The 57,671-nt window shown below is 73.8% G+C and carries 47 protein-coding genes (2 of these 47 running past the window's edge); 31 read left to right on the top strand and 16 right to left on the bottom strand.

Annotation, left to right across the window (positions count from 1 at the left end; all coding sequences use genetic code 11):
- From ABZ857_RS01470 to ABZ857_RS01455, 4 genes are all read right to left on the bottom strand, one after another.
- Positions 1-385, bottom strand: partial view of a hypothetical protein gene (locus ABZ857_RS01470; RefSeq protein ID WP_357035669.1) — the 5' end (the start) only. The gene continues 1,136 nt to the left of window position 1, outside the view; the window shows 385 of its 1,521 coding nt (coding positions 1-385); its start codon is at positions 383-385; the stop codon falls past the left edge of the window.
- Positions 386-402: 17 nt separating this feature from the next.
- Positions 403-765 (bottom strand): hypothetical protein, encoded by a 363-nt coding sequence (locus ABZ857_RS01465; protein ID WP_357035666.1) that lies wholly within the window; start codon positions 763-765, stop codon positions 403-405.
- A 79-nt stretch (positions 766-844) separates the two neighbouring features.
- The gene (locus ABZ857_RS01460; protein WP_030508519.1) at positions 845-1,144 is read right to left on the bottom strand and encodes a WXG100 family type VII secretion target; all 300 of its coding nucleotides are present in this window, start codon (positions 1,142-1,144) and stop codon (positions 845-847) included.
- Positions 1,145-1,183: 39 nt separating this feature from the next.
- Positions 1,184-1,534 (bottom strand): WXG100 family type VII secretion target, encoded by a 351-nt coding sequence (locus ABZ857_RS01455; RefSeq protein ID WP_357035663.1) that lies wholly within the window; start codon positions 1,532-1,534, stop codon positions 1,184-1,186.
- A 237-nt stretch (positions 1,535-1,771) separates the two neighbouring features.
- Here ABZ857_RS01455 and ABZ857_RS01450 point away from each other — a divergent pair, with 237 nt between their 5' ends.
- From ABZ857_RS01450 to ABZ857_RS01410, 9 genes are all read left to right on the top strand, one after another.
- Positions 1,772-2,902, top strand: a complete 1,131-nt coding sequence (locus tag ABZ857_RS01450) for a hypothetical protein (RefSeq protein ID WP_357035661.1) — start codon at positions 1,772-1,774, stop codon at positions 2,900-2,902.
- Positions 2,903-2,905: 3 nt separating this feature from the next.
- Positions 2,906-3,673, top strand: coding sequence for a hypothetical protein (locus ABZ857_RS01445; protein WP_357035658.1), 768 nt, complete (start codon positions 2,906-2,908; stop codon positions 3,671-3,673).
- Between the two features lie 14 nt (positions 3,674-3,687).
- Complete coding sequence (locus ABZ857_RS01440; RefSeq protein ID WP_357035655.1) at positions 3,688-4,962, top strand: SseB family protein; 1,275 nt, start codon at positions 3,688-3,690, stop codon at positions 4,960-4,962.
- 34 nt (positions 4,963-4,996) lie between these two features.
- The gene (locus tag ABZ857_RS01435) at positions 4,997-5,335 is read left to right on the top strand and encodes a hypothetical protein (protein WP_357035652.1); all 339 of its coding nucleotides are present in this window, start codon (positions 4,997-4,999) and stop codon (positions 5,333-5,335) included.
- A gap of 239 nt (positions 5,336-5,574) precedes the next feature.
- Entirely contained in the window at positions 5,575-5,997 is a 423-nt protein-coding gene (locus ABZ857_RS01430; protein WP_357035649.1) for a YbaB/EbfC family nucleoid-associated protein, read from the top strand.
- Complete coding sequence (locus ABZ857_RS01425) at positions 5,994-6,344, top strand: hypothetical protein (protein WP_357035646.1); 351 nt, start codon at positions 5,994-5,996, stop codon at positions 6,342-6,344. Before ABZ857_RS01430 ends, ABZ857_RS01425 begins: the two co-directional genes overlap by 4 nt.
- Before the next feature lie 2 nt (positions 6,345-6,346).
- Positions 6,347-16,351: a hypothetical protein gene (locus ABZ857_RS01420; RefSeq protein WP_357035643.1), complete on the top strand. Its 10,005-nt coding sequence runs from the start codon at positions 6,347-6,349 to the stop codon at positions 16,349-16,351.
- A complete protein-coding gene (locus tag ABZ857_RS01415; RefSeq protein WP_357035640.1) occupies positions 16,351-16,860 on the top strand; it encodes a hypothetical protein in 510 nt (169 codons plus the stop codon). Before ABZ857_RS01420 ends, ABZ857_RS01415 begins: the two co-directional genes overlap by 1 nt.
- A 10-nt stretch (positions 16,861-16,870) precedes the next feature.
- Entirely contained in the window at positions 16,871-17,413 is a 543-nt protein-coding gene (locus ABZ857_RS01410; RefSeq protein ID WP_357035637.1) for a hypothetical protein, read from the top strand.
- Between the two features lies 1 nt (position 17,414).
- Here ABZ857_RS01410 and eccB read toward each other — a convergent pair whose 3' ends face one another.
- The 3 genes from eccB to ABZ857_RS01395 are packed head-to-tail and all read right to left on the bottom strand — an operon-like array spanning position 17,415 to position 19,724.
- Positions 17,415-18,827, bottom strand: a complete 1,413-nt coding sequence (gene eccB, locus ABZ857_RS01405) for a type VII secretion protein EccB (protein ID WP_357035634.1) — start codon at positions 18,825-18,827, stop codon at positions 17,415-17,417.
- Positions 18,828-18,841: 14 nt separating this feature from the next.
- Entirely contained in the window at positions 18,842-19,021 is a 180-nt protein-coding gene (locus ABZ857_RS01400) for a hypothetical protein (RefSeq protein ID WP_357035631.1), read from the bottom strand.
- A 49-nt stretch (positions 19,022-19,070) separates the two neighbouring features.
- On the bottom strand, positions 19,071-19,724 hold the full coding sequence (locus ABZ857_RS01395; protein ID WP_357035629.1) for a TetR/AcrR family transcriptional regulator: 654 nt from the start codon (positions 19,722-19,724) through the stop codon (positions 19,071-19,073).
- 157 nt (positions 19,725-19,881) lie between these two features.
- Between ABZ857_RS01395 and ABZ857_RS01390 the strand changes: the two genes are divergently transcribed.
- Positions 19,882-21,441 carry an FAD-dependent monooxygenase gene (locus ABZ857_RS01390; protein WP_357035626.1) on the top strand — a complete coding sequence of 520 codons (1,560 nt, stop codon included), beginning with the start codon at positions 19,882-19,884 and terminating at the stop codon, positions 21,439-21,441.
- 134 nt (positions 21,442-21,575) lie between these two features.
- Entirely contained in the window at positions 21,576-21,848 is a 273-nt protein-coding gene (locus ABZ857_RS01385) for a WXG100 family type VII secretion target (RefSeq protein WP_189181307.1), read from the top strand.
- Positions 21,849-22,026: 178 nt separating this feature from the next.
- Here the strand turns inward: ABZ857_RS01385 and ABZ857_RS01380 are convergent, their stop codons facing one another.
- The gene (locus ABZ857_RS01380) at positions 22,027-26,922 is read right to left on the bottom strand and encodes an FtsK/SpoIIIE domain-containing protein (protein ID WP_357035623.1); all 4,896 of its coding nucleotides are present in this window, start codon (positions 26,920-26,922) and stop codon (positions 22,027-22,029) included.
- A gap of 518 nt (positions 26,923-27,440) precedes the next feature.
- On the opposite strand from ABZ857_RS01380, the gene ABZ857_RS01375 reads away from it, so the two are divergent.
- The 13 genes from ABZ857_RS01375 to ABZ857_RS01315 all read left to right on the top strand — a co-directional run bounded on the left by ABZ857_RS01375 (position 27,441) and on the right by ABZ857_RS01315 (position 39,769).
- On the top strand, positions 27,441-28,124 hold the full coding sequence (locus ABZ857_RS01375; protein WP_357035620.1) for a hypothetical protein: 684 nt from the start codon (positions 27,441-27,443) through the stop codon (positions 28,122-28,124).
- A 1-nt stretch (position 28,125) separates the two neighbouring features.
- Positions 28,126-28,914, top strand: a complete 789-nt coding sequence (locus tag ABZ857_RS01370; protein WP_357035617.1) for a hypothetical protein — start codon at positions 28,126-28,128, stop codon at positions 28,912-28,914.
- Entirely contained in the window at positions 28,911-30,230 is a 1,320-nt protein-coding gene (locus ABZ857_RS01365; RefSeq protein ID WP_357035614.1) for an ATPase, T2SS/T4P/T4SS family, read from the top strand. The genes ABZ857_RS01370 and ABZ857_RS01365 overlap by 4 nt, the downstream gene beginning before the upstream one ends.
- On the top strand, positions 30,227-31,162 hold the full coding sequence (locus ABZ857_RS01360; RefSeq protein ID WP_357035611.1) for a type II secretion system F family protein: 936 nt from the start codon (positions 30,227-30,229) through the stop codon (positions 31,160-31,162). Before ABZ857_RS01365 ends, ABZ857_RS01360 begins: the two co-directional genes overlap by 4 nt.
- Entirely contained in the window at positions 31,159-32,193 is a 1,035-nt protein-coding gene (locus ABZ857_RS01355; RefSeq protein ID WP_357035608.1) for a type II secretion system protein, read from the top strand. Before ABZ857_RS01360 ends, ABZ857_RS01355 begins: the two co-directional genes overlap by 4 nt.
- The gene (locus tag ABZ857_RS01350; protein ID WP_357035605.1) at positions 32,193-32,441 is read left to right on the top strand and encodes a hypothetical protein; all 249 of its coding nucleotides are present in this window, start codon (positions 32,193-32,195) and stop codon (positions 32,439-32,441) included. Before ABZ857_RS01355 ends, ABZ857_RS01350 begins: the two co-directional genes overlap by 1 nt.
- Positions 32,428-33,249 carry a TadE/TadG family type IV pilus assembly protein gene (locus ABZ857_RS01345; protein ID WP_357035603.1) on the top strand — a complete coding sequence of 274 codons (822 nt, stop codon included), beginning with the start codon at positions 32,428-32,430 and terminating at the stop codon, positions 33,247-33,249. The genes ABZ857_RS01350 and ABZ857_RS01345 overlap by 14 nt, the downstream gene beginning before the upstream one ends.
- Before the next feature lie 86 nt (positions 33,250-33,335).
- A complete protein-coding gene (locus tag ABZ857_RS01340; RefSeq protein ID WP_357035600.1) occupies positions 33,336-33,746 on the top strand; it encodes a TadE/TadG family type IV pilus assembly protein in 411 nt (136 codons plus the stop codon).
- Between the two features lie 84 nt (positions 33,747-33,830).
- A complete protein-coding gene (locus ABZ857_RS01335; protein ID WP_357035597.1) occupies positions 33,831-34,013 on the top strand; it encodes a hypothetical protein in 183 nt (60 codons plus the stop codon).
- Positions 34,014-34,087: 74 nt separating this feature from the next.
- Complete coding sequence (locus ABZ857_RS01330; protein WP_357035594.1) at positions 34,088-34,489, top strand: pilus assembly protein TadG-related protein; 402 nt, start codon at positions 34,088-34,090, stop codon at positions 34,487-34,489.
- A 230-nt stretch (positions 34,490-34,719) separates the two neighbouring features.
- The gene (locus tag ABZ857_RS01325) at positions 34,720-38,001 is read left to right on the top strand and encodes a hypothetical protein (protein WP_357035592.1); all 3,282 of its coding nucleotides are present in this window, start codon (positions 34,720-34,722) and stop codon (positions 37,999-38,001) included.
- Between the two features lie 143 nt (positions 38,002-38,144).
- Positions 38,145-38,810: a hypothetical protein gene (locus tag ABZ857_RS01320; RefSeq protein ID WP_357035589.1), complete on the top strand. Its 666-nt coding sequence runs from the start codon at positions 38,145-38,147 to the stop codon at positions 38,808-38,810.
- The gene (locus ABZ857_RS01315) at positions 38,807-39,769 is read left to right on the top strand and encodes a hypothetical protein (RefSeq protein WP_357035586.1); all 963 of its coding nucleotides are present in this window, start codon (positions 38,807-38,809) and stop codon (positions 39,767-39,769) included. Before ABZ857_RS01320 ends, ABZ857_RS01315 begins: the two co-directional genes overlap by 4 nt.
- 63 nt (positions 39,770-39,832) lie before the next feature.
- Here the strand turns inward: ABZ857_RS01315 and ABZ857_RS01310 are convergent, their stop codons facing one another.
- The 5 genes from ABZ857_RS01310 to ABZ857_RS01290 all read right to left on the bottom strand — a co-directional run bounded on the left by ABZ857_RS01310 (position 39,833) and on the right by ABZ857_RS01290 (position 45,041).
- Complete coding sequence (locus ABZ857_RS01310; RefSeq protein WP_357035583.1) at positions 39,833-40,327, bottom strand: methylated-DNA--[protein]-cysteine S-methyltransferase; 495 nt, start codon at positions 40,325-40,327, stop codon at positions 39,833-39,835.
- A gap of 94 nt (positions 40,328-40,421) precedes the next feature.
- Positions 40,422-41,981, bottom strand: coding sequence for an Ada metal-binding domain-containing protein (locus ABZ857_RS01305; RefSeq protein WP_357035580.1), 1,560 nt, complete (start codon positions 41,979-41,981; stop codon positions 40,422-40,424).
- A gap of 167 nt (positions 41,982-42,148) precedes the next feature.
- On the bottom strand, positions 42,149-43,033 hold the full coding sequence (locus tag ABZ857_RS01300) for an NYN domain-containing protein (protein WP_357035577.1): 885 nt from the start codon (positions 43,031-43,033) through the stop codon (positions 42,149-42,151).
- Positions 43,034-43,230: 197 nt separating this feature from the next.
- On the bottom strand, positions 43,231-43,455 hold the full coding sequence (locus tag ABZ857_RS01295; protein WP_357035574.1) for an acyl-CoA carboxylase epsilon subunit: 225 nt from the start codon (positions 43,453-43,455) through the stop codon (positions 43,231-43,233).
- Positions 43,452-45,041, bottom strand: coding sequence for an acyl-CoA carboxylase subunit beta (locus tag ABZ857_RS01290; protein WP_357035571.1), 1,590 nt, complete (start codon positions 45,039-45,041; stop codon positions 43,452-43,454). Before ABZ857_RS01290 ends, ABZ857_RS01295 begins: the two co-directional genes overlap by 4 nt.
- A 223-nt stretch (positions 45,042-45,264) precedes the next feature.
- On the opposite strand from ABZ857_RS01290, the gene ABZ857_RS01285 reads away from it, so the two are divergent.
- The 4 genes from ABZ857_RS01285 (at position 45,265) to ABZ857_RS01270 (ending at position 51,171) form a co-directional block, all read left to right on the top strand.
- Complete coding sequence (locus ABZ857_RS01285; protein ID WP_357035568.1) at positions 45,265-46,035, top strand: ABC transporter ATP-binding protein; 771 nt, start codon at positions 45,265-45,267, stop codon at positions 46,033-46,035.
- A gap of 85 nt (positions 46,036-46,120) precedes the next feature.
- Positions 46,121-47,689 (top strand): hypothetical protein, encoded by a 1,569-nt coding sequence (locus ABZ857_RS01280; RefSeq protein WP_357035565.1) that lies wholly within the window; start codon positions 46,121-46,123, stop codon positions 47,687-47,689.
- Between the two features lie 293 nt (positions 47,690-47,982).
- Positions 47,983-48,456, top strand: a complete 474-nt coding sequence (locus tag ABZ857_RS01275; RefSeq protein WP_357035562.1) for a hypothetical protein — start codon at positions 47,983-47,985, stop codon at positions 48,454-48,456.
- Between the two features lie 78 nt (positions 48,457-48,534).
- A complete protein-coding gene (locus ABZ857_RS01270; protein ID WP_357035559.1) occupies positions 48,535-51,171 on the top strand; it encodes a phosphoenolpyruvate carboxylase in 2,637 nt (878 codons plus the stop codon).
- A gap of 44 nt (positions 51,172-51,215) precedes the next feature.
- Here the strand turns inward: ABZ857_RS01270 and fdhD are convergent, their stop codons facing one another.
- The 3 genes from fdhD to ABZ857_RS01255 form a co-directional block, all read right to left on the bottom strand.
- Entirely contained in the window at positions 51,216-52,103 is an 888-nt protein-coding gene (fdhD, locus tag ABZ857_RS01265; protein WP_357035557.1) for a formate dehydrogenase accessory sulfurtransferase FdhD, read from the bottom strand.
- 79 nt (positions 52,104-52,182) lie between these two features.
- A complete protein-coding gene (locus ABZ857_RS01260) occupies positions 52,183-53,274 on the bottom strand; it encodes a glycosyltransferase family 9 protein (RefSeq protein WP_357035554.1) in 1,092 nt (363 codons plus the stop codon).
- Positions 53,267-54,472: a glycosyltransferase family 4 protein gene (locus tag ABZ857_RS01255; RefSeq protein WP_357035551.1), complete on the bottom strand. Its 1,206-nt coding sequence runs from the start codon at positions 54,470-54,472 to the stop codon at positions 53,267-53,269. The genes ABZ857_RS01260 and ABZ857_RS01255 overlap by 8 nt, the downstream gene beginning before the upstream one ends.
- 268 nt (positions 54,473-54,740) lie before the next feature.
- Here ABZ857_RS01255 and ABZ857_RS01250 point away from each other — a divergent pair, with 268 nt between their 5' ends.
- The 3 genes from ABZ857_RS01250 to ABZ857_RS01240 form a co-directional block, all read left to right on the top strand.
- Positions 54,741-55,889: a glycosyltransferase family 9 protein gene (locus ABZ857_RS01250; protein WP_357035548.1), complete on the top strand. Its 1,149-nt coding sequence runs from the start codon at positions 54,741-54,743 to the stop codon at positions 55,887-55,889.
- Entirely contained in the window at positions 55,886-57,046 is a 1,161-nt protein-coding gene (locus ABZ857_RS01245; RefSeq protein WP_357035545.1) for a sulfotransferase, read from the top strand. The genes ABZ857_RS01250 and ABZ857_RS01245 overlap by 4 nt, the downstream gene beginning before the upstream one ends.
- Positions 57,047-57,119: 73 nt before the next feature.
- Positions 57,120-57,671: the 5' portion of a biotin--[acetyl-CoA-carboxylase] ligase gene (locus ABZ857_RS01240; RefSeq protein WP_357035542.1), read on the top strand. Its footprint extends 300 nt past the window's final position; only the first 552 of its 852 coding nucleotides appear in the window; its start codon is at positions 57,120-57,122; its stop codon lies off the right edge, out of view.

Genomic DNA, 57,671 nt, shown 5'->3' with positions numbered 1-57,671 from the left:
TGAACTGGTTGAGGGAGCCGGCGTAGACGTCCAGCGCGGGCACCACACCGCGTGGCGAGGGCGGCCCCATCTGTCCGGCCGGAAGGGAGGTGTCCACGATCGCGGTCATCGCCGCGGCCGTGGAGGCCCTGAGCCGCCGGAGCTGCTCCTTCACCTGCTTGGCGTCCTCACCGGTCGTCCAGTGCCTGTCGAGCGCGTCCAGGTGCCTGTCGAGCGTCTCGAGCACCGACTTGAGCTTGTCGTGGACGCTCTTGAACTCGCCCGAGGCCGCCCTGATCAGCTCGGGATCGGTCTTCTCGAGCGCGGTGCGCAACGCGTCCAGCGTGACGACGCCCGGCTCCGACGCGTCGATCGCCGCCCTGATCGGCATCTTCCTGTCGGCCACGACGCCTCCCCAACCGCTTAGACGTCCGCCACGCCGACGTGCCGCGCGCCCGCCTGCTCCCCGGCGTCGAGGTTCCTGATCGCCAGCTCCAGGCGCTCGGCGGCGATGCCGAGGGTCGCGGCGATCTCCGCGTAGACGGCGGTGACGGCGCCCTCGGCGCCGGTCAGGCTCGTGTGGAAACCCATGGCGGCCTCCCAGAAGCCGCCGAGGGCCTCACGGCGCTCGATCAGGCGCTTCACCGCGCCGCCCTCGGCGAAGGCGACGGGAGTCACCTCGCGTTTGGACGCACCGGGCGCCAGCAGCTCCAGCGCCTCCTCGAAGTCCTTGCGCGCGTTCCTGAGGGCCGTGCGGCTGACCTCCACGCCGCCGTCGCGAGCCATGCGTCACCCTCCCGTCAACGCCGTGACGGGCACCGGCCGAGGAGCGCCGGTGCCGCCGGCCGTACCGTCGGACGTCCGCTCATTTGCCGTCGAACATGGCGGCGTTGATCCGCTCCACGTCCTGCATGTTCATGTTGGTGATGTTGATGTTCTTGGCCAGCAGGGACACGATGTCCGCCAGGCCCTTGGCCTCCTGCTGCCAGATCCGCCTGGTCTGGTCATAGGCGTCCTTGGCGCCGCCCTGCCAGATCGCGGTCTTGGTGTTGAGCTTGTTCTCCAGGTTCTCCAGCTCGGTGACCAGCCGGTTGAAGGCGTTCTGGAACTCGGTCTCGCCCGTGTCGAGACCGCTGAAGTTGACCTTGGTGATGTCGAAGTCCACCGTCGCGCTCTCCGTCCGTTCCTGGTGGTCGTCTCGGGCTCAGCGGCTGTACGAGGCGGGCGGGGCCTGGTTGATCAGCGCCTCGATCTTGTTGATCTCGGCGGTCGCGTGCGCGTTGAACTCGGCGTAGTTCTTGTTGTTCGCCCTGATGCTCTCCGCGAGGGTCTGCAGGCTGCCCAGGATGACGTCCATGCGCTCGTGCCACAGCAGGTGCACCTTGTTGAACGCGTGGTGCGACTCGCCCTGCCAGTGGACCTTGAGGTTCTCGCCGGCGCTGTCCAGGTAACGCTGGATGCCGCGGATGTTCTCGGCCGCGTCGCCGATCCAGGTGATCGCCTCGTCGAGGTCGTGCCGGCTCACTTGGGCCTGGCTTGCGCCAGAGTGCGACATGGTCACCTCCACTGATCCTGTCGAATTCCCCGACCAGGAGGGTCGGGTGATGACCCGAAAGTCACAGTAATGGATCAGTGTGCGGCTTGCCGCGGCTGTCCGAGATTAAGATTTTGTCACGTCTCTTGCGGATTTGTCAGGCAGCCGGTTAGGAGATTTGCACGATTTGCGAGCTTTATGGCGATTTGGCCGTAACTAGGTGAACGCAACCTGTCGGGAAATCGGCTGGAGGATGTTGTGACCGATACGAGCGGGGGCGCGACGAATCCTTTCGCCGGCCTCGCGACCTCCAGGGGGGCGAACGGCGGCGCGGCGGACCCCCGCCTGGCCGACCCCGAGTTCTTCATGCGCTACCCCGAGGTCGGGAAGTTCGCCAACAGGGTGGCGAGTCACGGGCAGACCCTGGCCGACACGAGCGCGGCGATCAAGAACATCCACCTGCCCATGGGGACGTTCGGCGCCATCGGCGGCGGGCTGAACGGCGTCCACAGCACGCTGCGGGACCAGGCGGCCGACGCCGTGGCGAAGGGCAAGGAGGTCCTCGACTCCTGGAAGACCGTTCTCGACCAGGCGGTCGAGAACGCCAAGGAAGCCGAGAAGCAGAGCTCCGGCGGACCCGGGAAGGGCGGCCTGAACGGGCTGGACGGTGGCCCGAAGGGAGCCGGGCTCGACCCCAAGGGGCTGGGGCTCGGCGGAGGTGGGTTGCCGAAGGGCGGCCCCGGATCCGGCCTCGGGGACGACTGGAAGCTGCCGAAGGACAAACCGGGCACCGGCCTCGACGACAGCCTGAAGCGCCCCGACCTGCCCGACCCGAGCACGTTGCCCGGCCCCGGCGGGAGCGGCGGTGACCTTCCCAGCACCGGTGACCCGAACGGCAACGGGCTCGACCCGAACGGCAACGGGATCGACCCGAACGGCAACGGCCTCGGCGGCAGCGGACTCGACCCGAACGGACTCGACCCGAACGCGCTGAACCTCCAGGCGCCGGCCACCCCCGGCGGCACCGCTCTCTCGGCGCACAACCCGGCCCCGCCGACGGTGCCGACGCTCCCCGACCTCGGCACGACCGGTTACGGGCCGGGCGACTACTCCACGGGGATCCGGCCGGGCGCCGGCGGCACGGGCACGGGCGCGTACGGCACCGGCGCGTACGGCACGGGCGCTTCCCCCGGCTACGGCGGCGCCGGCCGTGCCGGCATCGGGGCCGGCGGGATGCCCGCGGTGCCGTACGCCCCCATGGCGGGCGCGGGGAGCGGCGGCGACGACAAGGACCGCGAGCGGGGGCCCGCGGTGCCGGAGGACGAGAGCACCTGGTTCGGCGACGAGGACGTGGCGCCCGCCGTCCTCGGGATGCAGGAGGAGGACTAGGGCATGGCAGACCTGGCGAAGGGCAGGTTCATCGCGGGCGCCGGCATGGCCGCCACGGCCGCGCGCCTCGAAGCGACGGGATGGCCGCTGGCGGGGCTGCTGACGACCATGATCTCCGATCCTGAGGCGATGCGGCAGGGAGCGCGCCAGTGGCGCGACGAGCCCTCGGCCGACGGGAAGCAGACCGGCATCGCGGCGCTGCGCACGGACCTGGACCGGCAGTTCGCCGCGCTCGAGTCCGACGGGCACCTGAAGGGGAGGATGCTCGCCACGCTCAAGGAGAAGCACGCCGAGCTGAACACCCAGCTCGACAACTTCGAGAAGTGCAAGGAGTGCGTCGGCGGCAGCCTCGACTCGGGCGCCGACCTCTACGACGCGGCGAGCTGGGTGTCCCTGTCGCTGGGCGGCTCGGCCATGGCGGTCGCCGTGTTCAGCCAGGCGTGCAAGGGGCAGGTGCTCACCTTCGCCGCCACCCGGCCCATGGTGGCGCGGGCGATGGTCGGCCTGGGCCGGGTGGCGCAGAAGGTGGTCGGCACGATGATGAAGACGAGCTGGAAGGTCGCCGGAATCCTCACCGTGTCCGGCTATCTCTACAGCGCCGCCGGCGCGAAGTTCCCCGGCATGACGGCGATCGCCGCCGACGTGCCCGACCTCACCAGGGCAAAGGTCGCCTTCGACCCGGCCACCGGCGGTCTCACCGAGCCCCAGCCCGACCTCGGCGACCTCGGCGGGACGAAGCCGCCGTCCTTCCTGCCGCCGTTCAGCCTTTGACGGGCCGGCAACCTGTGACGGACTGGGCCGCGACCGCGTTCGAACGGCGGCTCGGGGCGGCGTACGAGGCGGGCGACCTCGCGGCCTGCCTGAGCATGCTCAGGGACACCGAGCTGGCGTTGCCCGCGCCCGCGGAGGGGGACGCCGCCTGGCCGACGATCACCGCGCCCGACCGGGTGTGGCTGCCCGCCTACACGTCGGTCGAGGCCATGCGGGCGGCCACGGGACTGTCGCGGGTCAGGATCACCTCGCTGGCCGAGCTGGCCGCCGGGTGGCCCGATCCCCGATGGGGCCTCGCCGTCAATCCCGGCCTGCCGGTGCGCTTCCTGCTCGAACCGGGGACCGTCGCCAGGCTCGCGGTCCCCACCCTCGCGCAGGACCGCATGGCGGAGCCCGAGCCCGCGCTGCCGGTCGTGCAGAAGCCGCTGACGCCGCACGACCTGCGGACCTATCTCGGCGAGGGGGAGTCGCGCGTGTCCGGCTACTGCCACCACGCCCTCGACGTCGCCCATGTGGCGACGCCGGCCGTGCTCGCCGACGCGCTGGGCCGGGGCGCGGACGACGACCTGCTGACCGGCGGCGGCTCGCTTCTCCTGCTGCGGTGGCGCACGGTCGGGCTGAACCTCTACCGCACCCCGTACGGCGGGGTCGACGAGGCGGGCATGGCGGCGGTGGCGGGCTGGGTCGTCGAGGAGCCGCCGTTCGTCGGCATGGGCCTCGCGCCGAACGTCGACTCCCTGGTCCGGGAGTACAAGGTGGACGCCCTACGGCTGCCGCACGGCTCGGAGATCGTCGAGCTGACCGCGGCCGGGACCGAGATCGTACGGGCCGTGTACGACGGCGACCTCGGCCGCTGGGAGCCGGGCGAGCACCCGGCGCGGGCCCCGGCGAGCTCCTACCGGGCGCGCTGGCGGGGAGCCGAGTTTCCGGCGAATCCCGATCCGGGACACGACGGGCTGCTGATGCGGCTGCTCGGCGACGTCCCGGCGGACGGGTTCGAGGAGCGCGCCCCGGGCCGCTTCGTGCGGCCGGTGCCCGCCGAGGAGTGCGAGACCGTCTTCCACGTCACCCGGGTGTGCGAGTGGCGCGGCGCCCCCTGCCTCGTACGCGACGAGCGCGCGGGAGAGCTGCTGCTCGAATACACCGGCGGGCGCCTGCCGGTGGCCCGGGCGCTGGGCATGGAGCGGATCGAGCGGGGCGTCCACCGGCGCTGGGTGGCCCGCGCCGAGGTGAGCGGGCTACGCGAGCACGCCGATCCCCTCGACCTGGGGCTCAACGCATTAGCCTGATTCCGGACGACTCGGATCGGAGGGCCGGACGCGGATGAGCGAGACCGATCCACACATCCACGTCGAGCAGAAGGTGATGCGGGCCGGTGCCGTCTACCGCAACCTGATCGCGTCGTCGCTGGGCCGCGCGCCCGACGCGCCGGATGTCGTCACCGCCGGTTGCGGACTCCGGGTGCCCTATGCGATGACCTCGACCCGTCCGGAAAGCGTCACCTGCCTCGCCTGCCGGGAACACGCTCACCGGGAGCACCTGCGCTACGCCGAGCAGGTCGAACGCCTGAGCCGGATGCCCGGCGCGCCCGTCACCGGCGACCAGGCGGCCAAGGCCGCGCAATGGGCCCGGGACCTCGCGAAGAGGTTCTCCGGCGCGTGATTCGCCGCCGTCCCGACATCCGTGGAGCGCGCCGAGGAGATTCCTCGCCACGCGGCGCGCTGCCTGCCCACGCCCGGCTCGCCACGTCCCGGATGGGGATCACTACTCGAGAGGTTCGGCGGCTTTGGTCATCGGACCTCCCGTGTCACCGGTTCACTAGCCGGATGTCAAATGAAGGTGTGATAATCCCCGATATTGGACATAGATCATCGCCGAGGTGAACGCGGTCGATCGGGGTGATGAACACGGCCGGGGGACAGACGCCGGACGCCGCCGGCATGCGGGCGTACGCCGAGGAACTGCGGGCCACGTTCATGCGCCTGCAGGAGGAGGCGCCCGCGCTGCACGAGAAGGCGCGTGCCGTACAGGTGACGGAGAAGTCGCGTGACGGGCTCGTGGCGGCCACCGTCGGCGCGAACGGCGACCTGATCAGGCTCGACCTCGACCCGCGCATCTACCGGCGGCAGGACGCGCGCGGCCTGGCCGACGCCATCACGCGGACCATCCACGCCGCCGCGGCCAAGGCCCAGGACCGGGTCGTCGAGATCTTCGCGCCGCTCATCCCCGCCGAGCAGATGAGAGCGCACATCGCCGGCGACCTCGACGCCGTGCTCGAACAGATGTCGAAGCAGATGCCGAAACAGACGCCGGGGAGACCATGAACGAGCTGTTCGAGGTGAACTACGTCGACATCCGCCCGCAGCAGCTCGCGAAGGGCCTGTCGCAGTGGCACGCCGCGTCGACCGACGCCGAGAGCGGCTACACCGCCAGCCTGCGGGAGATCCGGCGGCTCAACGCCGCCGAACCGTGGGGGCACGACACGGCCGGCGCCGCCTTCCACTCCGCCTACATGCAGGGCGACGGGCCCGACACGCTGATGAAGCAGGGTGAGGAACTCGCCGCGAAGGTGGTCGAGCTCGGCCCGACCGTACGGCGCAGCGCCGAGAACGCTCGTGGAATGGACGCCGAACGGGCCAGGGAGGTGCGCGAGATCCTGGGGCGGGTCTGACGATGACGCACTCCTCCGCGTCCGGTAAGGGCTCCGGCGGCCACCCGGGCACGACGGACGGCGACGTCACCTCGACCGGCGACGGGCTGCCCGAGTTCGCCGACGGCGGCGGCTCGGTCGCCGACGTCACCCCCGCCTGGGGCGAGTCGCTGCCCGCCTGGGCCGACGACCTCATCGCCCTGCTCACCGCGGGCCAGACATGGCCGGAGGCGAGCGAGAGCCTGCTGTGGCAGCTCGCCCGGGCCCACCGGGCCGCGACCGTGAGCCTGGTCAGGTCCGTCGATCCGGTGGGAGCCGCCGCCGTCGCCGTGCTCAGCGGGATGCAGGGCCCGTCGACGCAGGCGTTCCTGACCCGGCTCGGCGAGCACTACTCGGAGCAGTCCGGCCTGCTCGGGGTGGCGAACAACCATTTCGCCTACGCGGCGCAGGCCGACAACTATGCCCGCGAGACGCAGTATTCCAAGTTGTCCAACAACGTGGTCTTCTGGATCGCGCTGATCGCCACGTTCATCGCGCTCGTCGCGGCCTTCTACTCCGCCGGGGCCTCCACCCGGTTCGTCGGGCCGATCGCCGCCCGCGCCCGGGCCGAGATGGAGAAGATCCTCGAACGGCTCGCCCTCGCCGCCGGCCGTCCCGCCGCCGCCCAGGCGCTCGCCAGGGGAACGCTGCTGTCGTCGGCCCGGCTCGGCCTGCTCGGCCGTATCCTCGCCAACCCCCTGGGCAGGGAACTGGTGGAGGAGATCGGCGAGGAAATCGCCGGCGACGGCATCGCGCAGCTCCAGCAGCGGAAGACGGGCACCCGCGACGGCTGGGACTGGAAGATGACGAGCGCCGTCGCCGTCGGTGCGGCGGGCGGCGCGGCCGTCGGCATGCGGGCCGCGCATCCCGTCAGCAACCTGGTCAACAGGATGCCCCTGCTCAGAAGGCTGAACACCGACGCCCCGGGCGTCGGCAACGCGTTCAGGCGCTTCCCCGGCCGGGCGCTGACGACCGGCCTGACCAATGTGATCGCTTCCCCGGCCGGGAGCGTCCTGGCCAACGGGCTCGTGTACGGCCAGTGGGAGCTGCCCGACGGGGAGTCGCTGCTCGGGGCCGCGCTGTCGGGCGCCGGCCGTACGAACACGATCAGCCCGTTCAACCCGGACGTGATCGAGGCGGTCGTCCGCCCGCGTACGGCCCTGGCCTCGGCGTACGACACCAGCCTGCGCACCGACCTGACCCGCGCCCTCGCCGGCACGTCTCCGGATCCCACCGGCGGACAGCCCTCGGGCGGCGCGCACACGGGCGGGCCCGGCGGCGGCCAGGCCGCAAGCAGCGGCGGGCCCACGGGCTCGGGCGGCACGAGCACCGCGTCTGTCTTGGGGCAGCCCTCCGGCGGTCCGGCCGTCACGTCCGGCGCCGGACACCCGGCGCCCACGACGCCGGGCGGAGCCGCCCAGGCAGCGAGCGCGGCGCCCAGCGCTTCCGGCCAGCCGGTCGCCACCGGGCCGTCCCCCGCACAATCCGGCGCGAGCACGACGAACCCCGGTTCGGCCGGTACCGCCAACGCGGGCGGCGCCACCCCCGGTGCGGCCGGTTCCGGCAGTGCACCCGGCAGTGCACCCGGCAGCGCGTCGAACGCGGGCAACATGGCCAACGCGAACGCGGCGGGCTCGTCCGCCGCGAATCCGGGTCAGGCGCCGGCGGCAGCGCAGAGCGCGTCCGGCCAACCGGCCACCGCCAATCCCGCCCCAGCGGCCGGCTCAAGCAGCACGACCGGCACGGCCGGCGCCGCCAACACGGCCAACACCGCTGGCGCGGCCAACGCAGCTAACACCGCTGGCGCGGCCAACGCAGCTAACACCGCTGGCGCGGCGAACACGGCTGGCACGGCCAGCGCGGCGGCGGCCGGCCCCGCTGCGGCCGGTTCCGCGAACACGCCCGCCGCGTCTACACCTGCCACCTCCGCCGGGACGCCCACGCCGGCCGTGTCCACGGGGACGACCTCGTCCGCTGCGCCGTCGTCCGCTTCTCCCTCCGGTGGCACCACGTCATCCGCCGCGGCGTCACCGGCCGCCTCGGCGTCGGCGGGGTCCTCGGGGACGACCGGCGGCAGCACTTCCGGAAGCGCCGCCGCGCCGCACGCTTCGGCTCGTACGGCGGTCTCCGATGTGCTGTTCACGATCGCGCCCGACGTGCTCTTCCTGCGCGATGACCAGGGCGCCAGGCTGACCGGTCCTGACGGAAGCCCGATCCGGTTGTCGGGCGAGGACATGAAGGCCCTCGAGGATCGGCTCACGGCCCGTGCCGCCGAGGGCGTGGACACGCCTCGGCTCCGCGCGGAGGCGGCCGCCCTGCTGGGGGCGAGGATCGCCGAGGAGAGCCGGGGTCTCCCGGTCGAGGGGGCCCTCGACGCGCTCGCCCGGCTCGCCGACGCGACGCCGGACAGCCGCGCCGCCGCCGTCGAGGTGGCGGGCGAGGTGCTGGAGGACAACCCACGCAGCCGGCGGCCCGACCGGCTGAGCGACGCGGGGGCCGGACTGGTAGCGGAAGCGGCGGCGGTCCCGCCGCACGGACCCGACCACGCCCTTCGCGTCGGCCGCTCCTCCGACACCGCCGCGGACATCGTCCGCCGCGCCGAGACCCTCGCCGGGATCCCGCCCACCGCCGGCACGAATGGGACGGCCAACCCGGCGAGCGGAGGCCAGACCGCCGCGACCTCCACCGGGGCGCCTGCCTCGACTATCGCGGCCCCCTCGAACACCGCGGCTTCCTCCACCACCACCGCCTCCAACACCGCCGCCTCCAACACCGGGACCGCTCCGGCGGCGAGTTCCGCCCAAACAAACAACCCGCCGGGGCCGTCCGGCGCGCGGCCGGGACCGCGTACGACCCGGGGGCGTGGCCGGGTGACCGCCCGGCCGATCGCGCGGAGCCTGTTCGTCGCCGGCGGCAGGCCGCCGCACCTGGCCGACCTCTCGTCGCAGGAGGCGGAGCAGGGCTTCCTGTCGCTCCACGCGTCCGACGTGGCCCCGGACGTGACGGGGCTGGGCCGAGCCGGCGAGCAGACGGTCGTCGTGGACACGGGCCGGCTCGGCGCGCAGCACTTCCGGTTCGAGATCGGCCGGGTGCCCGACGGCCGTCTCGCCAGGACCAGGGTGCGGTCGGGCACGGCCGTAGACCCCCACGTCGTACGGCTGTCGCCGCGCCTGGCGAACGACATCCTGCCCCGGGTGTGGCTGCACGAGATCAGCGACGTCTTCCAGCGGATGTCCGGCCCCAGGCAGGGCGTGATCCGTTCCTTCCTGAGCCGTACGGCCGAGCGGGACGCCATGGTCTGCGTGACGGCCCGCTATCGCGAGCACGCGCTCCTGGACAGGCAGTGGCGGGCGGCCCCGGCGCAGGAACGCCCCGCCATCGCGCACGAGATCGAGCAACTCGGGCGTGAGATCGAGAGGCTCGGGCACGTCGCCCCGGCGCCCCCTTGGTCGGCGCCCCGGCCGCCGTCCGCCGCCTCCCCGACGACGCCCGGCCCCGCGACGCAGACCTCCACCGCACAGAGCCCCACCACGCAGAGCCCCACCACGCAGAGCACCACCACGCAGAGCCCCACCGCGTCGGATCCGGTGGCGGACCTGCTCGGGCTGGCCCGCACCCAGCGGGAGACGCTGGCGAACGCCGCCGACGAACTGCTCAAGGCGGTCAAGGAGAAGATCGACAACACCAGAGCGGCCACGGCCGACGCCAAGAAGGCCGAGGAGGCCGCCGACAAGGCGTCGCGGGAAGAGGACCGCGGCGCCGAGGAACGCCGCCGCAAGGCGCTGGCGGACCGCGCCGACCATCGGGCGAGCGCCGAGCGCGCCCGCCGGAGCAAGGAGGCGTACGCGCGGGCGGTGCGGCGGGCGGTCGAGGCGCGCACGGCGTACGAGACGCTGGAGAACGCCCTGAACGCCCTCCCCACGGGCCGGAAAGGCACGCTGCCGCCGGAGATCGCCCGGCTGGCCCGGGAGGCGGAGGCCGCCCACACCGCGTACAGGGAGGCGTTCGCGGACGCCCTGCCGCCGTCCGAGGTCCTGACGGAGGCGACGCCCGCGGGCCGGCTGCCTCACCTCGAACGGCTCACCCAGGTCGTGAACGACATGCTCGAACGCGCCGGGATCGACCACCGCTACGCGCCCGACGAGCTGTCGCACGTGTTGCGGTCGAACTTCAGGTGGCTGGTGTCGCAGGACGGCGTGGTGCTGCGGGTGGGCCGCGGCACGCGGGCCGAGCTGCGGTTGCGGCTGAAGGTCACCGACCTGGTCGAGGTCTTCGGCCATCCGGTGCGGCACTCCCAGTCGATGCTCGGCCAGTTGCCGCAGGGCGGCCGATCGGCCTCCGCCACCGCCAACCGTGCGGTGCGCCTGGCGCCGAATCTCGACCTGAACGCCCTGACCAAGCCGTGGCAGGACGTCCACTGGCTCGGGATGCTGATGAAGTTCGGCGTGTTCAAGGGTGGCGCCACCTTCGGCAGGAGCGAGTCGTTCAGCGGCAACGCGTCGGATTTCGCCCTGGCAGGTGCGGTGCAGGACAACGCGGGCGAGGCGCTGGTGCTCGACGGGCTCGCCTCTGCGGAGGTGGAGCTGCGCACCGCGACCGGCACCGAGACGGCGCGCGTGGACAGTGGCACGGCCGGCGACGCGCGGAGCCTGCAGGTGTATCTGCCGCACACGCACGCGCAGCGGGGGCCGGCCGAGGTCACCCGGCTTCCGCGTAAGGAGTGGCAGCGCACGCCGTTCCCCGAGCACGCGGTCACCGGGCTGACCGGGCTCCAGGACCTCGCCGACCGCACCGCCGAGCGGATCGGCCGCCCCGAGGTCGGCGGCATGACCCGCGACCAGATCCTCACGATCCTGACGAAGGAGCTGCCGGCCCGGCTCGGCGAGGCGATCAACGATCCCGAGGGGTTGCGCCGCCCGATCACCGTGAACGGGCGGGTGGTCGGCTATGTGCGGGTCAGGACCCGGGTCGTGATGGACACGGCGCGGCCGGTCGGCACGCCGAGCAGCAAGCACCGCCTGGAACGGCTGCGCGTGGGGTTCTCGGGCGCGTCGGGCTCGCGCTCGGCCGGCCGGTCCTTCGAGATCAAGGGCACCGCGGGAGTCCGGCTTCCCGTCGGCGCCCGGCACGTGCTGGGCGCCGTCGGTCTCAACGGTTACAGGACCGCCACACCGCGCCTCACGGGCGGCCTCGGCCGCTCCTGGTCGCGGTCGCGGTCGATGAGCGCGGGCGGGACCGCCATCCGGCCGAGTGTGCAGCGCTGGGCGGGCCACACCCAGGCGTACGCGCTGGAGCTCGAGCACACGGTGACCGTGCAGCTGAACACCGACGACGCCCCGCATGCCCCCGTGAGCGGCCGGAGCACTGGCCTGTTCCGGATGCCGGAGCCCCAGGCGTACCGCTACGGCCTTCCCGTCGACCGGTCGGCCGTACGGAAGGACGGCAGGCTCAGGGACGACCCGAAGCCCGGCACGCCGAAGGGCCGCCTGCCCAAGTTGCCCGACTGGTCGCACGGCGCAGCGGGCGGCACCACGGGGGCCGGGCCCGCGCTCGTGCAGGCGAGCGACCGGCCGGCCGGCGTCAGGAACCTCGACGAGGTGCGCGCGAAGGTCGAGGCGGCGTTGCGTGCGCGCGGCCTGCTGCCGGACGAGAACGGCCGACTGTCGCGTGACCCGCTGACCCGGGCGAGCCAGATCGCCAACATGATCGAGCTGGCCGAGCAGTTCTCCCCGGCCCGTCTGCAGACCGCGTATGACCAGGCCATGCAGGACGGGATCTTCCTCGACCTGGTGAGCCAGGGCATCGGCCGGGCCGGCCGGCACCTCACGGTGCGCATCCGGTTGGAGCAGTCGGGCCAGGAGGAGCTCCAGGGCACCAGCGCCGCCGACGTCGTGACCGACCTCGACATCTCGTCGGAGACCTCCGGCCGGTCGGTCGGCCGGTCGCGCGGCCGGGGCCGGGACATCGCACCCGGCCTCGGCCTGGAGACGAACCCGGGCGAGGCCGGCTCGACCGGCGGCGACGGGGGCTTCCACTGGAACAAGGGGCGCACGGCCGGCACGACCCTCAACGACACGGGCAACCTGGTCACGCTGGCAGAGGGCACCGCTCCGGCGGCGGTCTTCGAGGTTCCGCACACGCTCACCGTGGACCTGGTCGAAGACGGGAAGGTCACGCCGCTCGCCCAGAGCGACGACGTGTGGATGCGGGTGCTGCTGCCCTCCGACCTCCTGCCCGAGGACCGGACCGAGCCCTCGCCCAGCCACCCGACGTCCTCCGAGGCGCTGAGCCTGGCCACCCTGCTGCACGTTGACGGGACCGGCGTGCTCGACGCCCTCCGATCGGTGCTGCCGAGGGCGATGCGGCCCGGCTCGGTGTCGTTCCACCACCTCGCCGAGGCGTTCACCATCCGCAACCTCATCTCCCACCCGGAATGGCTGCTCGCCGACCCCGCCAGACCCGCCACGACGTACAGCACCGCCCTGGCCGTTCGCCCGCGCGGCCTGCGTACGCACCGGGCGTCGGCGTGGATCACGGCCCAGCCGGGCGAGTCGGCGTTCGTGACCGCGGCCGACCTGGTGATCGGCGACATCAACTTCACGATGGGCGCGCACACCACGCGGACGGAGACGCGCGGCGGACGGTCGGCGGACGTCTCGACCGGCGCGAACGAGGCCCTGCCCGGCCCGTTCGGCGGCAGGGAGGGGGCCGGCGCGTCCGGGGCGGGGAGCACGTCCACCTCGATCTCCGACACGGCGATCTGGGGCAGGGAACGGCTGGCCATCGACACCGGCAAGCACTACGTGTTCGCGATGAAGACGGACATCACTGTTTCCGGGGACGAAGCGGGCAACCGGCGGGCCGACGCCGAGCCGCTGCGGGACAGGACGGTCGTCTACTCCCTTCCCGAGCGCGACGCGCTCGACCTGTACGGCAGGGGCCGGCTCAAGCTGCCCCTCGACCAGGTGGCCGACGCGGTGACGCGGCTGCTGGACGGCAACCTCCGGCTCGACCCGCGTACGGCGGTGCCGCTGGCCCGCAGATATCTGGCCGACCGGGCGCTGGCGCGAAGGGACGGCCACCCCCGGCCGGACCTGGAGCAGAAGCACCCTCGTGCCATGCTCACCGAGCGGCTCGCCGAGGACTTCCCGATGAACCTGGCCGCCGAGGGAAACCGGCTCAAGCGGATGCACGAGAGACTGCCGGACCTCGCCAGTCGCGTGGACGTCCCGGACCTCTATCGGGACTCCCTCGGCGAGAGCACCGTGAAGACGGCCGACCTCACGGCCCCGGACGGCACGCCGACCCGCTTGATCGACCAGGTGCTCGACCAGATCGGGAAGGTGGCGCCCGGCGCGCTGAAGCGTGACCCGGTGCTGCTGCGCAGCCTGTTCGGCGACTTCGCCGGCAAACGCTGGTGGGGCAAGATCGACGACATGAGCGGGCCGGAGGGCTTCGTCAAGACGTACTCGCTCAGGATCGGCCCGCACCTCACCGAGGACGTCACGGTCAGGATCGGCGCGGTGCTCCACGGCGACGAGGCGACCTACGGCGGAAACGTCCACAACTTCGGCCAGATCCTCCAGGACTACACGTACACGCAGGAGGACCGCGCCGAGTCGTCGGGCAGGACGTTCGGCGGCAACGCGAACGCCGGCGGGGGACAGGACACCGGCAGCGGCGGCCGCGCGGCCGCCACCGACCGCTCGAACACCGGCACGGCCTCCACCGGCACCCAGCGGACCCGCATCCAGCGGGCGGCGGCGTTCCGCGGCGGGCAACTCGTCGAGCATCCGGTGACCATCACGATCGAGGTCGAACGCACGTCGAGCCGCCTGCGCGGCGCCGTCGCCAGGACCACCGGCGTGCCCCCGACCAGCAAGATCACGCTGGACGGCACGATGGCCCGGGTGCTGCCGGACGGCATGGTGGCCAAGGAGGGCACGGTCGCCGCGCGGCCGCCCGCCCGGCCCGACGTGCGGCGGGTCGTGCCACCGGAGGTCTTCGTGACCGAGCGGCTCAGGGCCGACGGGCTGCTGCGCGCCGTGTTCGACCGGCTCTCCCGGGAGGACCTGCTCGGCCGGGCCGCCACCATGGAGCACTACGCCGAACTGGCCAAGGCGCTCACCGGGAACGGCCTCACGACCCGGCTGGAGCGGATGACCGGCCCCGACGGGCACCGGCTCATCCGGCTGCCCATGCCGGGCAGCCCGGGCGAGGTGGTGGACGTGCGGATACACGCCGACCTCTCCGAGCCCGACCCGGTGGCCCTGGGCCTGAAGGACACCGAACTGGGGCAGGTCGACCGCGAGCAGAACACGGCCGGCACGGCCACCGACCGGGGGCAGATGCTGCCGCTCGGCCGCACGTACAGCGCGGGGCACGCCGTGGGCGCCGGCGCCGACCTCGGCGCCGGCGACCAGACCGCGCAGTCGAGCTCGGGCAGCGGCGGCAACCGCGACGAGACCAGCGTCTTCGAGAAGGGCACCGGGGCCAAGGTGCGGTTCCGGGTCGACTTCGACCTCCGGTTCGAGGTGCGCCAGGTGGCGCGCGACGGCGCGGAGACGGTGCTGTGGAGCGTGGACATCCCGCACGGCACGACCGGCACGGCCCACCTGATCATGTTCCAGCACGCGCTGGAGGAGATGCCGGCACGTCGCGCCGCCGGCGCGGCCCGGCCGCTGTGGGACTTCCACCGGCAGCGGGCCACGGCGCCCGGCGTCTTCTTCTCCCACGACGCCGTCCGGGAAATGGCCGCGAGGCGGCCGTCGTACGACCCGGCCGCACCCAGCAGGGCGATGGCCGAGGTGCTCAGAGGACGGACGGGGACGCAGCCGGTGGGCATCACCGCCGACATCGGCCGAACGAACGCGACGGCGCCGGGACCCATGGCGCTCGTGGAGGAGGCGAGGCTGCTCGCCCGCGACCTCGGCGCCGACGTCCACCTTCATCTCAGGCGGCCCGACGGCACCGTCGAGCGCTACCGTGCCACGCCCGCGGGCGAACTGTCCGGCGAGTCCTTCGCCGAGGCGCTCGGCTCGGTGCCGCCCGATCTGGTGGCGCTGGCCGAGCGGCACGGCCTCGACCTGCGTGACCTGTACGGCGGGCGGTCCGACGGGTTCGCCGACCGGATCGGCGAACGGCTCGACGCCCTCGGCGTCGCCCGGCCCGCACCGGCCGACCCTGGCTGGCCGGTGCCCGAGACGGCCGCGGACGCCACCTGGGGCGGCAACCCCCTCGTCACCGCCCCGCTCGCGGGCAACGTGACGGCCAGGCCCATCCCCGGGACCGCGTTCGTGGCCGACGGCCGGGCCCCGCACCTGCCCGACCTGTCGAACGACGAGATCCCCCAGGCCGTCGCCGACCTGCGCCCGGCGGCCTTCGGCCGGGGCGTCCACGCCGTGAGCGTGACGCCGGACGGCACGGTCGTCACCGTCGAGACCGCCCGGTCCGGCACGCAGCGCTTCGTCGTGCTGCCCGAGGACCCAGGCGGCGGACGCCCGGGCCGTACGGAGGTCGGCGCGGGCACGGGCCCGCACGTGATCCGGCTGGCGCCGAGACTGGCCCCCGACGTGGTGGCCCGGGTGCTGCTGCACGAGATCAGCGACACCCTGCAGAAGCGGGCCGCACTGGAGCAGGGGGTGGTGCGCCGCTTCCTGAACGCCCTCGATCCCGGCTACGACGCCTGTGCCGCCGCCCGCTACAACGAGCACGCCTACCTGTCGCGCCGATGGAGGGCGACGACCTCGGACGACGAGCGGGCGCGGCTGCGGCACGAGATCGAGGCGGTCGCCCGCGACCTCGGCGCGCGGGGCCAGGCGGCGCCCCCGCCGCCGTGGGTCACCGTGCCGCCTCAGGCGCCGGTCCTCGACGTGTGGGAGCGGATGCGCAGGCTCAGCAACCCCTCCGGCTGGGAGCCGCCCGACGACGAGGACGAGACCGTGCCCGCACCGGAGGACACCGGACAGCGACAGATGAGGAACGCGTGATGCCGTACTCGATCGCCAGGAGCAGGGACGAGGCGCACCTCTACCTCGACCTGCACCCCTGTGCCTGCGGCTCGGCGGACACCGACTGGGACAGCGGCCTGGAGAGCGTCGAGGGGGAGCTGGTCACCTGTTACGAGGGGCGGTGCGCGGCCTGCGGCGCGGAGCGGGAGCACCTGTTCGCACTCCCGGAGCGGGAGGTGACGCCCACCGGCTTCCCGACGTTCGGCGGCGCGGAGCCGTCCGAGCTGCTGGACCCCGGCGAGTGGCTGTGGGTGGCCGACCTGACCGCGGGCAACGTCCCGGAGGATGGGGAGCGGCAGGCGCTGTCCATCGCGAGGGCCGCGGTCGAGGAAGTGATCAAGTTCGTCCCGCCCGGGCAGGACGAGGTGCCCGAGGACGCGTTCTGGTCGGAGCGGGGACGGGCCGTGCGCGCCGCCGAGCCGGGGCGGTTCCGCCTCGACCGGCTGCTCGTCGTCCGCGACACCTACCGGGAGCTGGCCGGAGCCTAAAGTGGCTGGCATGGAGCAGGCAGTGCCGATCCCGTACGCGCGGACGCTGGCGGAGGCCCGGCTGTATCTCGCGCTGACCGTGGACGAGGCCGCACACGAGGAGCCGCCGGTCGAGGGGCCCGAGGCGTGGACGGTCAGGTCCGGCGGGGTCGAGGTGCTCGTGCCGTACGCGAGCGAGGCGGAGGCCAGGGACGAGGGGGAGCGGTTCGGCGTCGGCCTGTCCGAGCTGATCGACCCCGGCCAGTGGCGGCTCGCCGGTGCCGGGTACGCGCGCCGCGCCCTCGCCGACGACCTCGAATACACCGAGGAGCCGGGGGACGAGGGCCTCTTCCAGCGCGTGGTGAGCGGATGGGAGGCGGCCGGGGACGCGCTGGGGGAGGCGCTCAAGTTCATCCCGCCCGGCGAGGACGAGGTGCCCGCCGAGGCGTTCTGGACCGAGGCGGGGCTGGCCGCCCGCGAGGCGGAGCCCGATTGCTTCCTGCGCGACCGGCTGGCCGAGGACATCGCGTTCTATCGGCAGAACCTGGACGACTTCCGCCGCCTCAACGGCTGACCTACTTGCCGAGCGGCACGGGCACCCGGGCGGCGGCCGGGTCGAGCGCCGGGCCCTCGGGGATGAGATGCAGCAGGTGCGCGGGCACCGGCGTGGCGTCGGCGGCGTCGTAGCCGAGCTTCGGCAGCAGGTCGGCCGAGGCGACGGCGAACCTGCGGCCCTGGTCGGTGACCAGGAAGTAGTTCGCGATCGACCCCAGCTGCCCCTCGCCCGGCAGCAGCCCGGCGACCGCCGCCGATCCCGGCGGGAGCAGCACCTGGTCGAAGGTCTCCTGGCCGCCCGGGGTCCTGGGCGTGGGGATGGCGATCGAGGCGCCGACGGTCAGGGTCGCCCGGGTGGAGCCGCCGCGGGTGCCGGCGTAGACCGCGCACAGCGGGGTGGTGGAGGCGGGGGAGGTCACCGTGGGCATCGTCTCGGGCATCCCGCCGCCCTGCACGCTCTGCTTGGAGGGCGAGGCGTTGGCCGTGGCCGCGTCGATCGGGACGGCCCGCGGGGGGCGCTTGCCGTACGCCGCCTTGATGGCCGGGTCGGCCAGCAGGAGCGTGGCCTGGGTGAGGGTGATCGGCGCGAGGCCGTCGGACAGCAGGACGTACCAGCGAGCCGGAGCGCCCCCGATGCCGGGCACGGTGAACACCTGCCCGACCGCCGCCGTGACCTTCCCGTCGGGCCCCCGGACCTTCCTGCCCAGGTGCGGCACCTTCGGGCCGCCGAAGTCGGTGCCTTCGGGGATGGCGTTGAGCCAGGTCGCGGGGACCTTCCTGGGCTGGGCGTTCAGGGCGCTCACCGCGCTGGAGTTCGCCCGCATTCGCCGGTCGCCCCAGACGACCCACTTCTGCCGGCCGTCGTCCACGACCATGGCGCCGCCGCCGAGGGGCCTGCCGCCGACGTCCACGCCGCCCACCAGCGTGACGTACGGCCGCGGGGCCCCGGTGGCGTCGGGGCCGTCCACCACGCACACCGACCACGGTCCGTGCACCAGCTTGTCCTTGGCCGGCAGCGAGTCGGGCGCGCCGGGGATGCCGACGAGCGGCCCGCGCGGCAGCTCGGCCAGTGAGGCGGCGGAGACGTCGCGCACCGTCACGTCGGCGGTGTCGAGCAGCAGCCGGGCGGAGGCGTAGTTCGCCACGGGGAGCAGCACGCGCTCCTGCTGGCTGTAGACGTACGTCGCCCCGGTGTCCTGCTCGACGAGGAGCTGGCCGGGCTCGGTGAGCTTGGTGGCGCCGCCCGGCTTGATCACACCCCAGATGCCGAAGACGGCGAGCAGCAACACCGACAGCAGGACTCCGCAGAACGTGGCCAGGGTGTGCCGCCGCATCGGCGACTCCGCGACGTCCGGCTCTCCCTGCAGCAGGGCCTGGCCCAGGCGCTGCTGCATCAGCCGGTATGCCTGGTAGAGGTCCTTCCGGGTCTGCACGTCACCTCTCCGTGTCAGACGGCATCGGAGCCAGCATATTGATCCCCGGCGCCGTCGCGATCTCCGGTCGCCAGGCTCCGGGCGACCTGCCTGATCTCCTGCCGCAGCCACCGGTGGGCCGGATCGGCGTCGTGTCGGGCGTGCCACGCCTGCCCCACCGGCAGCCGGGGCAGGTCCAGCGGGATGCCGGACACGGCGAGGTGCGAGCCGCTGGGCGAGAGGTGCGTGCCTGTCGGGGACGCCTCACTGAGGCGGGCGGCGGCCTGCTTGTCTCTCGGCGGCGTCGAGTGCGGGCGTGAGCGGTGCGAGCGTGGTGCGCAGCAGGTCAGGCAGGGAGCCGGACGGCAGGACAAGCCCGCTGGTCGTGGAGGATGCGGCGGTCGTTTGCAGCCATTGCTGGACAGCGAGGCGAACCGCGGCGGCCACGCTCGCCGCGAGCACGCGGGCGGTCTGCCGGCCGGTGTCGCCGAGGCGTTGGGCGATCGCGTCGCTGAGGGGGTGTTCGATCGCGGCGGCGGCGTCGACGAACTCGTCGCGCAGTGCGGGGCGGCTGATGATCAGCAGTAGCGCGTCGCGACCGGGTTCGCCGGGGTCGGTGTACTGGTCCACGATCGCCTCGGTGACAGCCTCGGCGAGGCCGACGTCGGCGGGCCGCCCGGCCACGGCCGCCGCGACCCGTGCTTCCCGTTCGCCGGTGATGGCGGCCACGATCGCCTGTTCCCGGCTGGAGAAGTAGTTGTTGTAGGTCCGGGGGGAGACGCCGGCGGCCTCGGCGATGTCGTCCACGCGCACGTTGTCCGGCCCGCGCTCGAGAGCCAGCCGCAGTGCCGCCGCGCGCAGTGCCTCTCGCGTGGCCTGCTTCTTCTGCTCGCGCAACCCGGTCGGTCGTGTCTCCACCGTCCCAGCGTTCCAGATTCGATGCGTGCACGCAAACTTGCGTGCACGCAAGTTTTCTCCTTAGTCTGCCTCCCGGCAGGGAGGATGTCCCAGCGGCCCAGGTGCGCTTCAGTGCCCCATCCGTCCTGCTCTCGTCCGCGTGAGCAAGGGAGAACACGTGATCACAGATGTCGTCATCGCCGGCGGCGGCCCGAACGGGCTGATGCTGGCCTGCGAGCTGAGCCTGGCAGGGGTTCGGCCGGTCGTGCTGGAGCGGCTGCCGGAGATGAGCGAGGAACCGAAAGCGAACGGATTGCTCGGCCAGGTCGTGAGAATGCTCGACCACCGGGGGCTGCACGAACGTCTCAGCGACAGCCCGGCACCGCCGCGGCCGAACTCCGCATACTTCATGTTCGGCGCGCTGAGCCTGGACCTGGGCCTGCTGGAGGACAGCCCCGTTTACGCCCTGCCGGTGCCGCAGCGACGCATCGTGCGGGTCCTGCAGGAGCGCGCCATCGAACTGGGCGTGGAGATCCGTCGGGAACACGAGGTCGTCGGCCTGTCCCAGGACGACGACGCGGTCACCATCGATGTGGCGAACCCGGGCGGGGCATACCAGCTGCGGGCCCGGTACCTCGTCGGCGCGGATGGAGCACACAGCGCCACCCGCAAGCTCTCCGGCATCGGGTTTCCCGGCGTCACCTATGACCGGATGACCGTCTGCTCAGCGCACGTGAACCTTCCGGCGGACTGGGTCGATCCCGTGACCGGCGCGCTGAACGTGCCCGGCTACGGCGCTGTGCTGCCGTTCCTGCCCCACCGCACGGAGCACGGCGGGTTCTCCTACGCACCGATGCCCGGTCACCCGCCGCTGGTCAGCACCACAGAGTGGGACCTGCCCAAGACCGACGCCCCGATGAGCCTTGAAGTGTTGCGGGCGAGCATCCGCCGCGTGCTCGGCGTCGATGTGCCACTGGGCGCGCCCGACGGCCCGGGGCCGCACGTGCTGCGTCGCCTGACCGGCGGTAACACCCGAGTCGCCGACCGGTTCGCCGACGGCCGAGTGTTCCTGGTCGGTGACGCCGCTCACGTGTACGCCGCCACCGGGGGAGGACCAGGGCTCAACCTCGGCCTGCAGGACGCGGTCAACCTCGGCTGGAAACTCGCCGCCGTGATCCGCGGCAGCGCCCCGCCCGGACTACTGGACAGCTACGAGGCCGAGCGGCGACCCGCCGCCCACCGCATGATCCTGAATGCGCAGGCGCAGTCGGCCCTGATAGCCCCCGGCGACGACGTCACCGGACTGCGCGAGCTGTTCACCGAGCTGCTCCGCGACCGGAGCACCGTGCGGCGCCTCGCCGACCTCATCGCAGGCGCCGACGTCCGTTACGACATGGGCGAACCCGAGGCGCATCCGCTGATCGGCCGGTTCGCGCCAGACATGGAACTGCACACCCCGGCCGGGCCGGTCCGGCTGGCCGAGCTGACCAGAACCGCACGCCCCCTGCTGCTCGACCTGACCGAACGAGCGTCGCTGGCGCGGACGCTCGACCTGCGGCACGACGACGTCGATATCGTCACCGCGCGCGCCCAGGTCCCGGCACCCACCGCACTGCTCCTCCGCCCGGACTGCTATGTCGCCTGGGCATCCGCATCACCCGAACCGGATCCCACGGAGATCGAAGCGCTTCGGGCAGCCGTGCAGCGATGGTTCGGTGCCGGGCTTTCCGGACGTTAGGAAAAAGGGGAATGGAGCGGTGGAAAAGCCAGATTTTCCTGGGCTCCGATATAGCCGCTCGGCATAAGGGGTTCACAAGATTGACAAACGATTTACGGTGAGGGCGGCCCCTTTGTCGATGAAGGAGTGACTGGATGAGTAACAGCTTGCTCGGCGGCGACCCCGCGGAGATGCAGAGCATGGCCGCGCAGTTCAGCCAGCAGGCGGACCAGGTTCGCGCCACGATGGCCAACCTCGACCGTGAGGCGGCCAAGGTCGGCACCGCCTGGACCGGCCCCGGCGCGCAGCGCTTCCACGACGCCTGGCAGAGCTACCGGGCGGCGTTCCAGCGCATGGCAGAAGAGCTCAACGAGGCCTCCCGAGTCATCACGACCTACCGCGGCAACATCGAGTCCGCCACCCGCTGACCGGCACCCGCAGACGAACGGCCGCCGGACCGCCATGAGTGCCATGGCGTCCGGCGGCCTTCTCGTCTGACCGGCCTTCTCGTGTGACCGGCCTTCTCGTGTGACCGGTGGCCTCATGTGATCGGCGGTTCGGTCGAGCGGCCGAGACAGGTGACGGGGCCGGGGCGCCTCCGGATGATCAGTCCGGCACGGCGGCCTGGATCGGGGTCGCGGCGCCCGAGACGACGAGCAGGCCCCGCCCGGGAGGCCCGCCGACGGCGCCGCGCGGCAGCCGTACGGCGAACAGGTCCCCGTCCGCGGGGCTCTGCACGTTGAGCAGCAGGCCGGTCCTGCCCTTGCGCGCCTCGGCCGCGAACCCGCGGTAGGCCGTCGCCAGGTCGCCCGTGGCCCCCGCGATGAGCAGGCCGTGCTCGCCGTCCCGCCCGGTGCGCAGGATCTCGTCCAGCGCCAGGCCGAGCGCGGAGTCGGGGGAGATGAGCTCCGCGTCGTCCACCGCCACCACATAGCGTTCGTGTCCGGCGACCAGCGCGAGCGGGTCGAGCGCGCCCGGCAGGCCGCCGAAGTCGTCGGCGCCGCCCCCGGTCACGCTTCTGGCGTTGCCGTCCAGCACGGCGAGCACCCCCGGTGCCCCGGCGAGGTCGCGCAGCGGGCTGCGGCGCGGGGTCACGACGAGCACGGGCGTGCCCCGGTCGAGCAGCGAGCGCGCCGCCGTGACCAGCGCGGACGACCTGCCCGAGCGCGGCGGCCCGGCGATGACGGCGGCCGGCCCCTGGCCCTGCAGGTCCACGCCCATCGGGGTGAGGGCGTCGCCGCCCGCGCCGAGCAGCGCCCACAGGGCCGACGGCGGCTGGTGCGACGGCGCCAGGTCGAGCGCCTGGCTCGCCGTGATCCGCGTCGGCAGCGCGTCCACCCGCAGCGGAGGCTCCGACGGCCAGACCCACTTCCCGGGAAGGTCCAGGCCACCGGCCCTGCCCCCGAATCTGGCCGCGGCCGTACGGGCGAGCTCCTGCAGGACCGCCACCTGCGCGGGGCCGGAGGGGTCGTCGCACAGCAGCGCGATCTGGCTCTCGACCAGGCCGTGCTCGCCGACGGCCAGGGCCCTGCCCGGGGGCATGGAGGTCGGCAGGTCGCGCACCGGCAGCCCGGCGAGCCCGTAGTCGGCGGGGTCGGCGAGCCGGAGCACGAGCCGGTCCTCGAAGACGGTGGAGATCTGCCCGAGCAGGCCCGAGCGGTCGGAGGTGACCACGGCCCGCAGCCCCACGGCCGGTCCCTCCCGCAGCAGCTGCAGCATGGCGTCGACCAGCCGCCCGTAGTCGTAGTTCTCGAACGCGGCGACGTACCCCTCCCAGCGGTCGACCAGCAGCACCAGCCAGGGCAGCGCGCCCACGCCCGTACGGTCGCGGGCGGCCCGCGACCGGGCGGCGGCGCGCGCCTCGGCCAGCGAGGCGTATCCCGCCTCGGCCAGCAGGTGCTGGCGGCGCCCGACCTCCGCGCGCAGGCGGGTCAGCAGGCGCTCCACCCGGTCGAGCTGGTCGCGGGTGACCACCGCCCCGCAGTGGGGCAGCGCGACGAGCGGCAGCAGCGCGCCCGACCCGCAGTCGACAGCGTGGACGTGCACGTCCTCGGGGGAGGCGCCGGCCGCGATCGAGCCCGCGATCGTCCGCAGCGCGCTGGACCGGCCGCTGCGCGCGCCGCCCGCGATCAGCAGGTGGCCGCCGTGCCGCATGTCCAGCGCGAGCGGGCGCCGGCCCTGCTCCCACGGCAGGTCCGTCACGCCGAACGGCAGCCGCGGCACCTCCTCTGCCCCAGGCCGATATGACGCGGCGGCCGCGAGCACCCCGTCGCCGGGGCCGCCCGCGCCTGCCGGAACGCTCAGCGCGCCCCGCCCCGCGCCCTCTTCCACCGCGTCCTCTTCCACCGCGTCCTCTCCCACCGTGCCCTCTTCCACCGCGCTCACGGCGTTCGTGGCCTCGCCGTAGCGGCCGGGGACGTCGAGGACGACCTGGTCGGGCAGCGGCGGCAGCCACGGGCTCGGCTGCCGGGGCATCTCGCTCCCGGCCTCCCGCAGCGCGTCCACGAGCAGGGCCAGGTCGGTGCCGCTCGCTGCCTGGGCGGGCGGGGCGGGCAGCGGGTGGCCGAGCGCCTGCCAGGGCAGGTCGAGCACCCGGACGTCCTCCCCTGCGCCGGCCTGGCCCGCCTGGGGAGTGCGGCCGCCGATCCTCGCGGTCTGCACCGCGACGGGCGCTCCGGAGCCGGCCCGCACGTAGCAGCGGCCGGGCGTCGTCCGCGAAATGTGCGCGGCGTCCGGCACGTCGATGACGTCGGCGGACTCGTTGGCGTCCGTGACCCGCAGCGCGATCCTGAGCGAGGTGTTGGCCTGGATGTCGGCGGTGACCACGCCGCCGGGCCGCTGGGTGGCGAGGATCAGGTGGATGCCGAGCGAGCGGCCCCTGCGCGCGATGTCGACCAGCCCTTCGACGAAGTCGGGCAGCTCCGCGACCAGGGCGGCGAACTCGTCGATGATCAGCACGAGCCGGGGCAGCGGCGGCAGGTCCTTGCTCCCGGCGGTCTCCGGCACCGGGGCGGCGAAGATGCCGCCGCCGCGCGCCCGCCGGACGCCGCGCGCGCCGAGCACCCAGGTGGCGCCGCGCGCCCGCTGGTAGTCCTCGATGTCCTTGGCCCCCGCGTCCAGCAGCAGGCGCTCCCTGCGCCGGATCTCGGCGGCCAGCGACGACAGGGCGCGCTGGGTCAGGTGGCCGTCGAGGTCGCTCACCATGCCCACCGTGTGCGGGAGCCGTACGCACTCCTTGAAGGCCGCGCCGCCCTTGTAGTCGATGAGCACGAACGTCATCTCGTCGGGCCGGTTCGCCACCGCGAGCGAGCAGATCAGCGTCTGGAGCAGCTCCGACTTGCCCGCGCCGGTCGTGCCCGCGACCAGGGCGTGCGGCCCGTCCCTGCTCAGGTCCACCTCGAACGGCCCCTCCGGTCCCACACCGATCAGGGCCCGGGTCGTACGGCCCTGCCGCTCGGCGAGCGCGGCGGGGTCGAGGGACACCTCCAGCAGGTCGAGCAGGCGGACCGCGTCGGGCAGGGCGGCCGAGGGGTCGTCGCGGCTCACGTCGCGCAGCGGCGCCAGCGCGCGGGCCAGGCGTTCGGCCCAGGACGGCGACACCTGGTCGGCGCGGATGCCGGTGATCGGGTCGAGCCCGCCGCCGTGGAGGCGCACACCGCCCTCGCGGTCGCAGGACACGACCGTCGCGCACTCCTCGGGCAGCAGCCGCTCGTCGTCGTCGATCGCGATCGTGTAGATCCCGGCGCGAGGGCCCTGCCGCAGCACCTGCGGCATGCCGGGCAGGCCGCGCAGCGCCTGCGCGCCGTCGAGCACGACGAGCACGTCGAAAGGCCGCTCGTCGTAGGTCGCGAAGGCAGGCTCGGCGGGCCGGTTGCCGCCCGCGCGCCCCAGGTCGTCCCAGCCGGCCGGGCCGCCGGACAGGCGGGCGCCGCGCGGCACCCCCGGGTAGGGCCCCGAGCCGTTCTCGGCGTCGAGCCGTTCTGTCACCAGGGCGGCGAGCTCGGCGACCCGGCGCGCGGCGGCCTCGGGGTCGGCGCCGACGAGCGCGGCGCAGTCGGACGACAGGGCGCCTCCACGGGCGGCGGCGTCCGGCGCGCAGTGCGGCAACCAGCGCACCCAGCCCCACTGCCCGGCGCCGTCGGCGTTGGCGGACAGCACCACGATGGCCAGGTCGCGCGGGCTGTGCAGGGCGGCGGCCTGGCCGACGAGCCAGCGGGCGCAGCCGAGCGCCACGTCTCTGGGGCCGGTGAGCCCGGCCACGCCGAGACGCCGCATGACCAGCGCGACCGGGACGTCGTGGCAGGTGGGCGGCTCCCGGCGGGGCGCGTCCTGGGGCGTGCCGCTCTCGGGCTCGAACTCCAGGTCGGCGGGCAGGTCGGCCAGCCCCACGCGCAGCCGCAGCGCGTCGCGGTCGTGCACGCGGCGCTCCCACAGCCGGCGGCGCGGCCCGGTCGCGGTGAGCAGCACCTCGGCCGGGTCGGGCGCGCCGCCGCGCCTGGCCTCCTCGTCCTGCCGCACCGCGCGGGCCACATCCTCCTCGAAGGCGGCCATCCGCTCGCGGTACGCCTTGACCGCCCGGCGGTGCTTCTTCCTGCCGTGCCTGCGGTCGCTCACCCACTGGCCGATCATGATGAGCGGCGTCATGAACGCGATCAGCAGGTAGTACCACGTGTGGGTGACGGCGGCCATGACCACACCGAGCACGGCGGGCAGCAGCGCGGCCAGCAGTTGCAGCCGCATGCCCTCGCCCCGCTTCGGCTCGGCGGGCACGGTGAACCGCCGCTGCCGCTCGGGCCGCTGGAGGCGCGGCGGGCGGTTGTAGGCGAGCCCGCCGTCCGGCAGCGCGTCGAGGTGGGCGTCCGGCGGCAGGACCGGCCCCAAAGCGAATACCGAGCCGCCGCAGGCGAGCATGCCCCCGGCCGGCCACGGCACCGCCTCCGTGAGCGGCTCGCCCTCCAGCCGGGCCACCGGATCGCCTCCGGAGGTCGCGGATGTCGCGGGCTCCACGGTGGCCGCGCCGGGGGACAGCCGCACCACCAGCGCGACCGGCGGCATCCTCGGGTCGGGTACGAAGATCGCGCACGCGGGGTCGGCGCCGATCGTGTGCGCGCCGAGCCCGATCCGGTGGACGGCCCCCGCGCCGGGGCCGCCGACCACGCGCAGCTCGGCCGGCCCGCCGGGCTCCTCGGTCACCGTCGCCGCGGCGGCGTGGCCGTCCACGGCCACCAGGTCGCCATCCCTGAGCAGGCCGAACACGGGCGCGTCCGGGTCGATGGGCCGGCCGTCGACCCACAGCTTCACCTCACCGGACGGCCGGGCCTGCCGGTCCCCCCGGTCCAGGTCGTACGGCGCGCGGGCATGCGGGAGCCGTACGACGTTGGCCGGCCGGGCGGCGGCGCCGTCGAGCGCTGTGGCGAGGGCGGCGACCGTGGTGCTCTCGTCGCCCTCGACCAGCACGTCGCGGCGGCCGTCCTCGCTGACCACGGTGAGCGTTATCCGCATGCGCGAACTCCCCAGAAGGTGGTTGTGCGGCGGCCTCGCGGAAAGCGTTTCATCCCGGGGGCGTCCCCGTGAAGATCTCCGGGTATGCGGGCCCGCGGCCCGCGGGGCCACGGTAGCCGTGCCGCCCGCGCTCATCTGGGCGTTTCCCGTAATGGGTAAAGGTGTCTGTCATCGCGCCCTTCGACGAGGCCGTCGCGAAACGCCCTTCCGCGTACGGATCCGCCTGCGTGCCGTCCGCGACAGCACGAACAGTGTGAATGGTGTGACAACCGGGAAAGAAGTGCAAACGTACTATCATGAAATTTCGTGTCAGTAAAGCCTTGTGTCGATATGGCGATAGATCCACTCCCGTTGACAGGCGTATTCCTAACGGATAAGCATGGGTCGCCACTTCGCGCCACTTATGGCGGCGCAAGCTGGCCATAATGGAGTGAATTAGCAACAAACGGCAAGACCGTAAACAGATTCGAGCGGCCCGAAAACAGAAGGGCGGCCTCATCCCTGGGAGTCCCCCACCCATGAGGATCAGCGAGAAGACGTCGCAGGACGGCCGGGCATCCGCGCGGCCGGGCCTGTCCGGGCCGGCCTCACGGAAACTGCCCGTCCCGCCGAGGGAGCGCAAACCCGCGCTCGCCGCGCTCGCCGTCCTCCTCATCCTGGGCGGCGCGCTGGCCACCACGCTGCTGGTCATGCGCAGCGGCGACCGCGTCTCCGCCGTGCGGATCACCCAGCAGGTGGGTGCCGGGCAGCTCATCCCGCCCTCCGCGATGCAGGAGGTGCAGATCGCCGACACCGGCATCGACTACGTCCCCTACCGGTTCAAGGACCAGGTGGCCAAAACCTACGCCGCGGTGACGCTCCTGCCGGGCACGCTGCTCACCCAGCGCATGACCGCCACGACGACCGACCAGGTCGGACCCGGCAAGGCCAAGGTGGGCCTGTCGCTGAAGTCCGGCCAGATGCCCACCGACCTCAAATGGAGCGACGTCGTCCAGGTGATCTACGTGCCGGCGGCCGGCCGGGGGTCCGGCACCGCCCAGCAGAAGGTGCTGGCCACCGCCGCCCGCGTGGAGAGCGCCAGCCCAGGACGGTCCGGCGGCGGGCTGGTCACGATCGTCGTCGACACGTCGATCGCGCCCGTCATCGCCCAGTACGCCTCCAGCGGGGAGATCGCCCTCGTCACGCTTCCGGGGGTCAAGTGACGTGGCGCTGATCGTGCTCGCCGCCGACAAGGGGGCGCCCGGCGTGACCACCGCGGCGACCGCCCTCGGCGCCGTGTGGCCCCGCCCGGTGCTGCTGGCCGAGTGCGACCCCTCAGGCGGCGACCTCGCCTACCGGCTGCCCGGCGACGACGGGAGCGTGCTGAACCCCGGGCGCGGTCTGCTCAGCCTCGGGGCGGTCGCGCGGCGCGGGCTCCGCGCGGACCTGATCTACGAGCACACGCAGAGGCTCGTCGGCGGCCTCGACGTGCTGGCCGGCCTGACCAACGGCGAGCAGGCGGCCGGCCTCACCTGGCTGTGGGGCCCGCTCGGCCGGGCGTTCGCCGCCCTGCCGCAGGCCGACGTGCTCGCAGACTGCGGCCGGCTCGGGCTGCACCCCCAGATCGGCGACCTGGTGGCCGAGGCCGACCAGGTGGTGCTGTTCACCAGGGCCAGCCTCGACCACGTCGCCCACCTGCGCGAACGGCTGTCGCTCATCGGGCGGAAGGTCGGGATCGTGGTGATCGCCGACCCCCGGTCGTACCGGTCGTCGCTGGAGGAGATCCGGCGCATCGTCTCCGGCTGGGACGTCGCCTTCGTCGGCGGTCTGGCGTACGACCCGAAGGGCGCGGAACTGCTGCGCGGCCAGTGGGGCGGGCGGCTCGACCGCAGCCTCCTGATCCGTACGGCCAGGGAGCTGGCCACGCGCCTGGCCGCACAGCTGGCCGCGGGCGGTGAGACGGCGGCGCCGCCCGCCGTCGCGGTGAAGAGGGAGCCGGAGGTGCGCTCGTGAACTCCCAGCGGCGGCCCGTCGACCACGGTCTGGTGAAGCGGTTCCGGCAGGAGGTCGGCGACCGGCTGGCGCACCAGCGGCGGCTCGACCAGGCGAGCGGCGTGCCGCCGATGTCGGGGGAGGACGAGCGGCAGTTCGCCCGGGCGCTGATCGCGCAGGTGCTGGAGGAGTACGCGCGCGGCGAGATCGGTGTCGGGCGCACCCCGCCCACCGCCGAGGAGGAGGAGGCGCTGGCGGCGGGCATCCACGCCGCGCTGTTCGGCGTCGGCCGCCTCCAGCCGTTGCTCGACGACCCCGAGGTCGAGAACATCGACATCAACGGCTGCGACCGGGTCTTCGTCGGCTACGCCGACGGCCAGGAGCTCATGCACGACCCCGTCGCGGAGACCGACGAGGAGCTCATCGAGCTGATCCAGATCCTGGCGGCGTACTCGGGGCTGTCGTCGCGGCCGTTCGACACCGCCAACCCACAGCTCGACCTGCGCCTGCCGGACGGCTCCCGGCTGTCGGCCGTCATGGACGTCACCGTGCGGCCGGCGCTGTCGATCCGCCGCGCCCGCCTCGGCAAGGTGTTCCTCAGCGACCTCGTCGGGAACGGCACGCTCACCCCGGAGCTGGGCCGGTTCCTCACGGCGGCCGTGGCCGCGCGGAAGAACATCATGATCGCGGGGTCGACGAACGCGGGGAAGACCACGCTGCTGCGGGCGCTGGCCAACGAGATCCCGCCGCACGAGCGGTTGATCACGGTGGAGCGGGCGCTGGAGCTGGGGCTGGACCAGTTCCCCGAGCTGCACCCGAACGCGGTGGCGTTCGAGCACCGCCTGCCCAACGCCGAGGGGCAGGGCGAGATCACGATGGCCGAGCTGGTGCGGCGGTCGCTGCGCATGAACCCCTCGCGCGTGATCGTCGGCGAGGTGCTGGGCGACGAGATCGTCACGATGCTCAACGCGATGACCCAGGGCAACGACGGGTCGCTGTCGACGATCCACGCCAACTCCAGCATGGAGGTGTTCAACCGCATCGCGACGTACGCGCTGCAGGCCGAGGAGCGGCTGCCGATCGAAGCCACCCACATGCTCATCGCCGGGGCCATCGACTTCGTGGTGTTCATCGAGAAGCGCAACGACTACCACCGGGGAGGCACCCTGCGGCGCTACGTGTCCAGCGTGCGGGAGGTCACGGGCTGCGACGGGCGGGTGCTGTCCTCCGAGGTGTTCGCCATGGCGGGCGACCACCTGGTGCCGCACGCCCCGGTCTCCTGCGCCGACGAGCTGGCCGCCCACGGATACGACCCGGCGCGGGGAGCGTGGCGATGAGCGGCCTGCTGCCGGCGCTGCCTCCCGGCGTCCTCGACCCCCTGGTGCTGCTGGCCGGGGCGACGGCGGGCGGCGGGCTCTTCCTGCTCGCCCTGGCCCTGTATGGCCTGCGCCCCCGCCCGGCCACGCCGGACGGCCGGGCCGAGCGGATGCGCCTGCTGCGCGCCCTGTCCACGAGGTCGGCGATCGCGGCGGTGACGGGTGTCGTGGTGCTGGTGGTGACCGGCTGGCCGGTCATCGCGGCGGGAGCCGTACTGCTGGTCCTGGCCTGGCGGGGCTTCACCGGCGGCGCGGCGGAGGAGCGGGCCGCCATGCGCCGCCTTGAGGGCCTGGCGGCGTGGACGGAGTCGCTGCGCGACACGATCGCCGGCGCGGCCGGCCTCGAACAGGCCATCCCCTCCTCGATCCGGGCCGCGGCCCCCATGCTGCAACCGCACCTGCGGGCCCTGGTCGACCGGCTGCACACGCGGATGCCGCTCGCCGACGCGCTGCGGATGTTCGCCGACGAGCTGGACGACACCTCGGCCGACCTCGTCGTGGCGGCGCTGATCCTCAACTCGCGGCTGCGCGGGCCGGGCCTGCGCGACGTGCTGTCGGCCCTGGCGGTCTCGGCGCGCGAGGAGCTGGACATGCGCCGGCGTGTGGAGGCCGAGCGCAGGTCGACGCGCAAGAGCGTGCAGATCGTGGTCGGCACCGCCCTCGCCTTCGCCGCCGCGCTGGTCGTCTTCAACCGTTCGTACGTCGAGGAGTACAACTCCGTGCTCGGCCAGGCCGTGCTGGTCGTGGTGGCGGGCCTGTTCGGCGCGGGGTTCGCCTGGATGCGGCGGCTCGCCCGATTCGACAAGCCGGCCAGGATCCTGGCCCCGTACAACCGCCCGCGGCCCGGGGTGGTCGCGCAGGCGCAACCGCCGGCGGCGGAGGTGATCCGGTGATCGCGACGGTGCTCTGCGGAGCCGTGCTCGGCCTCGGGCTCTTCCTGCTGGTGCGGGCGCTGTTCCCGCCCCGGCCCGGCCTGACCGCCCGGCTCGCCGCGCTCGACCAGGCCCGCGACGGCAAGGGCGTGCCACGGGCGCCGTTGATCGCGCCCGAGGAGGAGGTCAGCGAGTTCCGCCGCATGCTCGGCCTGCGGCTGGCCCGGTTCTACGCGGCCCGGGGGTGGGAGGCACGGTCGGTCAAGGCCGACCTCGCGCTGCTCGGCAAGTCGTTCGAGGGGTTCCTCGCGACCAAGCTGCTGCTCGGGGTCTCGGGCCTGCTGGCGTTCCCGATCCTCGTCGGCTGGCTCGCGCTGATGGGGTGGGGCGTCTCGGTGCAGGTGCCGCTCTGGTCGGCCCTCGCCGTCTGCGTGATCTTCTTCCTGCTGCCCGACGTGCAGATCCGGCGGGACGCCGCCGTACGGCGCCGGGACTTCCGGCACGCCGTGGGCGCCTTCCTCGACCTCGTGTCGATGAACCTCGCGGGTGGCAGGGGCGTGCCCGAGGCGCTGATGATGGCGGTCGCCGTGGGCAGTCCCGTCACCACGCCAGGGGCGCTGAACGGCACTGTGCACGGCGCTGTGAACGGCGCTGTGAACGGCGCCGCCTCCGCTGTCGCCAACGGGGCCGCGAACGGTGCGGGGCCCGCCCCCGGCTCCAACTGGGCGATGGAACGCATCCGTGAGGCACTGGCCAACGCCCGGATCGTCGGCATCACCCCCTGGCAGGCCCTCGGCCAGCTCGGCGACGAGATCAACGTGGACGAGCTGCGGGACCTGTCGGCCGCGCTCGGGCTCGTGGCCGACGACGGAGCCAAGGTCCGCGCCTCCCTCACGGCCCGCGCCGCCACCCTCCGCCGCCGCGAACTCGCGGAGGTCGAGGGCAAGGCGGGCGAGCGGTCCCAGTCGATGCTCGTCGCCCAGCTCCTGCTGTGCGCGGGCTTCGTGATCTTCCTCACCTATCCCGCAGCCATGAAGATGTTGGGGGCCTGATGCTCTGGTTCCACTATCTGGTAGCCGTGCTCCACGTACGACTGGACCGCGCCAGGAACGCCCCGTCCAGGGGAGCCTCGGCGGTCGAATGGGTGATCATCACCGCCATCATCGCCGGAGTCGCGCTCGGCCTGGCCACGCTGATCAGGCAGTTGGTCGAGGAGAGGCAGGCCGACATCCAGAACAGCTTCAGCGGTGGCGGCTCCGGCGGGGGCGGCGGTGGTGGTGGCGGCGGTGGCGGGCAGTGACCGTGCAGGGCGTGACGACCGCGCGGGCATGGCGGCCATGCGGGAGGTGACGGGTGTCCGGCCCGTGACCGCCCTCACCGCCGTGCACCGCGTGCGCGGCGTGGCGGCCGTGCGCCGGCGCGACCGCGTGCCGTACGGCTCCCGGCCACGGCGGCCCGAGCGGCCCGAGCGCAGTCAGCGGGGCGGGCAGGCCGAGCTCAGCGAACGAGCCGGGCAGGTCGAACGAGCCGGGCAGGTCGAGCGGGTCGAGCGGGGCGGGCAGGCCGAGCGCAGCCAGCGGCCCGAGCGGGTCGAGCGCAGCCAGCGGGGCATTCGGGGCGGTCGGGTCAAGCGAGCCGGGGAGTTCGAGCGGGTCGAGCGGGGCGGTCAGGTCGGGCGGGTCGAGCGAAGTGGGCGGAAGGGACGGGGTGAGCGGGGCGCCACGGTGATCGAGCTCGCCATGCTCATGCCGATCGTGCTCGCCGTCGTGCTGCTGATCGTCCAGGTCACGCTCTGGTTCCACGGCCGCCAGGTGGCCGACGCCGCCGCGCGGGAGGGCGCGCGGATCGCCCGTGCGGGCGGCTCCGACGGCTGGCAGGAGGCGGCCGAGGGCAAGGCGCGGCAGATCGTGCAGGCGATCGGACCGCAGTTGCTGAAGAACGCCCAGGCGCAGGCGTGGGAGCAGGGCGACCAGCGCGGCGTGGAGGTCACCGGCAGCGCCGTCCAGGTGGTGCCGCTGCTGCCCGAGCTGACCTTCACGATCACGTCGCGCTTCGGCGGGCCCATCGAGTGCTTCCGCCCCGACGACGGCTCGGACGGCTGCGAATGACCCGGCCCCCGGCCACACCGGCCGGCGCGTCTCACACGACCGGAGCGACCCGCGCGCCCGGCCGGGGCCGGAGCGCGGGGGTGCACATGGGGGAGCATGTGGGGGAGCGCGGGTCGATGACGGCCGAGACGGTCATGCTGGCCCCGCTGTTCCTGCTGTTCCTGCTGTTCCTCGTGGGCGCGGGCCGGATCGTGGAGGCCCAGGGAGAGGTCAACGGGGCCGCGCGGGACGCCGCCCGGGCCGCCTCCGTGCAGCGCACCGAGGCGGAGGCCGAGTCGGCCGCGAAGGAGGCCGCAGAGGCCTCGCTCTCCGGCGACTGCTCGCCGCAGGTCGACATGTCCGGCACGGAGTGGGAGATGAGCCGCCCCGACCACCTGTCGGTCGTCCGGGTGACCGTGACCTGCGAGCTGAACCTCGACTTCCTCGGGTTCGGCGCGGCCAAGCAGATGTCAGGCACCTCGGTCGTGCCGCTGGAACGGTATCGGAGGGTGCAGTGACCCCGCCGCGTCCGTGTTGCGATTCTCCGGCTTCCGGCTCTCCGGCTTCCGGTTCCGCGTGCTGTGGTTCGCGCGTCCGCGTCCGTGACCGCGTTCGTGACCGCGTTCGTGACCGCGTTCGTGACCGCGTTCGTGACCGCGTTCGTGACCGCGTTCGTGACCGCGTCCGTGGTCGTGACCGCGTCCGCGTTCGTGATCGCCGAGCCGCCCCGTGTCTCGCCCGAGGCACCCTGCGTCTCCCGGTGCCGGTGCCGCGCACCCCCATGAGGGCGCGGTCCCCTGTCGGAGGCGGGCGTGCGGCGCACTCCGCCGCACGCGGGCGGCCGGGGGAGCGGGGCTCCATGTCGGTGTTCGTGGTCATCTTCTCGGGGGTGGTGTTCCTGCTGGCCGGGCTGCTGGTGGACGGCGGGGCCGCCATGAACGCCCGCCTCAGGGCGGCCGACATCGCCGAGCAGGCCGCCCGCGCCGCCGCCGACCAGATCGACGTCGAGACCCTGCGGGCCACCGGTCAGGTACGGCTGCTCGCCGACGAGGGTGCGGTGTGCGGCCAGGCCGAGCAGATCACGGCGGACCAGGGTGCCGACGGCGTACGCATGACCGAGTGCACCGTGGGCGGCGGCCAGGCGGACGTCACGGTGGCGGTGTCGGTCCACTGGGACGCCTTCTTCCTGTCCGCGCTGGGCTTCGCCGGCTCCGACATGGAGGCCGAGGCCACGGCCGCTCCTGATCCGGGGGACGCGTGACGGGCACGCGGCCGCCGGGCGGGCGGCGCGAGGAGTTCCACCGTGAGGCCCACCGTGAGGCCCAGCGGGGGTCTGGGCGCGGGGTTCCGGGAGGCGGCGCTACCGGCCGGGATCCGCGTGCCGGTCGCGAGGTCGCGAGAGGCGGCGCCCCCGGCCGGGATCCGCGGGCCGATCGTGGGGTTTCGGGAGGCGGCACCCCCGGCCGGGGCCCGCGACCACGTGCCGAGGGCATGCCGTCCGTGCTGGGGCCGCAGCGGGCGCCCGAACACTGGCACGACGACGGGCCCCGGCCCGTACGGCTGCGGACCCGGCGTACGGCCGGGGACTTCCTCGCCGGTCTCGGAGCGCTGGTCGCGCTGGTGGGCCTGGTGGGCGGCGTGCCGTACGCGTTGCTCCGGCTCGCCGGTCCGCCCGTCAGCGGCGACCTGCTGAACGCGGACCTGTTCACCAGCCACGTCGGCCCCGAGACGATCATCGCGATTCTGATCCTCCTGGTGTGGCTGGCCTGGCTGCAGCTGTTTCTGTGCGTGGTCGTCGAGGTCTACGCGGGGCTGCGGCGGGTCGGCATGCCGGCCAGGGTGCCGCTGTCGGGCGGCACCCAGGCGCTCGCGAATCGCCTGGTCTCCGCCGTGCTGCTGCTGTTCACCGCGACCGCCGTGGCGGTGCCCATCGCCCGCGCGGGCGCCCCGGCCCTGATCCGGCCGCAGGTCGCGGCGCTGTCGGCGCCGGTGCCGCAGGCCGAGGCGGAGCGACCGGCCCTGCACGCCAGGGAGGTCAAGAAGGTCTACGTGGTCCAGCCCCCGCACGGGCGCCACCACGAGAGCCTGTGGGAGATCGCGGAGAAGTGCCTGGGGGACGGGCGCCGCTATCCGGAGATCTACCGGCTCAACCAGCACAAGGAGCAGCCCGACGGCAGCCGGCTGCACATGGCCGACCTCATCCGCCCCGGCTGGGTGCTCGACATGCCGGACGACGCCAGGAACGTCCACATCGTGCCCGTCGACGAGGACCGGCCGGAGATCCTGAAGGAGCACCGCCACGCGCCCGTCGAACTCGACGGCGACACGCGGTACGCCGGGGGAGGGGCGACCGGCGGCGACGTCCACGCCGACCCGCGCACGACGGAGGACCGGCGCGCGACGCAGGACCCGCGTCCCACCACCGGTTCGCATACGGGTTCGCGCACCGGGGACACGATGGGAGGCGAGGGGGACACCACCCGCCCCGACGGTGCCGACCACCCGGGAGCGGGCGACGGCACCCGGCCGGGTGAAGCCGGCCGGCCCGGCGACGCGGGCCGTGAGCGGGGCACAGCGACCGCCGAGCCGGGGAAGCCGGGGATCGTGCTGCCGCCGCCCGCGATGCCGCAGGACACTCCGTCGGAGCCGAAGGGCCGGCCCGGCGATGCGAAGGACACTTCGTCGGAGGCGAACGGCCGCACCGGCGACGTGAAGGACACCCCCGCCACCGCCCGCGCGACGCCGACCCCGCGTCCGATCACCACGACCACCGCCCAGCCCGCCGCCGCGCCCGCGGAGGCGGGCGGCCACCTGGCCGCCGGCAAGGAGACCGCCGCAGGCGAGGAAACCGGAGAGCAGCAGGGCGGGCCGGTCCTCGCCGACTACCTGGCGGCCTCGTCGCTGGCGGCGGCCGGACTGCTGGCCCTGCTCGGCCGCAGGCGGCGGGAGCAACTGTGGCGCCGGGCCTTCGGCCGGCGCATCGCCCGGCCGCGCGGAGACGCCGCCGAGGCCGAGGTCGCCATCCGTCTCGGCGCGGACGCCCCCGGCAGCCGCATGCTCGACATCGGCCTGCGCCTGCTCGGCCGCCTGCTGGCCGACGCCGGCCGGCGCCCTCCGACGATCTACGCCGTCCACCTGTCCAACCGGGGTCTCGACCTGTGGATCCACCCGGCGGAACAGCACGCGCCCGAGCCGTGGGAGTCCTGCGACGACGGGCAGGTGTGGCGCCTTCCGGCCCACGAGGGACGCCGCATCGACGAGCACGCGCTGGCCGGAGTGCCCGCGCCCTACCCCGGGCTGGTCTCGCTCGGCACCGGACAGGGCGGCCGGGTCCTGGTGGACCTGGAGGCCGCTCACGGCGTGATCGCGATCACCGGGGCGCACACCGTCGCCGCCCTGTCGGCGCTCGCCGTCGAACTGGCGACCAACCGGTGGTCCGACCGGATGCGCATCACACTCGTCGGCTTCGGCGAGGAGCTGACCCTGCTCGCGCCCGAGCGGATCAGGACGGTGGGCAGCCTGGCCGAGGTGCTGCCGGAGTTCGAGGAGCGGGCCCGCCACGACGGCGACGTGCTGACCGGCCGGGTCCACAGCCGCGTGGCCGACCCCGCGTACACCCCGCACTACCTCCTGTCGGCCATCCGCCCCGACGAGGACGAGGCGCGCCGCCTGGCGCTGCTCGGCAAGGGCAGGCGTACGGCGAGCGGCTTCGTGATCGCGGGGGAGGTGCCGCACGCCACCTGGACGTGGGAGGTCACCGACGACGGCCGGGCCCGCGTGGACGCCCTGGGCCTGGACATCGAGGCCCACCTGCTGCCGCGCCGGCACTACGACGCCGTGATCAGCCTGTTCCGCACGGCCGGGCAGCAGGAGGGCGAGCCGCTCACGCCGGTGGTGGAGCGGCTGAGCGAGGAGCCGCCCGCCATCGAGGTGCGCGTCCTCGGCCCGATCGAGATCAGCCCGGTGAACCCGCTCGAAGAGGGCCGGGCGGCCCTCGCCCACGAACTCGTCGTCTACCTGGCCACGCATCCGGACGGAGTCCACCCGGCCGTGCTGACCGGCGTGCTGTGGCCGCGCGGCGTGCAGCTCGCGGTGCGCGACGCCACGATCGCCCGGGTCGCCGAGTGGCTCGGGCGCGACTCCGAGGGACGCCCCCACCTGTTCCTCGACCGGTCCGGGCGCGTGCGGCTCGGGCCGGAGATCCGTACGGACTGGCGGCTGTTCCAGGACCTCGTACGGCAGGCAGGCGAGTGGGCCGACGCCGCCAGATTCGACGGCGCCAAACCCGGTGCCGGTGACGTGGAGGCCGACCTGCTGGAGCGTGCGCTGAAGCTGGTGCGCGGCCCGCTGCTGAACGGCAGACCGCCCGACCGGTACGCCTGGCTGGCGGCCGACCCCCTGGAGTACGACGTGACGGCCTGGGTGGCGGACGCGGCCCACGCGCTGTGCGAGATACGGCTGGCCCGCCACGACCCGCACGGTGCGGTGGCGGCGGCGCGGGCCGGGCTGCTGCTCGCGGCGGACGACGAGGGGCTGTGGCGCGACCTGCTCCGGGCGGCGCACGCCACCGGGGAGCCGGTCCGGCTGCGGGCGGTCGTCGACGGTCTGCTGCGCCGCGCCACCTCCCACCCGTACGGCGGCGGGATGGCGCCGGAGACGGAGGCACTGATCGACGAGTTGCTGCCCGACTGGCGCCGGACCGTCTCCCCCGACCTCAGAAACCCAATGGACCTCAGGAATCCGACGGACCTTCGAACCCCACGTCTCGCCTGATGGGAGCCCCGATGCCAGGGACGTCCCCCTCCCGATCATGCCGATCCCCGCATAGCGCTGGCTCGTCCCCGGCGGCCGTTCCTAGTCTGACAACGGCGGGGGTGACAACAGCGGGGGATCGCGTACTGCGGAGGACCCCGGTGATGCGTCCAGGACTCGCCCCGGCCTGCGGGCTGCTGCTGTCGGCCTGCGCGCTGCTCGTCTCGGCGTGCGCCCCGCCGGACGCGGACCGCGGCTTCACCCCGGGCGGCGGCGTGGAGCCGGCCGCGGCGACGGCCTCCGGGCCGCCGGGCCGGCAGCCGGGCACCGAGACGGTCACGGCGGCGCCCGGCCTGACGATCGAGATCGAGTGGCCGGACGAGCCCGACCCGGAGCGGTCGGCCGTGATCAAGGCGTTCGCCGGCGACTTCACGGCACAATGGCGGGCCGTCGGCACCTCCGGCGGGGACCGCTCGTACGTGAAGGGGATCGACGCCGAGTCGTCCGCGTACATGGACGCCGTCACCTGGGTGCACGGGTTCCTCAAGGACGACCAGTCGGCCCGGGGCGTGGCCAAGCTCTACGCCCTGCGGGTGCCCGCCGTCGTGGGGCGCGGGGCGGAGGCCGACGGCTGCGTCGACCTGACCGGCGTGCGGCTGACCGACCGGGAGGGCACCCCGCTGGCCCGTCAGCCCGCCTGGCTCAAACGCCCGCGGGCGGTCTTCCTGCAGACCGCCGGCCTGGGGCGTGGCGACGACGGCGTCTGGCGGATCCGGCTCTACCACCATGCGGACTATCCGGACGAGCGCGCGAAGGAGTGCGTGCGATGAGGGCCATTGTTGCGACGTCCCTGCTGGCGGGGGTCTTGCTCGCGGTGTGCGCGCCGCCCGCCGCCGCCGACCCGGACGTCGGGCCGCGCGGCGAGGCGTTCCAGCACGGCAACACGGCCGGCGTCAGGCTGACCAACTCACAGATCGGCCTGTCCGGCAACGGGCTCGGCGGCAAGAGCGACGGCTACCGGATCCCCCAGCCCTGCTGGTATGAGCCGAACCTGGGGGCCGAGGACATGCGCAGGCTCCAGGTGCAGGAGAGGAAGCAGGCGGTGGAGGCGGGGGTGGACTACGACGTCGACATCGAGAAGTACAGCAGCAAGCTCGGCGAGAAGGGCCGGTGGTGGGGCGTCGCCTACGACGCCGGCAACCCGGAGGGACCGTCGTGCGCCGCCGGACGCGAGCCACTCGTCTGGGTGCCCGAGGGAACCACCCCCGCCGGAGGCATCACGCTGCAGCAGCTCATGCAGATCGCCCGGGCCGCGCTGACCGTGCCGGAGCCGAAGATCAAACTGAGCCCGGACGCCAAGAGCTACGTCAACCTGCCGACCTGGGTGTGGCTGGACGGAGCCGAGACCGCCCCTCGGTCCGTCACCGCCACGCTGCCGGGGGTCATGTCCGCGACCGTCACGGCGACGCCCGGCAGCATCACGATCCACCCCGGCACCGACGACAAGGACCGGGCCATCGTGTACAAGGGGGGCTGCGGCACCACCGGCAAGCCGTACGTGAAGGGCGCGGACAAGGGCGACGCCGACCCTCCGTGCGGCGTTCGTTATCTGCGTGCGTCCATCGACCAGCCGCGCAAGGTCTACACGCTCACCGTGACGAGCGTCTGGAACGTCGTCGGCAACGGCAACCAGGGCGGCCAGGCCGTCCCGTTCCAGTACGACCCGATCCAGGTCTCGGCGACCAGGGACGTGCCCGTCGGCGAGGTGCAGACCATCGTCAAGGAATGATCCGCCCTGTCCGCACCGTCGGGCACGGCCGGCGGGCCGCCATCCAGGACCAGCCCGACGAGGTCAGGCGCGGGACTCGTGGGCGAGGAGCCACTCCTTGACCGGGGTGCCGTAGTAGTAGCCGCCGTAACCGCCGGTCGAGGGCAGCACGCGGTGGCAGGGCACGAACGGCGCGATCAGGTTCTGCGCGCAGGCCGACCCCGCCGCCCGCGCGGCCGTCCTGGGCAGCCCCGCCTTCTCCGCGAGCTGCGCGTACGACACGGTGGTCCCGGCGGGCACGGCGCGCAGCGCCTCGTACAGGCGCTGCCTGGTGGCGGTGCCGGGCTGCTCGGCGGGGACCCGGTCGAGCGCGTCGATCTTCCCGTCGAGGTACTCCCGTACGGCCTCGGCCGCGTCGCCGAGATCGCCCTCCCGCAGGGGCAGCGCCCGCAGGGAGGGTGAGAGCCGGGCGAACATCTCGCGGGGGTCGGCGGTGAAACCGGCCGCGACGAGCACGCCCTCGCGGGCGAGCAGGGCGAGGGGGCCCACCGGGGTGGGCACGGTCTGCGTGATGATCATCTGTCGCGTCCTTCTGCTGACGTGTCTGTGGTCGAGGTGCGGGGATGTCCGGAGTGCTCGTGGCTCGGGTGGCGGAGGCCGAGACGCGGACGGTTCAGGTGGTGGAGGCGTGGTTCCACAGATGCAGCGCGGCGTACGCGCGCCAGGGCCGCCACCGCTCGGCCTCGCCCGCGGCGATGCCGAGCCGTTCCATCGTCCTGCGCAGCACGAGGTCGCCCTCGGGCCACGCGTCCGGGTCGCGCAGCGCGCGCAGCGCGATGTAACCGGCCGTCCACGGGCCGATGCCGGGGATCTCCAGCAGCCTGGCGGTGGTGTCGGCGGGATCGCCCGCGCCGTCGAGGTCGATGGCGCCGGAGGCCACCGCCTCGGCCAGCGCCCTGATCGTGGCGACCCTGCGGGTGGTGAGCCCGAGGCCGTCCAGGTCGGCGGCGGCGAGCCGGTCGGCCGTGGGGAACAGCAACGGGACCTGGCCCGCTCCGGCTGCGTCAGACCGCGCGCCGGTTCCGCCCATCCCCTCCGCGTCCCGTGGCCCGACGCCGTCGCTCACCCCGGTCCCGGCGTCGGCGGTCGCGTCGGGCGCCGACGGGACGGCGGGCAGGCCGGCCCGGGCGGCGATGCGGCCGAGCAGGGTGCGGGCCCCGGCCACCGAGATCTGCTGCCCGACCACCGCCCGGACCGCCAGTTCGAACCCGTCGTACGCTCCCGGCACGCGCAGCCCGGGACGGGCCGCGACCAGCGGCGCGAGCGATGTCGAGCCGAGGATCTCCCGCACCGCCCCCGGGTCGGCGTCGAGGTCGAGCAGGCGGCGGCAGCGTGCCACCAGCCGGGAGAGCCGGTGCGTCTCGGTGGTCCGCACCGTGAGCCGGACGTGGCCCGCGGCGGGCCGCAGCGTGATCGAGCCGCCGGGGACGGCCCGCGTGTAGGCCGTCACGTCGTCCCCCGACCGGCAGACCGCCTCCACCGAGGGGATCGCCCGGGCGGCGAGGAAACGCAGCACCGACTGCGCGTCGTACGGCTCCCGGTGGCCGAGCCGCAGCGTGAGCCCGGTCGTGAGGGCGACAGGACCCCCCTTCTCGTGCACCGGCCCGTTGGTCCTGCGCAGCTCTCCCGGCGCGAAGCCGTACGACTCCTTCATGGCCGCGTTGAACTGGCGTACGCTGCCGAACCCGGCGGCGAACGCGACGTCGGTGATCGGCAGGGTGGTCTCGGTGAGCAGTTGCTTGGCGAGCAGCAGCCGCCGGGTGCGGGCGACGGCGAGCGGGCCGGTGCCGAGTTCGGTGGCGAACAGGCGGTGCAGATGCCGCTCGGTCACGTGCAGGCGGCGGGCCAGCCCGGCCACGCCGGACTCGTCGGCCACTCCGTCGTCGATCAGCCGCAGCGCGCGTCCGACCAGGTCGGCGCGCACGTTCCAGCCGGGGTCGCCGGGGCTGAGCTCCGGACGGCAGCGGCGGCAGGGCCGGAACCCGGCCGCCTCGGCCGCCGCCGCGTGGCGGTAGAACCGGACGTTGGACCGGGCGGGAGTGCGGGCGGGGCAGATCGGGCGGCAGTAGATGCCGGTGGTGGTGACAGCCGTGTAGAAACGCCCGTCGAAGCGGGAATCCCGCGCGGAGACGGCGAGGTAGCACGCGTCGAAGTCGAGCTGTCGTGTGGTCACGCACATGACGTTATGCGCTGGCCACCGATGTGGGCTGGCGGAAATCGGACGCGGCCGTCAGGATGCCCCGACAACACCCAGACAACGCCCCGACAACACGGAGGGGTCTCGCGCGAGACCGGGCGCCACGTGCCGGGAGTGCTCCCGCGCGAGCTCGGACGCTGACGTCACTTGCTGGAGATGCCGACCCCGAGGTCGAACTCGCGGTAGACCCGGGCCCAGAAGCCGTCGCGCAGCCACACGCGCGCCTCGGGGTAGGGCCGAAGGGAGTGGCCGAGCTCCTTCTCGGCCTCGATGAGCAGTTCGGTGTCGATCACCGTGGGCAGCAGCGGCCCCGGCAGCAGGTCGCGGATGTTGTCCCGGCCGCGGGTCAGTATCCACTTCTGCGCCACATGCTCGCCGACCTCCTCCACGCGGGGCCGGCCCGGGCCCAGCTTGGCGACCTGCCCGGCGGGCGTCTTCGGCGGCATCGGCTTGACCGTACGGCCCGCGAACACCTGGGCGGGCGACGGCGTGGGCGGCACGGGCACCGGCACCGGGGCGCGGGTGAAGAAGGGACGCAGGAAGTCGGCGCTCAGGATCTCGACAGTGTCCGACTCCCAGACGAGCCGCTCGGCCTGGTTGGTCCCGAACGGCGGCTCGACCCCCCACAGGTGGATGCGCACGCCGTACGCCTGCGCGGCCTCCACGGCGGGCACCATGTCCTCGTCTCCGGCGATCAACACGGTGTCGTTGACGGCGTGGTGGCGGGCGAGGGCTTCGAGGTCGCTGCGGATCTGCGCGTCCACGCCCTTCTGCTGGCCACGGGCGTTCAGGTTGCCCAGCCTGACCTTGACCCAGGGAAGCTGGGCGATCACACGCTGGTCCACGGTGGGCACGCGGTCGCGGGCGGCGTCGTACCAGTAGACGCGCAGCAGCTCACCCGGGATGCGTTCGAGCGCGTGCTTCTGCAGCGCCTGGATCAGCTCGTCCGCGGCGACGCGGTACTCCTTACGCTCCTTGGCGCCTAAGAGAACTTCACCGGCGGCCGCGTAAAGGTAACCGACGTCCACGAGAACGGCATACTTTGCGGCAATGCCATGTGCGCTGAAGTCCGGGATGGCCATGGTGTCCTCCTGGACTCGTCACTAGTTGATCGGCTGACTATATTCCCCCGCTTTCTAGATAGTCCCAACTCTTGAGCCAGTTGACACCCTGTTCCGGCGATGTAATCGGTCCGTAGTCGTCGCGGAAGGCGTCGGCAGACGTGTCACCCGCCGGGGAAGAAGGCCCCGCGCCAGGCTCCCGGGCCGTGCGGGAGCCCCACGCGCAGCCGATGTGCCGGGTTCCTCCAGTTTCCCGGCTTCGTTTCCGGTGCCGCAGGGCCGGCGTCGCGTGCCGCCGCCCGCGCCGCCAGCGCGGCGACGAGGGCGGCGATCTCCTCGGGGGTCGCGTCCCCCCGGACGATGCTGAGGTACGGTTCGCGGCCGGTCACAGCGGAATGTTCCCGTGCTTCTTCGGCGGCAGCGTGGCCCGCTTGTTGCGGAGGGCGCGCAGCGCGCGGACGATTTGGATCCGGGTGTCCGAGGGCCGGATGACCGCGTCCACGTAGCCGCGCTCGGCCGCGAGATAGGGGTTGGCCAGCGTGTCCTCATATTCGCTGATGAAACGGGCCCGCGCGGCGTCCGGGTCGTCGGCGGCGGCCAGCTCGCGCCGGTAGAGGATGTTGACCGCGCCCTGGGCACCCATCACGGCGATCTGGGCGGTGGGCCAGGCCAGGTTGACGTCCGCGCCGAGGTGCTTGGACCCCATGACGTCGTAGGCCCCGCCGTACGCCTTGCGGGTGATGACCGTGACCAGCGGCACGGTCGCCTCGGCGTAGGCGTACAGCAGCTTGGCGCCGCGCCGGATGATGCCGTTCCACTCCTGGTCGGTGCCCGGGAGGAAGCCCGGTACGTCGACGAAGGTCAGCACCGGGATGTTGAAGGCGTCGCAGGTGCGCACGAACCGGGCGGCCTTCTCGGAGGCGGCGATGTCGAGCGTCCCGGCGAAGCTCATCGGCTGGTTGGCGACGACGCCGACCGAACGGCCCTCGACCCGGCCGAAGCCGACGACGATGTTCGGCGCGAAGCCCGCGTGGATCTCCAGGAACTCGCCGTCGTCGAGGACGTGCTCGATCACCGTGTGCATGTCGTACGGCTGGTTGGCCGAGTCGGGGATCAGCGTGTCGAGCTCGCGGTCCTCGTCGGTCGTCTCCAGGTCCGCCTCGACGTCGAAGGCGGGCGGATCGTCCATGTTGTTGGACGGCAGATACGACAGCAGCGCCCTGGCGAAGTCGAGGCAGTCCTGCTCGTCGGACGCCTCGTAGTGGGCGACGCCCGAGCGCGAGTTGTGCGTGTGCGCGCCGCCCAGCTCCTCGAACGTCACCTCCTCGCCGGTCACGGTCTTGATGACGTCCGGCCCGGTGATGAACATGTGCGACTTCTCCTGCACCATCAGGACGAAGTCGGTCAGCGCGGGGGAGTACACGGCGCCGCCCGCGCACGGGCCCATGATCAGCGAGATCTGCGGGACCACGCCCGAGGCGTGCACGTTGCGCTTGAAGATCTCGGCGTACAGGCCGAGGGAGACCACGCCCTCCTGGATGCGCGCACCGCCCGAGTCGTTGATGCCGATCACCGGGCAGCCGGTCTTCAGCGCGTGGTCCATCACCTTGACGATCTTCTCGCCGAAGACCTCGCCCAGCGAGCCGCCGAACACGGTGAAGTCCTGTGCGAACACCGCGACCGGCCGGCCGTCCACCGTGCCGTACCCGGTCACGACCCCGTCGCCGTACGGGCGCTCGCGGTCGAGGCCGAAGGCGGTCGCCCGGTGCCTGGCCAGTTCGTCGAACTCCACGAAGGAGCCCTCGTCAAGGAAGGCGGCCAGCCGCTCGCGGGCCGTCATCTTGCCCTTGGCGTGCTGTTTCTCCACCGCACGCCGGGAGCCGGCGTGGGCCGCCTCGCTCCGGCGGCGCTCCAGGTCGGCGATCTTGCCGGCGGTGGTGTGGATGTCGATCTCGGGGGCGTGTTCGGCGCTCATCGCCTGCTCACCGTTCCTCGTATGCCCAGCGGCCCTCGGGTCCCGAACGCCGTTCCGGGTCGCGTCGAATCCATGCGCGACAGGTTAACCAGGCCGGCGCCGTCTGGTCGCGCCGGGTCGCGCTCACCGGGATTCCCGTCGCCCGTGCGGGAACTCCCACCAGGAACGCGGCCCGTGTGCCGTTCGTTCGGCTTTACGACGGCTTTATACAAGTGGGGGCTCCATGGCGGACGCCGTACGCACGCAGGGGTTGTACAAGCGCTTCGGGCAGCAGGTGGCGGTCGGCGGGGTCGACCTGGTCGTGCCGAGGGGCAGCTTCGCCGGCCTGGTCGGTCCCAACGGCGCGGGCAAGACGACGACGCTGAGCATGGTCACCGGCCTGCTGCGCCCGGACGGCGGGCGGATCGAGATCGACGGCCACGACGTGTGGGCCGACCCCGTCGGCGTCAAGGCGCACATCGGCGTGCTGCCCGAGGGCCTGCGGCTGTTCGAACGGCTGTCCGGCCGCGAACTGCTGATGTACGGCGGCCAGCTGCGCGGCATCCCCCTGGACGAGGTCGGCAGGCGCGCCGACGAGCTGCTCAAGGTCATGGACCTGGTCGAGGCGCAGGACAAACTGGTGGTCGACTACTCCACCGGCATGCGCAAGAAGATCGGCCTCGCGGCGGCGCTGCTGCACAACCCGCGCGTGCTGTTCCTCGACGAGCCCTTCGAGGGCGTCGATCCCGTCTCGGCCAACACACTGGTCGAGGTGCTGCGCAGATACACCGCCTCGGGCTCCACCGTCGTCTTCTCCAGCCACGTGATGGACCTGGTCGAGCGGCTGTGCGACTGGGTGTCGGTGATGAACCGTGGCCTCGTCGTCGCGCAGGGCCCGCTCGACGACGTACGGCGGGGCCGCACGCTCAACGAGGCGTTCCTCGACCTCGTCGGCGTGCGGGGCAACGGCAACGGGGACGAGGGGCTGTCGTGGCTCGGCTCGTCCACCTCCTGACCCCGCCGCCCACCGGCGGCCGGCTCAGGCGGCGCCCGTCTCACGGGCGCGTGACGACGCGGCGCGATCCGATCGGGAGTGTGTCATGACGTGGCTGTTCGTCCGGCTGAAGCTCAGCCTGGTGCGCGGGGGCCTGCGCGGCGAGGTCGGCAAGCAGGTCGGCTTCGCCTTCTCGCTGGGCGCCGCCCTCCTCGCCGCCGTCGCGGGGTTCACGCTGCTGTCCCTCATCCGGTTCGCGCCGCCCGACGTCGCCCTCGACCTCGTGTCGGCGGCGTTCGCGACGTTCGCCGTCGGGTGGATCGTCGTGCCACTGATGGCCTTCGGCCTGGACGAGACGCTCGACCCGGCCCGGCTGGCCCTGTTCCCGCTGACCACCCGGCAGCTCGCGACCGGCATGCTGGCCGCGTCGGCGACCGGGCCGTGGCCGATCGCCTCGCTGGCCGCGCTGTCCGGCGGCGTGGTCGCGCTCGCCCACGGGCCGGGCGGGGTGCTGCTCGGGGTGCCCGCGGTGGTCCTCCAGTTCGCCTTCTGCCTCACGGCCTCCCGCCTGGTGACCACCGCGCTGTCCGGCGTGCTGCGCACCCGCAGGGGACGCGACCTGCTCGCGGTCGCCGCCGTCTTCGGCGTGCTGCTCTTCCAGCTGCCCAACCTGCTGATCAACCGGGGGCTTTCCGGCGACCCCACGCGGATCCTGGCGTCGGCGGGCGACGTCCTGCGGTGGACGCCGCCGGGGCTGGCCGCGCACGCGATCGCCGACGGCGGGCTCATCGGCGTCGCCGAACTGATCGTCGTCGCGATGGCGGTCGTCGTGCTGGGGTGGCTGTGGATCGCCGCGCTGCGGCACGCGCTGGTGCGGCCCGACGCCTCAAGCCAGGGCGGCGGCTCCGTCCGGCGGTCCGGACGGGTCCCGCTCGGCCGGTTCCTGCCGGGCGGCATGCTCGGCGCCGTCGTCGCCAAGGAGCTGAAGTACGCCGCGAGGGAGCCGCGGGGCCGGATGAACTGGATCGTCGCGCTCTTCGTGAGCGCGGTCGTCATCTTCTCCCTGCGCGGACCGGACGGCTGGGCCGGGCCGCGGTTCGTGGTCGGGCCCGTCTGCCTGGCGGCCGTCGTGATCGGACTGCAGGCGGCCAACTCCTTCGGCATCGACGGCAGGTCGCTGTGGATGAACGCGGTGGCGTTCTCGACCCCGCGTGACCTGCGTACCGACCTGGCCGGCCGGCACCTGGCCATGGCGGTCATCGGGGTGCCGCTGCTGACCCTGGTGGCGCTGGCCGCCGCCCTGGTCGCGGGCGACGCCGCCTGGGCCGTCGTCGCCGCGCCGGTCGCGTGGGGCGTGCTCGGCGTCGCCATGGGCGTCGGCGCGCTCACCAGCGTGACCGTGCCGTACACCTATCCCGACCGCCTGAACGCCTTCAGCGGCGCCGCTCCGGGGCAGGGCGGGCAGGCGTTCATCGCCTCCTTCGCCGCGATGCTCGCCACCGGCGCGCTCGCGCTGCCCGTCGTGCTGCCGGTCCTGCTCGGCCTGACCTCGTGGGCGGCCGTGGTCGCCGTGCCGTACGGCGTGGTGGTCGCCTGGGCGGGCCGCCGGCTCGCCGCCGGCATCGGCTTCGCCCGCCTCCCCGAACTCCTCACCGCCGTCTCCCGCCCCACCTGACCGGGTTGTTTTGCCGCGCCTCCGCGCGGCGGCTCGTGCTCATTTCTGCGCCTGACGGCTTGGGGCGCCTAAGTCCGTTGGTCGTGCCGGAGGCGCGCCAATAAGCGTCGTGCCGGAGGCGCGCCAACAAGCACCTCCCTCGGTGCGTGCTCGCTCGTTCCTCGCTCCGCGCGCTCCTCACTCCGGACACGGCCGCGCCCCTCGCGTAACGGAGCGGTCGCGAAGTCCTTGCGGTGTTGCGGGGGATACGGCCCACCCTTATAACCGTTTGGACCGTTCTAGGGGGAGAGATAATGCGTGAGAATACGCGGCCGGGCCGAGCGATTTGGGCGCCGGTGGGCGCGGCGGTGCTGAGCGGACTGGTGATCGGAGTGCTGGCGCGCCTCCTGATGCGGGGCATCGCGCTGGCCGTCGGCGGATCGACCGGCCTGTCCCTGGCGGGCACGGTCGCGATCCTCGTCGCGTTCGTCGTGCTGGCCCTGCCGGCCGCGGTGACCGCGACCGCGCGTCCGGCGATCATGCACGCCGGTCGCTGGGCGACCGCCGCGCTCACGGGGCTGTTGGCCGTGAGGACGGGGCTCGGCGACGCGAAGACCATCGTCCTGGCCGACGACGGCCAGTTGACGCCGATCGCCGTGCTGATCGTCGTCTTCGGCGCGATCGTGGTGGCGCATGGGCGGCTCGCCCAGCACCTCACCCGCCGCCTCAGAGCACTCCCCGAAGCCCCGGCCGAGGCGCTCCGCACCCCGGACGCGCGACCGGTCTGACCTGCCCGTTCGAGTGGTCTAGTCCAATTGGTGAGACCGCCCTCGGGCTCCCGAGTGCGATTCGCTAGCCTTCCAAACATGGCCGCCATCGCTCCTGCCGAACGACACAACGCCGTAGCGGAGATGCCGGACGAACTCCGCGCTGACGTGCGCCTATTGGGTGGACTACTGGGTCAGGTGATCGCCGAGCACGGCGGCCCCGACCTCCTCGCCGACGTGGAACGGCTCCGAAAGGCGGTGATCGCGGCCCGTCGTCGGGAGACGACGGCCGACGAGGTCGCGGCCCTGGTGGCCGAGTGGCCCGTCGACCGCGCCGTGCAGATCGCCCGGGCCTTCACCTGCTACTTCCATCTCGCCAACCTCGCCGAGGAGCACTACCGCATCCGCACCCTGCGGCAGCGCGACAAGGACGACGTGCCGCTGCGCGAGTCCCTCGCGGAGGCCGTGCAGCGGCTGCGCGGCGACGACCGGCTCCAGGACCTGATCGACGGGCTGGAGTTCCGGCCCGTGCTGACCGCCCACCCCACGGAGGCGCGGCGGCGGGCGATCGTCACCGCCATCCAGCGGATCAGCGCTCAGCTCGACGCCTACAACACCCCGGGCCGGGGCGCCGCCGAGCGGGAGGAGGCCCACCGGCGGCTGCTCGAGGAGATCGACATCCTGTGGCGGTCCGCCCAGCTCCGCCACACCAAGCTCGACCCGCTGGACGAGGTCCGTACGGCGATGGCGGCGTTCGACGAGACGCTGTTCCGCACGGTGCCGCTGATCTACCGCTCGCTCGACGCGGCGCTCGGGCCCGGCACCGGGACGCGGGAGCCGCTGGCCAAGGCGTACATCCGCTACGGAAGCTGGATCGGCGGCGACCGCGACGGCAACCCGAACGTCACCGCCAAGGTGACCAGGGAGGCCATCCAGATCCAGGCCGAGCACGTGCTGATCGCGCTGGAGAACGCCGCCACCCGGATCGGCAGGTCGCTCACCCTCGCCAACGTCTTCACGCCGCCGTCCGCCGAGCTGCGGGCCGCGCTCGCGCAGGCCGAGGACGACCACCCCGACCTGGTGTCGGAGATGGCCACCCGGTCGCCGCGGGAGCCGCACCGCCAGTGGCTGATGTTCGTGGCGGCCAGGATCGCCGCGACCCGCCGCCGCGACCTCGACCTCGCCTACCGCGCGCCGTCCGAGCTCCTGGCCGACCTGCGGCTCACCCAGGACTCCCTGCGCGGCGCCGGCGCCGTACGGCAGGCGTACGGCGAGCTGCAGCACCTGATCTGGCAGGTCGAGACGTTCGGCTTCCACCTGGCCGAGCTGGAGGTGCGCCAGCACTCGGCGGTGCACGCGGCGGCGCTGAAGGAGATCGCCTCCGGCACGCCGTCCGAGCGCACCGAGGAGGTCCTGGCCACGATCCGGGTGATCGGCTGGATCCAGGAGCGCTTCGGCGTGACCGCCTGCTCCCGCTACGTCGTCTCGTTCACCCGCTCGGCCGACGACATCGCGGCGGTGTACGAGCTGGCCAGGCACGCCATGGGCGACCGCGCCCCGGTGCTCGACGTGGTCCCGCTGTTCGAGTCGGGCGAAGACCTGGACAACTCCACCGCCGTGCTGGAGGGCATGGTCGCGCTGGAGCCCGTGCGCCGGAGGCTCGCCGAGAACGGGCGGCGCATGGAGGTCATGCTCGGCTACTCCGACTCGGCCAAGGAACTCGGCCCGGCGGCGGCCACCCTGCGCCTGTACGACGCGCAGGCGGCGCTGACGGCCTGGGCCGCGGCCAACGACATCAAGCTCAGGCTCTTCCACGGCCGCGGCGGCGCGCTCGGACGGGGCGGCGGCCCCGCCAACCGCGCGGTGCTCGCCCAGGCCCCCGGCTCGGTCGCCGGGCGGTTCAAGGTCACCGAGCAGGGCGAGGTCATCTTCGCGCGCTACGGCCACTCGGCGATCGCCAAGCGGCACATCGAGCAGGTCACCAACGCCGTGCTGCTCGCGTCCACCTCGGCGGTGGAGTCGAGCACGGCCGCCGCGGCGGCGAAGTTCCGCCGGCTGGCCGACACCGTGGCCGCGGCCTCCGAGCGCGCCTATCGGGCGCTGACCGAGGCCCCGGGCTTCCCCGAGTGGTTCGCGCTGGTCAGCCCGCTCGAGGAGATCGGCTCGCTGCGGCTCGGCTCCCGGCCCGCGCGGCGCGGCCTCGGCGCGCCGCGCTCGCTGGACGACCTGCGGGCCATCCCGTGGGTGTTCTCGTGGGCCCAGACGCGGGTCAACCTCCCCGGCTGGTACGGCCTGGGCAGCGGCCTGGCCGCCGTGGTCACCGACGGCGGCATGGCCGAACTGCGCTCGGCCTACCAGGAGTGGCCGCTGTTCGCCGCGATGCTGGACAACGCGGAGATGTCGCTGGCCAAGACCGACCGCTCCATCGCGTCCCGCTACCTGGCCCTGGGCGGCCGGAGCGACTTCCCCGAGCAGGTCCTGGAGGAGTACGACCTGACGAGGCGGCTGGTGCTGGAGGTGACCGGCCACGCCCGCCTGCTGGAGAACCGGCGCGTGCTGTCGCGGGCCGTGCAGCTGCGCGACCCCTACGTGGACGCGCTCAGCCACCTCCAGCTGCGGGCGCTGTCGGCGCTGCGGGCGCCGGGCGACCTGTCGGAGGAGGAGCGCGAGCGCCTGTCCACGCTGCTGCTGCTCAGCGTGAACGGCGTCGCGGCCGGCCTGCAGAACACCGGCTGACGTACGAACCGGCCGGGCGCCCGGGATCCGGGCGCCCGGCCGGATCACGGCGTCTCGGCCGCCTGCTCGACGTCGATCCGCTCCGGGCAGGCGTAGATGTTGAAGCGCTCCTCGCGCAGGAACCCCACGAGCGTGATGCCGAACTCGCGCGCCAGGTCGACGGCGAGGGAGGAGGGCGCCGACACGGCGCACACGATCTGGATCCCGGCGCTCGCGGCCTTCTGCATGATCTCGTAGCCGACCCGGCCGCTGACCAGCAGGACGTGCCGGTCGAGAGGGGTCCGGCCGCCGAGCAGCGCCCAGCCGACCAGCTTGTCCACGGCGTTGTGCCGTCCCACGTCCTCCCGCACCGCCACCGGCGTGCCGTCGGGCGTGAACAGCCCGGCGGCGTGCAGCCCGCCCGTCCTGCCGAACACCCCCTGGGCCTCCCGCAGCCGGTCCGGCAGGCCGTACACGGTCGTGGCCGACACGGCGACCGGCGGGCGCACGGCCGGCACGGCGCAGCGGTCGCGCAGGGCGTCCAGGCTCGCCGTGCCGCAGACGCCGCACGCGCTCGATGTCAGGAAGTTCCGCGCCGCGGCGCCGAGGTCGGGCAGCCGGGGGGCGGTGAGCCGTACGGTCACGGTGTTGTAGCGCGCCTCGGGATCCAGGTCCTCGTCCGTGCAGTAGCCGATGGCCGCGATGTCGCCGTGGCCGGCGATCCCCTCGCCGTGCAGGAACCCCGCCGCGAGCTCGAAGTCCGCGCCCGGCGTCCGCATCGTGATCGCCACCGTACGGCTCTCGCCGCCGGCCAGGAGCCGGATCTCCAGCGGCTCCTCCGTGGCGAGGTCGTCGCGCCGGTCGCGTACCGCCGATCCGGACACCCTCCGGACGCGTGACCGCGTGACGGGCCCCGGACGCACAGTGGGCCGTGCCCCGCCGTCCCGTTCCATCTGCCTCCTCCTCGGCGGCATGGCTGCCGTTCTTTCCCGTACGCAGCCTGCCACGCCACGGTTCACGGGTCAGCACCGGTCAGCCGTCGTCCGCCGGGTGGCGCATGGGGGAACCGGCGCACAGGCGCGTCACGGCGCGCACGACGGACGCCACGGAGATGTCGGCCATGCAGGCGGGGCCCGCCGGGGACAGCGGGCAGCCGGCCGTCCACCAGCACGGCTGTTCGGTGATGGCCGTGGGCCTGCGGTGCGGGCAGCCCGGCAGCCCCTGGAGATCGGCCGCGCCGCCGAGGAGTCCGGAGCCGGTGGAGGGGCGGAGGCCGTACCGGCCGGCCCAGGTGGGCCCGAACAGCCCGACCGTGGCCGCCCCGGCCGCGGCGGCCAGCCGCAGCGGCCCGGTGTCGCCGCCCACGGCCACCCCGCCGCGACGCGCCACGGCGGCGAAGCACGCGGCGAGCCCGCGCAGGCCGCACTGCGGCAGCACGGCCACCTCCGGGCCGAAAACCGCGTCCTTCGCGTCCGCGCGGTCCCGCTTGGGCGGCGCGTCGGGCGTGAGCAGGGGATGACCACGCCGGGCCAGCAGCGCGGCGAGTTCCCGCCAGCGCCCGGCGGGCCACCGCTTCACGTCCATGCCCGCGTCCGTGATCAGCACGACCGGGGGCCCCGTCCCGGAGGCTGGGAGGTGGTGCGCGAGCGCGCTCTCGCCGTACGCGATCTCGGCGGGCGTCAGGCGCACGGCCGGACGGGCGAGGGCGTCCTCGGGCCGCAGCAGGCCCTCGGCGAGCAGAATGCGCAGGTAGCGCTCGCCGACCGGCTCGTCAGGGGGCGGGCGGCACCACAGGTCGGTGACGCACCGGGCGCCCGAGGCGGCGAGGAGATCCGGAATGCCGTCGTAGCGGGTGGTGGTGACCGCGAGGTCCGGACGCCGGGCGGCCAGCGCCTCGGTCACCGCCTCCCGCTCCGCGCCCGCGCCGTCGTGGCGGGGGGTGAGCACGCGCGTGACCGCGGGGTCGCCGCGCAGGAGGGCGGCGCCGGGCTCGTGGGTGAGCACGCGCAGCGACGCGCCGGGGTTGCGGCGGGCCAGGCCGTGCACGACGGGCAGGAGCATGACCAGGTCGCCGATCCCGCCGAGCAGGTCGACGACCAGGATCTCCCGGTACGGCTCACGCATCCGGCCGGCCGAGCGGGCGGCGCGGGCCGGCCAGGGTCTCGTACAGCGCCCGGTGGGCGGCGGCGACCCGGGACCAGGAGTGGCGGGCGGCGAGCCGCCGGGCCGCCCTGCCCATGTGCCGCCGCGCCTCGGGGTCGTCGAGCAGCGGCGCGACGGTCCGCGCGATGGCGACGGCGTCGCGGCGGGCCCTGATCACGGCGACGGCCTCCCCGAGCGGGAGGGTGGGGTCGGGCTCGTCCGGCACGGTGACCGCGGTCGGCAGCCCGTGCGCCAGCATCGTGAGCAGTGCGCCGCTCTTGGTCGTCACCCCGGCGGTGAAGGGCAGGACGCCCGCGTCCGCCGCGTGCAGGAACTCCGACACCCGGGCGGCGGGCACGTGACCGGTGAACGTCACCGCGTCCGCGACGCCGTGCCGCCCGGCCAGCGCCTCCAGTTCCGCGCGGAAGGCCCGGGCCTCGGCCTCGGGCAGCGCCTGGGAGGCGAAGCCGCCCACGACCAGCAGGCGCAGGCAGGGGCGGGCCGCGCGCAGCGCGGGCAGGGCCTCGATGAGCTGACGCACGCCCTTCACGGGGTGGACGAACCCGAAGAAGGCGAGCAGCGGGTCGTCCGGCCCCATGCCGAGCCGGTCCCGCACCCGCACGCGCGCCTGCCGTCCCCCGCCGTGATCCACGACGTTCGGCGCCAGCGGCACCTCCACGGCGGCCGTTCCGACGCGCCGCCTGACCTGCCGGGCGTGGGAGGCGTTCGTCACGACCACGAGGGCGCTGGCGGGCACCAGCCGCCCGGTCTCCCGGTCCCACAGGCGGGCGCGTTCCAGGGGCCGCCAGACGGGGCCGGGCACCCACCCGGGGGCCGCCCACCAGCCGTACTCGTGCAGGGTGGTCACCAGCGGCGCGCCGGGCGGCAGCAGGGGCGGCAGCAGCCCGGGCAGCCCGGAGAACCGGTAGGCCGAAGGGGCGAACTGCACGTGGACCACGTCCGGGCGCAGCCGCCGCACTCGCCGGGCGGCGTCGAGCGTGGCCGGCAGCCAGTGCCAGGGGGAGCGCGCCCCCGGTGATCCCACCGGCACCCCCACCGCCTCGACTCCGGCCTCGCCGAGCGCGCCGACGAGCCGTTCGACGTAGTCGCCGACGCCGTCGCGGTCGGCGGGCCCGGGACCGTGGACCATGGCCACGCGGATCCGGCCCCTCTCCGTCACGCCGCCTCCCCTCCCTTCTCCGGCCCCTTCTCCGGCCCCTTCTCCGGACGCAGAGGCGCCGCGTCACCGGTCGCGTGGCGCCCTCCTCTCGTTCCGCCGAGGAGGGCGCCCTTCCACCCCGCTGGGGTGCGCGTGCGCGGCCGGCCGCGGGAGGCCGGACGCGAGCGCCGCGCCGGGGGAGGTGCCCGAGGGACTCACGTGGCAAACCATCCGTTTGTATGGGTTTATGTGCCGTTTTGTCCTGTTCGTCGAGGGGTAGGCGCAGGGGATGGAGCATCCCGCGGCGCTCGCAGGCCCGCCGGTCCCGTGGCGAGGGCTCGCCCGCGTGCTCGTGATCCGTCCCGACAACCTCGGCGACGTCGTGATGGCGGGCCCGGCGCTGCGCGCGCTGCGGCGTGCCGCTCCCCGCGCCCGGCTCGATCTGCTGGCCGCCCCCGCGGGCGCCGCCGCGGCCGGGCTGCTCCCCGAGGTGGCCGGCGTGCTCACGGCCTCGGTCTCGTGGCAGAAGACCGGCGGGGAGGACGTCCCGGTCACCGACGACCTGGACCTCGTCGAGCGCATCGGGTGGGGCGGCTACGAGGCGGCGGTGATCCTGACCTCGTTCTCCCAGGCCCCCTGGCCGGCCGCGTACCTCTGCCGGCTCGCCGGGGTGCCCGTACGGGTCGGCATGTCCAAGGAGTTCGGCGGGGCGGGACTGACCCACTGGGTGCCCTCGCCGCCGGACGAGACCCACCAGGTGGACCGCGCGCTGCACATGCTCGAACGGGTGGGCGTCCCTCCGGTCGAGGGCAGGCTGCGCGTCCGCGTGCCCGCCGAGGCGGCCCGTACGGCCCGCCGCCTGCTCGACTCCAGGTCCGGAGGGGACGGCCATGGGGACGGTCGCGGAAGGCGGCCGTGCGCGCTCATCCTCCCGGGGGCCTCCTGCTCCGCGCGGCGCTACCCGGCCGACCGGTTCGCCCGGGTGGCCGGGCTGCTCACGGCCGCCGGGCTGCGGGTCGTCGTGGCGGGAACGGCCGGGGAAACGCCGCTCGTCGAGGCCACCGGCGCCGGCGTGCCCGGCGCGATCCTGCTGCCCGGCCGGTTCGACGTACCGGTCCTGGCGGCGCTCATCGAGGCCGTCGACGTGGTCGTGTGCAACAACAGCGGCGGGGCGCACCTGGCCAGCGCGCTCGGCACGCCCGTGGTCGTGCTGTTCGCCGGCACCGAGCAGGTGGAGCAGTATCGGCCGCGGTTCGGCCCGGCGTCGATCCTCACGGTGCCCACCGCGTGCTCGCCCTGCCGCCAGTTCGCCTGCCCCTTCGCCCTCGACTGCCTCGACATCCCGCCCGAGCAGGTCGCCGCCGAGGCGCTGCGCCTGGCCGACGAGCGCGGCGGCCCCTGGTGGCGGACCCCGGCGGGCACGCGGGACGCCCGATGACGACGGCCCCCGAGAGCGGCGCCGTACGCCTGGAGGACGGCGGTGACGCGCCCACGAGCGGTGCGGTGATCGCGGCGCCGGACACGGCGCGGAGCACGCCCCTCGAAATGGTGCGGGGCCCGGCGCCGATCACGGGACGGGACCCGGCACAGGACACGACGCCGCGTCTGTCGTTCCTCGTGGTCGGCACACCGAGGTCGGGCACCACCGTGACCCAGCGGCTGTGCTGCGAGCTGCCGGACGTGGTGATGCCGCCCGAGACCCACTTCCTGCACCTGTTCGCGCCCGGCCTGCTCGCCAGGAGGCGCTTCCCCCTCACCTGGCCGGAGGTGTGCGACGAGCTGAGCCGGTTCGAGGCGCTGCCGACCTCGGCGGGACTGCGCCTCGATCGCGCCCGGATGTTCGAGCTGCTCGGCCCTCGCTGCGACCGCCTGATCGACCTGTTCTCCGCGCTGGTCGTCGCGCTGTGTTCACCACCGTGTTCACCCCCGTGTTCACCACTGTGTTCGCCGCCCTGGCCGCCCAGCGCGGTGTACGGCGAGAAGACGCCGGAACACCTGCTGTGGTGGCGGGCGATGACGTCGGCCGACCCCGCGCTGAAGATCGTCGGGGTGGTGCGCGATCCGCGTGCCGTGGCCGCCTCGCACCGGGCCGTTCCCTGGGGCATCCGCGATCCGGGCGAGCTCGCCGAGGAATGGGTCTTCGACCAGCGGTCGCTGCGCGCCGCCCGTCACCGGCTCGGGCCGCGGCGGTGCCTGGTGGTGCGCTACGAGGATCTGGTCGCCGGTCCGGCCGCCTCCCGGGCCCGGCTCGCGGACTTCCTCGGCGTGCCTCCGGCGTCCGCGTCCGAAGCGGCGGAGGAACGGCCGCTGCCGCCCATCGTGCACCCCTGGGAGTGGTGGAAGGCCCGCGCGCTCGAACCGGTGACGACGGAGCGGCGCGACCTGTGGCGCACGGTGCTCACCCCGGCCGAGGCGGCCCTCGTCACCGAGGTCGCCGCCCCCGAGATGGCCGCCTTCGGCTACCTGCCGCCGGACGACGGCGGCGGCGGGTGCCACCCCCGGGGGCGGACGGAGCGCTGCGGGCCCCGGCTCGCCGCCCGGCTCCGGCGGATGCGCGCCCTGGAGTCCGTGATCGCGGCCCGGCCCGGGCGGTGAGCGCGGTGCCGCGGTGCCGGTAGGCGGACGGTGCGGCGGTTGGAGGCGGCCCGGGGGTCGATAGCCTGGGTGCGTGTCCGACTCGCCGTACGCCGATCTCGACCGGCCCCCGTTGTCCGAGACCGCGCTGACCAGGGCGCTGGTGCGCTCCGGCTCGCTGTGGTCGTCCATACGCGTCGTCGAGCGGACCGGGTCCACCAACGCCGACCTGGCCAGGACCGTGCGCGAGAGCCCGTCCGAGGGCGCCGTGCTGGTCGCGGAGTCGCAGTTCGCCGGCCGGGGCCGGCTCGGGCGCCCGTGGACCGCGCCGCCGCGCTCGGGGCTGACGTTCTCGATGCTGCTGCGGCCGGAGGTGCCGCTCGCCCGGCAGGGCTGGCTGGCGCTGCTGGTCGGCCTCGCCGCCGCCTCGGCCGTACGGCGGATCGCGGAGGTCGACGTGCGGCTCAAGTGGCCCAACGACCTCATGGTGGGGGAGCGCAAGCTCGCCGGGATCCTGGCCGAGCGGGTGGACCGCATGGTGGTCGTCGGCATGGGTCTCAACGTCTCGCTGCGACCGGAGGAGCTGCCCGTGGAACGGGCCACCTCCCTCGCCGTCGAGAACGCCGCCTGCACCGACCGCGACCCG

It is taken from the genome of Microbispora sp. NPDC046933 (assembly GCF_040644635.1).
Lineage (GTDB): Bacteria > Actinomycetota > Actinomycetes > Streptosporangiales > Streptosporangiaceae > Microbispora.
Note: the sequence above shows the minus strand (reverse complement) of the source record. Positions and strands in the feature narration are given on the sequence as shown.

Excerpts from the sequence above, each read along its gene's own strand:
- ABZ857_RS01465 (WP_357035666.1), bottom strand. The coding sequence starts at position 765 with ATGGCTCGCGACGGCGGCGTGGAGGTCAGCCGCACGGCCCTCAGGAAC.
- ABZ857_RS01455 (WP_357035663.1), bottom strand. The coding sequence starts at position 1,534 with ATGTCGCACTCTGGCGCAAGCCAGGCCCAAGTGAGCCGGCACGACCTC.
- ABZ857_RS01445 (WP_357035658.1), top strand. The coding sequence starts at position 2,906 with ATGGCAGACCTGGCGAAGGGCAGGTTCATCGCGGGCGCCGGCATGGCC.
- ABZ857_RS01435 (WP_357035652.1), top strand. The coding sequence starts at position 4,997 with ATGAGCGAGACCGATCCACACATCCACGTCGAGCAGAAGGTGATGCGG.
- ABZ857_RS01430 (WP_357035649.1), top strand. The coding sequence starts at position 5,575 with ATGAACACGGCCGGGGGACAGACGCCGGACGCCGCCGGCATGCGGGCG.
- ABZ857_RS01425 (WP_357035646.1), top strand. The coding sequence starts at position 5,994 with ATGAACGAGCTGTTCGAGGTGAACTACGTCGACATCCGCCCGCAGCAG.
- ABZ857_RS01420 (WP_357035643.1), top strand. The coding sequence starts at position 6,347 with ATGACGCACTCCTCCGCGTCCGGTAAGGGCTCCGGCGGCCACCCGGGC.
- ABZ857_RS01415 (WP_357035640.1), top strand. The coding sequence starts at position 16,351 with ATGCCGTACTCGATCGCCAGGAGCAGGGACGAGGCGCACCTCTACCTC.
- ABZ857_RS01410 (WP_357035637.1), top strand. The coding sequence starts at position 16,871 with ATGGAGCAGGCAGTGCCGATCCCGTACGCGCGGACGCTGGCGGAGGCC.
- ABZ857_RS01385 (WP_189181307.1), top strand. The coding sequence starts at position 21,576 with ATGAGTAACAGCTTGCTCGGCGGCGACCCCGCGGAGATGCAGAGCATG.
- ABZ857_RS01380 (WP_357035623.1), bottom strand. The coding sequence starts at position 26,922 with ATGCGGATAACGCTCACCGTGGTCAGCGAGGACGGCCGCCGCGACGTG.
- ABZ857_RS01375 (WP_357035620.1), top strand. The coding sequence starts at position 27,441 with ATGAGGATCAGCGAGAAGACGTCGCAGGACGGCCGGGCATCCGCGCGG.
- ABZ857_RS01360 (WP_357035611.1), top strand. The coding sequence starts at position 30,227 with ATGAGCGGCCTGCTGCCGGCGCTGCCTCCCGGCGTCCTCGACCCCCTG.
- ABZ857_RS01350 (WP_357035605.1), top strand. The coding sequence starts at position 32,193 with ATGCTCTGGTTCCACTATCTGGTAGCCGTGCTCCACGTACGACTGGAC.
- ABZ857_RS01340 (WP_357035600.1), top strand. The coding sequence starts at position 33,336 with ATGGGGGAGCATGTGGGGGAGCGCGGGTCGATGACGGCCGAGACGGTC.
- ABZ857_RS01330 (WP_357035594.1), top strand. The coding sequence starts at position 34,088 with ATGTCGGTGTTCGTGGTCATCTTCTCGGGGGTGGTGTTCCTGCTGGCC.
- ABZ857_RS01325 (WP_357035592.1), top strand. The coding sequence starts at position 34,720 with ATGCCGTCCGTGCTGGGGCCGCAGCGGGCGCCCGAACACTGGCACGAC.
- ABZ857_RS01320 (WP_357035589.1), top strand. The coding sequence starts at position 38,145 with ATGCGTCCAGGACTCGCCCCGGCCTGCGGGCTGCTGCTGTCGGCCTGC.
- ABZ857_RS01315 (WP_357035586.1), top strand. The coding sequence starts at position 38,807 with ATGAGGGCCATTGTTGCGACGTCCCTGCTGGCGGGGGTCTTGCTCGCG.
- ABZ857_RS01310 (WP_357035583.1), bottom strand. The coding sequence starts at position 40,327 with ATGATCATCACGCAGACCGTGCCCACCCCGGTGGGCCCCCTCGCCCTG.
- ABZ857_RS01290 (WP_357035571.1), bottom strand. The coding sequence starts at position 45,041 with ATGAGCGCCGAACACGCCCCCGAGATCGACATCCACACCACCGCCGGC.
- ABZ857_RS01285 (WP_357035568.1), top strand. The coding sequence starts at position 45,265 with ATGGCGGACGCCGTACGCACGCAGGGGTTGTACAAGCGCTTCGGGCAG.
- ABZ857_RS01280 (WP_357035565.1), top strand. The coding sequence starts at position 46,121 with ATGACGTGGCTGTTCGTCCGGCTGAAGCTCAGCCTGGTGCGCGGGGGC.
- ABZ857_RS01275 (WP_357035562.1), top strand. The coding sequence starts at position 47,983 with ATGCGTGAGAATACGCGGCCGGGCCGAGCGATTTGGGCGCCGGTGGGC.
- ABZ857_RS01270 (WP_357035559.1), top strand. The coding sequence starts at position 48,535 with ATGGCCGCCATCGCTCCTGCCGAACGACACAACGCCGTAGCGGAGATG.
- fdhD (WP_357035557.1), bottom strand. The coding sequence starts at position 52,103 with ATGGAACGGGACGGCGGGGCACGGCCCACTGTGCGTCCGGGGCCCGTC.
- ABZ857_RS01260 (WP_357035554.1), bottom strand. The coding sequence starts at position 53,274 with ATGCGTGAGCCGTACCGGGAGATCCTGGTCGTCGACCTGCTCGGCGGG.
- ABZ857_RS01250 (WP_357035548.1), top strand. The coding sequence starts at position 54,741 with ATGGAGCATCCCGCGGCGCTCGCAGGCCCGCCGGTCCCGTGGCGAGGG.
- ABZ857_RS01245 (WP_357035545.1), top strand. The coding sequence starts at position 55,886 with ATGACGACGGCCCCCGAGAGCGGCGCCGTACGCCTGGAGGACGGCGGT.